The 52,966-nt window shown below is 72.3% G+C and carries 68 protein-coding genes and 3 tRNA genes (2 of these 71 running past the window's edge); 16 read left to right on the top strand and 55 right to left on the bottom strand.

Features of this window, described 5'->3' with window-relative positions; all coding sequences use genetic code 11:
- Positions 1-185: the beginning of a hypothetical protein gene (locus AB0903_RS08225; protein WP_366700217.1), read on the bottom strand. The gene continues 940 nt to the left of window position 1, outside the view; the window shows 185 of its 1,125 coding nt (coding positions 1-185); it begins with the start codon at positions 183-185; its stop codon lies off the left edge, out of view.
- 203 nt (positions 186-388) lie between these two features.
- The gene (locus tag AB0903_RS08220; RefSeq protein WP_366700215.1) at positions 389-3,022 is read right to left on the bottom strand and encodes a hypothetical protein; all 2,634 of its coding nucleotides are present in this window, start codon (positions 3,020-3,022) and stop codon (positions 389-391) included.
- Between the two features lie 151 nt (positions 3,023-3,173).
- Here AB0903_RS08220 and AB0903_RS08215 point away from each other — a divergent pair, with 151 nt between their 5' ends.
- Positions 3,174-3,665: a hypothetical protein gene (locus AB0903_RS08215; RefSeq protein WP_366700213.1), complete on the top strand. Its 492-nt coding sequence runs from the start codon at positions 3,174-3,176 to the stop codon at positions 3,663-3,665.
- Between the two features lie 127 nt (positions 3,666-3,792).
- Here the strand turns inward: AB0903_RS08215 and AB0903_RS08210 are convergent, their stop codons facing one another.
- The 10 genes from AB0903_RS08210 to AB0903_RS08165 form a co-directional block, all read right to left on the bottom strand.
- On the bottom strand, positions 3,793-4,008 hold the full coding sequence (locus AB0903_RS08210) for a hypothetical protein (protein ID WP_366700211.1): 216 nt from the start codon (positions 4,006-4,008) through the stop codon (positions 3,793-3,795).
- 53 nt (positions 4,009-4,061) lie between these two features.
- Positions 4,062-5,480 (bottom strand): hypothetical protein, encoded by a 1,419-nt coding sequence (locus AB0903_RS08205; protein ID WP_366700209.1) that lies wholly within the window; start codon positions 5,478-5,480, stop codon positions 4,062-4,064.
- Complete coding sequence (locus AB0903_RS08200) at positions 5,480-5,887, bottom strand: hypothetical protein (protein WP_366700207.1); 408 nt, start codon at positions 5,885-5,887, stop codon at positions 5,480-5,482. The genes AB0903_RS08205 and AB0903_RS08200 overlap by 1 nt, the downstream gene beginning before the upstream one ends.
- 26 nt (positions 5,888-5,913) lie before the next feature.
- The gene (locus tag AB0903_RS08195) at positions 5,914-6,939 is read right to left on the bottom strand and encodes a hypothetical protein (RefSeq protein ID WP_366700205.1); all 1,026 of its coding nucleotides are present in this window, start codon (positions 6,937-6,939) and stop codon (positions 5,914-5,916) included.
- Positions 6,936-7,076 (bottom strand): hypothetical protein, encoded by a 141-nt coding sequence (locus AB0903_RS08190; protein ID WP_366700203.1) that lies wholly within the window; start codon positions 7,074-7,076, stop codon positions 6,936-6,938. Before AB0903_RS08190 ends, AB0903_RS08195 begins: the two co-directional genes overlap by 4 nt.
- Positions 7,073-8,260: a hypothetical protein gene (locus AB0903_RS08185; protein WP_366700201.1), complete on the bottom strand. Its 1,188-nt coding sequence runs from the start codon at positions 8,258-8,260 to the stop codon at positions 7,073-7,075. Before AB0903_RS08185 ends, AB0903_RS08190 begins: the two co-directional genes overlap by 4 nt.
- A 92-nt stretch (positions 8,261-8,352) precedes the next feature.
- A complete protein-coding gene (locus AB0903_RS08180) occupies positions 8,353-8,547 on the bottom strand; it encodes a hypothetical protein (RefSeq protein ID WP_366700199.1) in 195 nt (64 codons plus the stop codon).
- Entirely contained in the window at positions 8,544-8,696 is a 153-nt protein-coding gene (locus tag AB0903_RS08175; protein WP_366700197.1) for a hypothetical protein, read from the bottom strand. The genes AB0903_RS08180 and AB0903_RS08175 overlap by 4 nt, the downstream gene beginning before the upstream one ends.
- The gene (locus AB0903_RS08170; protein ID WP_366700195.1) at positions 8,696-9,088 is read right to left on the bottom strand and encodes a hypothetical protein; all 393 of its coding nucleotides are present in this window, start codon (positions 9,086-9,088) and stop codon (positions 8,696-8,698) included. Before AB0903_RS08170 ends, AB0903_RS08175 begins: the two co-directional genes overlap by 1 nt.
- A complete protein-coding gene (locus AB0903_RS08165) occupies positions 9,085-9,384 on the bottom strand; it encodes a hypothetical protein (protein ID WP_366700194.1) in 300 nt (99 codons plus the stop codon). The genes AB0903_RS08170 and AB0903_RS08165 overlap by 4 nt, the downstream gene beginning before the upstream one ends.
- Before the next feature lie 193 nt (positions 9,385-9,577).
- Here AB0903_RS08165 and AB0903_RS08160 point away from each other — a divergent pair, with 193 nt between their 5' ends.
- The 5 genes from AB0903_RS08160 (at position 9,578) to AB0903_RS08140 (ending at position 13,765) form a co-directional block, all read left to right on the top strand.
- Entirely contained in the window at positions 9,578-9,898 is a 321-nt protein-coding gene (locus AB0903_RS08160) for a hypothetical protein (RefSeq protein ID WP_366700192.1), read from the top strand.
- Positions 9,899-10,107: 209 nt separating this feature from the next.
- The gene (locus AB0903_RS08155) at positions 10,108-10,332 is read left to right on the top strand and encodes a hypothetical protein (protein ID WP_366700190.1); all 225 of its coding nucleotides are present in this window, start codon (positions 10,108-10,110) and stop codon (positions 10,330-10,332) included.
- Positions 10,333-10,575: 243 nt separating this feature from the next.
- Positions 10,576-11,754: a hypothetical protein gene (locus tag AB0903_RS08150; RefSeq protein WP_366700188.1), complete on the top strand. Its 1,179-nt coding sequence runs from the start codon at positions 10,576-10,578 to the stop codon at positions 11,752-11,754.
- Positions 11,751-12,650 (top strand): lactate dehydrogenase, encoded by a 900-nt coding sequence (locus AB0903_RS08145; protein WP_366700186.1) that lies wholly within the window; start codon positions 11,751-11,753, stop codon positions 12,648-12,650. The genes AB0903_RS08150 and AB0903_RS08145 overlap by 4 nt, the downstream gene beginning before the upstream one ends.
- Positions 12,647-13,765, top strand: a complete 1,119-nt coding sequence (locus tag AB0903_RS08140) for a hypothetical protein (RefSeq protein ID WP_366700184.1) — start codon at positions 12,647-12,649, stop codon at positions 13,763-13,765. Before AB0903_RS08145 ends, AB0903_RS08140 begins: the two co-directional genes overlap by 4 nt.
- A gap of 146 nt (positions 13,766-13,911) precedes the next feature.
- On the opposite strand, the gene AB0903_RS08135 is transcribed toward AB0903_RS08140, so the two are convergent.
- From AB0903_RS08135 to AB0903_RS07975, 33 genes are all read right to left on the bottom strand, one after another.
- Positions 13,912-14,505, bottom strand: coding sequence for a hypothetical protein (locus AB0903_RS08135; protein WP_366700182.1), 594 nt, complete (start codon positions 14,503-14,505; stop codon positions 13,912-13,914).
- A complete protein-coding gene (locus AB0903_RS08130; protein WP_366700180.1) occupies positions 14,502-15,089 on the bottom strand; it encodes a hypothetical protein in 588 nt (195 codons plus the stop codon). The genes AB0903_RS08135 and AB0903_RS08130 overlap by 4 nt, the downstream gene beginning before the upstream one ends.
- Before the next feature lie 309 nt (positions 15,090-15,398).
- Entirely contained in the window at positions 15,399-15,755 is a 357-nt protein-coding gene (locus AB0903_RS08125) for a hypothetical protein (protein WP_366700178.1), read from the bottom strand.
- Entirely contained in the window at positions 15,752-16,204 is a 453-nt protein-coding gene (locus tag AB0903_RS08120; protein ID WP_366700176.1) for a hypothetical protein, read from the bottom strand. The genes AB0903_RS08125 and AB0903_RS08120 overlap by 4 nt, the downstream gene beginning before the upstream one ends.
- The gene (locus AB0903_RS08115; protein ID WP_366700174.1) at positions 16,201-16,476 is read right to left on the bottom strand and encodes a hypothetical protein; all 276 of its coding nucleotides are present in this window, start codon (positions 16,474-16,476) and stop codon (positions 16,201-16,203) included. Before AB0903_RS08115 ends, AB0903_RS08120 begins: the two co-directional genes overlap by 4 nt.
- A 55-nt stretch (positions 16,477-16,531) precedes the next feature.
- On the bottom strand, positions 16,532-17,083 hold the full coding sequence (locus AB0903_RS08110) for a hypothetical protein (protein ID WP_215135221.1): 552 nt from the start codon (positions 17,081-17,083) through the stop codon (positions 16,532-16,534).
- 31 nt (positions 17,084-17,114) lie between these two features.
- Positions 17,115-18,200 carry an IS110 family transposase gene (locus AB0903_RS08105; protein WP_366700172.1) on the bottom strand — a complete coding sequence of 362 codons (1,086 nt, stop codon included), beginning with the start codon at positions 18,198-18,200 and terminating at the stop codon, positions 17,115-17,117.
- A gap of 228 nt (positions 18,201-18,428) precedes the next feature.
- Complete coding sequence (locus AB0903_RS08100) at positions 18,429-18,584, bottom strand: hypothetical protein (RefSeq protein ID WP_366700170.1); 156 nt, start codon at positions 18,582-18,584, stop codon at positions 18,429-18,431.
- Between the two features lie 17 nt (positions 18,585-18,601).
- Positions 18,602-19,018 carry a hypothetical protein gene (locus AB0903_RS08095; protein ID WP_366700168.1) on the bottom strand — a complete coding sequence of 139 codons (417 nt, stop codon included), beginning with the start codon at positions 19,016-19,018 and terminating at the stop codon, positions 18,602-18,604.
- A 28-nt stretch (positions 19,019-19,046) separates the two neighbouring features.
- Complete coding sequence (locus AB0903_RS08090) at positions 19,047-19,934, bottom strand: hypothetical protein (RefSeq protein ID WP_366700166.1); 888 nt, start codon at positions 19,932-19,934, stop codon at positions 19,047-19,049.
- Positions 19,934-20,137, bottom strand: a complete 204-nt coding sequence (locus tag AB0903_RS08085; RefSeq protein ID WP_366700164.1) for a hypothetical protein — start codon at positions 20,135-20,137, stop codon at positions 19,934-19,936. The genes AB0903_RS08090 and AB0903_RS08085 overlap by 1 nt, the downstream gene beginning before the upstream one ends.
- Positions 20,134-20,574, bottom strand: a complete 441-nt coding sequence (locus AB0903_RS08080; RefSeq protein ID WP_366700162.1) for a hypothetical protein — start codon at positions 20,572-20,574, stop codon at positions 20,134-20,136. Before AB0903_RS08080 ends, AB0903_RS08085 begins: the two co-directional genes overlap by 4 nt.
- Positions 20,571-21,581: a helix-turn-helix domain-containing protein gene (locus AB0903_RS08075; RefSeq protein WP_366700160.1), complete on the bottom strand. Its 1,011-nt coding sequence runs from the start codon at positions 21,579-21,581 to the stop codon at positions 20,571-20,573. The genes AB0903_RS08080 and AB0903_RS08075 overlap by 4 nt, the downstream gene beginning before the upstream one ends.
- A gap of 129 nt (positions 21,582-21,710) precedes the next feature.
- Positions 21,711-22,199: a hypothetical protein gene (locus AB0903_RS08070; RefSeq protein ID WP_366700158.1), complete on the bottom strand. Its 489-nt coding sequence runs from the start codon at positions 22,197-22,199 to the stop codon at positions 21,711-21,713.
- A 106-nt stretch (positions 22,200-22,305) separates the two neighbouring features.
- Positions 22,306-22,518: a helix-turn-helix domain-containing protein gene (locus AB0903_RS08065; RefSeq protein ID WP_366700156.1), complete on the bottom strand. Its 213-nt coding sequence runs from the start codon at positions 22,516-22,518 to the stop codon at positions 22,306-22,308.
- Between the two features lie 2 nt (positions 22,519-22,520).
- Entirely contained in the window at positions 22,521-22,949 is a 429-nt protein-coding gene (locus tag AB0903_RS08060) for a hypothetical protein (RefSeq protein ID WP_366700154.1), read from the bottom strand.
- Positions 22,946-23,125: a hypothetical protein gene (locus AB0903_RS08055; protein ID WP_366700152.1), complete on the bottom strand. Its 180-nt coding sequence runs from the start codon at positions 23,123-23,125 to the stop codon at positions 22,946-22,948. The genes AB0903_RS08060 and AB0903_RS08055 overlap by 4 nt, the downstream gene beginning before the upstream one ends.
- Positions 23,125-23,436, bottom strand: a complete 312-nt coding sequence (locus AB0903_RS08050; protein WP_366700150.1) for a hypothetical protein — start codon at positions 23,434-23,436, stop codon at positions 23,125-23,127. The genes AB0903_RS08055 and AB0903_RS08050 overlap by 1 nt, the downstream gene beginning before the upstream one ends.
- Before the next feature lie 22 nt (positions 23,437-23,458).
- Positions 23,459-23,689, bottom strand: coding sequence for a hypothetical protein (locus tag AB0903_RS08045; protein WP_366700148.1), 231 nt, complete (start codon positions 23,687-23,689; stop codon positions 23,459-23,461).
- Complete coding sequence (locus tag AB0903_RS08040) at positions 23,658-24,026, bottom strand: WhiB family transcriptional regulator (protein ID WP_366700146.1); 369 nt, start codon at positions 24,024-24,026, stop codon at positions 23,658-23,660. Before AB0903_RS08040 ends, AB0903_RS08045 begins: the two co-directional genes overlap by 32 nt.
- Positions 24,026-24,346, bottom strand: a complete 321-nt coding sequence (locus AB0903_RS08035; protein WP_366700144.1) for a hypothetical protein — start codon at positions 24,344-24,346, stop codon at positions 24,026-24,028. Before AB0903_RS08035 ends, AB0903_RS08040 begins: the two co-directional genes overlap by 1 nt.
- Positions 24,333-25,019: a hypothetical protein gene (locus tag AB0903_RS08030; protein ID WP_366700142.1), complete on the bottom strand. Its 687-nt coding sequence runs from the start codon at positions 25,017-25,019 to the stop codon at positions 24,333-24,335. Before AB0903_RS08030 ends, AB0903_RS08035 begins: the two co-directional genes overlap by 14 nt.
- On the bottom strand, positions 25,016-25,585 hold the full coding sequence (locus AB0903_RS08025; RefSeq protein WP_366700141.1) for a RusA family crossover junction endodeoxyribonuclease: 570 nt from the start codon (positions 25,583-25,585) through the stop codon (positions 25,016-25,018). The genes AB0903_RS08030 and AB0903_RS08025 overlap by 4 nt, the downstream gene beginning before the upstream one ends.
- Entirely contained in the window at positions 25,585-26,349 is a 765-nt protein-coding gene (locus AB0903_RS08020; protein ID WP_366700140.1) for a hypothetical protein, read from the bottom strand. Before AB0903_RS08020 ends, AB0903_RS08025 begins: the two co-directional genes overlap by 1 nt.
- A gap of 2 nt (positions 26,350-26,351) precedes the next feature.
- Entirely contained in the window at positions 26,352-26,609 is a 258-nt protein-coding gene (locus AB0903_RS08015; protein ID WP_366700138.1) for a hypothetical protein, read from the bottom strand.
- Positions 26,602-26,907, bottom strand: coding sequence for a hypothetical protein (locus AB0903_RS08010; RefSeq protein ID WP_366700136.1), 306 nt, complete (start codon positions 26,905-26,907; stop codon positions 26,602-26,604). The genes AB0903_RS08015 and AB0903_RS08010 overlap by 8 nt, the downstream gene beginning before the upstream one ends.
- On the bottom strand, positions 26,904-27,629 hold the full coding sequence (locus AB0903_RS08005; RefSeq protein WP_366700134.1) for an exonuclease domain-containing protein: 726 nt from the start codon (positions 27,627-27,629) through the stop codon (positions 26,904-26,906). Before AB0903_RS08005 ends, AB0903_RS08010 begins: the two co-directional genes overlap by 4 nt.
- Before the next feature lie 105 nt (positions 27,630-27,734).
- A complete protein-coding gene (locus AB0903_RS08000; RefSeq protein WP_366700132.1) occupies positions 27,735-28,718 on the bottom strand; it encodes a recombinase RecT in 984 nt (327 codons plus the stop codon).
- A 1-nt stretch (position 28,719) separates the two neighbouring features.
- The gene (locus AB0903_RS07995; protein WP_366700130.1) at positions 28,720-29,784 is read right to left on the bottom strand and encodes a lambda-exonuclease family protein; all 1,065 of its coding nucleotides are present in this window, start codon (positions 29,782-29,784) and stop codon (positions 28,720-28,722) included.
- Positions 29,781-30,575, bottom strand: a complete 795-nt coding sequence (locus AB0903_RS07990) for a hypothetical protein (RefSeq protein WP_366700128.1) — start codon at positions 30,573-30,575, stop codon at positions 29,781-29,783. The genes AB0903_RS07995 and AB0903_RS07990 overlap by 4 nt, the downstream gene beginning before the upstream one ends.
- A complete protein-coding gene (locus AB0903_RS07985) occupies positions 30,575-30,778 on the bottom strand; it encodes a hypothetical protein (protein WP_366700126.1) in 204 nt (67 codons plus the stop codon). The genes AB0903_RS07990 and AB0903_RS07985 overlap by 1 nt, the downstream gene beginning before the upstream one ends.
- Entirely contained in the window at positions 30,775-31,089 is a 315-nt protein-coding gene (locus AB0903_RS07980; protein WP_366700124.1) for a hypothetical protein, read from the bottom strand. Before AB0903_RS07980 ends, AB0903_RS07985 begins: the two co-directional genes overlap by 4 nt.
- A gap of 86 nt (positions 31,090-31,175) precedes the next feature.
- Positions 31,176-31,526, bottom strand: a complete 351-nt coding sequence (locus tag AB0903_RS07975; RefSeq protein ID WP_366700122.1) for a helix-turn-helix transcriptional regulator — start codon at positions 31,524-31,526, stop codon at positions 31,176-31,178.
- A 260-nt stretch (positions 31,527-31,786) separates the two neighbouring features.
- Between AB0903_RS07975 and AB0903_RS07970 the strand changes: the two genes are divergently transcribed.
- Together AB0903_RS07970 and AB0903_RS07965 are read left to right on the top strand one after the other, a co-directional pair.
- Complete coding sequence (locus AB0903_RS07970; protein WP_366700120.1) at positions 31,787-32,173, top strand: hypothetical protein; 387 nt, start codon at positions 31,787-31,789, stop codon at positions 32,171-32,173.
- A gap of 118 nt (positions 32,174-32,291) precedes the next feature.
- Positions 32,292-33,119, top strand: a complete 828-nt coding sequence (locus AB0903_RS07965; RefSeq protein ID WP_366700118.1) for a hypothetical protein — start codon at positions 32,292-32,294, stop codon at positions 33,117-33,119.
- A gap of 422 nt (positions 33,120-33,541) precedes the next feature.
- Here AB0903_RS07965 and AB0903_RS07960 read toward each other — a convergent pair.
- The 3 genes from AB0903_RS07960 to AB0903_RS07950 all read right to left on the bottom strand — a co-directional run bounded on the left by AB0903_RS07960 (position 33,542) and on the right by AB0903_RS07950 (position 33,970).
- Positions 33,542-33,618, bottom strand: a tRNA-Ile gene (locus AB0903_RS07960).
- Between the two features lie 201 nt (positions 33,619-33,819).
- Positions 33,820-33,892: transfer RNA gene (locus tag AB0903_RS07955), tRNA-Asn, on the bottom strand.
- Between the two features lie 5 nt (positions 33,893-33,897).
- Positions 33,898-33,970 (bottom strand) — tRNA-Asn (locus tag AB0903_RS07950).
- Between the two features lie 174 nt (positions 33,971-34,144).
- On the opposite strand from AB0903_RS07950, the gene AB0903_RS07945 reads away from it, so the two are divergent.
- From AB0903_RS07945 to AB0903_RS07930, 4 genes are all read left to right on the top strand, one after another.
- Positions 34,145-34,444 (top strand): YtxH domain-containing protein, encoded by a 300-nt coding sequence (locus AB0903_RS07945; RefSeq protein ID WP_366700116.1) that lies wholly within the window; start codon positions 34,145-34,147, stop codon positions 34,442-34,444.
- Between the two features lie 66 nt (positions 34,445-34,510).
- A complete protein-coding gene (locus tag AB0903_RS07940; RefSeq protein WP_366700114.1) occupies positions 34,511-35,956 on the top strand; it encodes an FGGY family carbohydrate kinase in 1,446 nt (481 codons plus the stop codon).
- 120 nt (positions 35,957-36,076) lie between these two features.
- Positions 36,077-37,810: an ABC transporter ATP-binding protein gene (locus tag AB0903_RS07935; protein WP_366700112.1), complete on the top strand. Its 1,734-nt coding sequence runs from the start codon at positions 36,077-36,079 to the stop codon at positions 37,808-37,810.
- The gene (locus tag AB0903_RS07930; RefSeq protein WP_366700110.1) at positions 37,807-39,729 is read left to right on the top strand and encodes an ABC transporter ATP-binding protein; all 1,923 of its coding nucleotides are present in this window, start codon (positions 37,807-37,809) and stop codon (positions 39,727-39,729) included. The genes AB0903_RS07935 and AB0903_RS07930 overlap by 4 nt, the downstream gene beginning before the upstream one ends.
- Before the next feature lie 393 nt (positions 39,730-40,122).
- Here the strand turns inward: AB0903_RS07930 and AB0903_RS07925 are convergent, their stop codons facing one another.
- Complete coding sequence (locus tag AB0903_RS07925) at positions 40,123-41,226, bottom strand: RNA polymerase sigma factor (RefSeq protein WP_366700108.1); 1,104 nt, start codon at positions 41,224-41,226, stop codon at positions 40,123-40,125.
- A gap of 375 nt (positions 41,227-41,601) precedes the next feature.
- On the opposite strand from AB0903_RS07925, the gene AB0903_RS07920 reads away from it, so the two are divergent.
- On the top strand, positions 41,602-41,937 hold the full coding sequence (locus AB0903_RS07920; protein ID WP_366700106.1) for a hypothetical protein: 336 nt from the start codon (positions 41,602-41,604) through the stop codon (positions 41,935-41,937).
- 6 nt (positions 41,938-41,943) lie between these two features.
- Here AB0903_RS07920 and dnaG read toward each other — a convergent pair whose 3' ends face one another.
- The 5 genes from dnaG to AB0903_RS07895 form a co-directional block, all read right to left on the bottom strand.
- Positions 41,944-43,854 carry a DNA primase gene (dnaG, locus tag AB0903_RS07915; RefSeq protein WP_366700104.1) on the bottom strand — a complete coding sequence of 637 codons (1,911 nt, stop codon included), beginning with the start codon at positions 43,852-43,854 and terminating at the stop codon, positions 41,944-41,946.
- 34 nt (positions 43,855-43,888) lie between these two features.
- Positions 43,889-45,175 carry an FAD-dependent oxidoreductase gene (locus tag AB0903_RS07910; protein ID WP_366700102.1) on the bottom strand — a complete coding sequence of 429 codons (1,287 nt, stop codon included), beginning with the start codon at positions 45,173-45,175 and terminating at the stop codon, positions 43,889-43,891.
- A gap of 177 nt (positions 45,176-45,352) precedes the next feature.
- Positions 45,353-46,753, bottom strand: a complete 1,401-nt coding sequence (locus tag AB0903_RS07905) for a deoxyguanosinetriphosphate triphosphohydrolase (protein WP_366700100.1) — start codon at positions 46,751-46,753, stop codon at positions 45,353-45,355.
- Positions 46,754-46,799: 46 nt separating this feature from the next.
- A complete protein-coding gene (locus AB0903_RS07900) occupies positions 46,800-47,570 on the bottom strand; it encodes a sirohydrochlorin chelatase (protein ID WP_366700098.1) in 771 nt (256 codons plus the stop codon).
- 767 nt (positions 47,571-48,337) lie between these two features.
- Positions 48,338-48,991 (bottom strand): hypothetical protein, encoded by a 654-nt coding sequence (locus AB0903_RS07895; RefSeq protein WP_366700261.1) that lies wholly within the window; start codon positions 48,989-48,991, stop codon positions 48,338-48,340.
- Between the two features lie 194 nt (positions 48,992-49,185).
- Here AB0903_RS07895 and AB0903_RS07890 point away from each other — a divergent pair, with 194 nt between their 5' ends.
- From AB0903_RS07890 to AB0903_RS07880, 3 genes are all read left to right on the top strand, one after another.
- Positions 49,186-49,800: an ElyC/SanA/YdcF family protein gene (locus tag AB0903_RS07890; protein WP_366700259.1), complete on the top strand. Its 615-nt coding sequence runs from the start codon at positions 49,186-49,188 to the stop codon at positions 49,798-49,800.
- 61 nt (positions 49,801-49,861) lie between these two features.
- On the top strand, positions 49,862-50,443 hold the full coding sequence (locus AB0903_RS07885) for a TIGR03086 family metal-binding protein (RefSeq protein WP_366700096.1): 582 nt from the start codon (positions 49,862-49,864) through the stop codon (positions 50,441-50,443).
- 137 nt (positions 50,444-50,580) lie between these two features.
- The gene (locus tag AB0903_RS07880) at positions 50,581-52,707 is read left to right on the top strand and encodes a molybdopterin oxidoreductase family protein (protein ID WP_366700094.1); all 2,127 of its coding nucleotides are present in this window, start codon (positions 50,581-50,583) and stop codon (positions 52,705-52,707) included.
- On the opposite strand, the gene AB0903_RS07875 is transcribed toward AB0903_RS07880, so the two are convergent.
- Positions 52,655-52,966: the 3' portion of a gamma-glutamylcyclotransferase family protein gene (locus AB0903_RS07875; protein ID WP_366700092.1), read on the bottom strand. 171 nt of this gene lie beyond the right edge of the window; 312 of the gene's 483 nt are visible here — the last part of the coding sequence; its start codon lies off the right edge, out of view — the gene reads right to left on this strand; the stop codon is at positions 52,655-52,657. The genes AB0903_RS07880 and AB0903_RS07875 overlap by 53 nt on opposite strands.

The raw sequence follows: 52,966 nt of genomic DNA, 5'->3' as shown, positions 1-52,966 counted from the left end.
TCGGCGATCCGGTTGCAGGCGACGCACTCCTTCATCTTCGCGGCCTGCTCGGCGGTCAGGACCCGGGTCACCGTGCGCTCGCACAGGGTGTCCGTGCTGAACTGCTCGGCGTCCGTCTTGTGGGCGGTGCGGCCGTTGCCGACCTGGGCCGGGGCGTACTGGGCGGCGGCGGTGGTGGCGGTCATGGTGTCCTCCTGGGTTTGTGGGGCGGTCCGTTCGTCCGTCCCGATACCCATAGTGTTGCAACATGAGGTTGCAATGTCAAGGTGCAAGGTGGACCCGGGACCACGTTCACCCCTGCGGGTCACGAGGGCGCCGGCCGCAACGACGGGACGCCCCGGACCTCGGGCGAGGCGGGGCGTCCTGAGCGGCTACCGGGGCCGGGGTGTCACCCCTGGCGCTGCGCGTCCGGCACGTGGGCGAACAGGCACTGCGCGGACCGGCCCATGCGCTCCGTCTCCCACCCGTGCCGGCGCATCCGGTCCTCCAGGCAGTCCAGGGCGGCGCCGTGCAGCGGCGTGTCCCGGCGGATGATCGCCCCGCCCTCCAGCCAGTAGATGGCCACCCGGCCCTGTCCGCGCGGGTCGACCATGTACCCGCGCACGTCCTGCTCCTCCTCGGTCGGCTCGGTGACGTCGTGGTGGTCGGTCAGGCGCGCGACGGCGAGGCCGGCGAGCGCGCGGCGCGCGGCGAGCACGTCCGGGTGCTCGACGTCGCGGGGCATGCACCCCTCCGTGGCGCCGTCGTGCTGGACGATCACGCCCTCCACGACCCGCCGGGCCGGAGCGTTCTCGTGCGGGGTGCTGTCGCTCGCGCGCAGGGCGTCCAGGCCCCGGCGGATCTCCGCGACCGGGCGCGCGGCCAGCGCGGGCATCAGGTCGTGGCTCGTGGGGGCCAGGGTGCCGGCCTCGTGGTGGTCGAGGACGGCGCGCTCGGACTGCCACCGGTACTCCGTGCCCACCTGGGAGATCAGGCGCCCGTACGCGGTCACCCACCCGTAAGCGGCCTGGGTGCCGTAGCCGGTGCGGAAGGTCCAGCCGACCGGCCGGTCCCGGTCGGGGGCGCCCACGGGCTGGAAGGTGGCGGAGGAGGCGTACGCGGCGCGGGCGGTGATGCGGGCGACGGCCTCCTCCAGGACGGCGGCGCGGTGCTCCGGGTTGAGGGCGTCCGGGTGGTCGCACACCCCACACAGGCGCTGGAACGGGACGCCGTCCGCTGCCTCGTCGCTGGACTCCACCACATACACCCCGCACTCCTGGCAGCGGACATCGTGGCGCCGGACGCGGTGCCGGAAGGTGATCCGGTCGCCCACCTGGAACTGGACCGGGTAGGCGCACCCGTCCAGGACCAGGCTCACGAAGTGCGGGTTGTGCTCGTGCGGCTGGCAGTCCGTCACGGTGAACGTCTCGCCGTCCAGCTCCACGACGTCGCCGGCCTTGGCCGTGGTGGCGAGGAAGTCCGGGCGGGGCGGGTTGTAGCTGAACGCGGTGGTGTGGCGGCGGGTCAGCTCCTCGCGGTGAGCGCGCGGGGTCAGGAGGCTGCCGGGGCAGTGGCCCATGGTGCCGGGGGTGCGCTCGTGGACGTCGAGGGTGCCGTCCTGGCGGGCCGGGGCGAGGTGGTCGGCGTAACCGCACAGGGCGCGGGGGCCGGTGTAGCCCTCGGGGGCGTGCAGTTCCAGTTCCCGGGCGTGCTCGCACTCGCTCGCGATCCACTGGGCCCCGCCCTCCACGATCACCCGCAGGGGTTCGCCGGCGAACTCCCGGGCCATGGCGGAGACGGTGCGCACCTTGCCGTCCGCGCACACGATCAGGTCGCCGGGCTTGAAGGGGCCGGGCTGGCCGGGCTCGGCCATGCGCTCCGCAATGCGGTCGACGGTCGCCGGGGGCAGGGTGGCGCCGTGGCGGTGCGCCTCGGCGGCGCTGCGGTCGTCCATCGTTGCGCGGTAGGTGGCGCGGGCGGCGGTGGCCTTCGCCTGCTGCTCGGCCAGGGCGGCGGCGCGCTGGGCGGCCGGGTCCTGGCGGTTGGCATGCCGCTCGTCGGACAGGACGGCGGTCGGCAGCATCGCGGCGGCGTCCTCCCGGGTGGGTTCCAGGGCCATGGAGAACGTGCGGTCGAGGGTGATGAACCCGTACCGGGTGGCCGGGGTGGTGGTGGAGCGGAAGGTGTACCCCAGGAGCTTGCCGTTCGCGTCCTCGGCGGTGCGGAAGTCGTTCGCGTCGGCGTGGACCTGGATCACGATGCCGCGCGCCTGGTCGGGCATGAGGAGCGGGGCGGCCTGGACGGGGGAGGGGGCGACCCAGGCCCGGAACAGGCACGGGCCGCCGTACGTCTCCATGCCGGTGATCGTCCAGCCCAGGGCCTCCAGCGCGCGGGCTGCGTTGCGCTCGGGCTCGTACGGCAGCTCCTCGGCGAGCACGGGCGTGGGGTCGCCTTCCACGGTCACCGTGAGGCGCTGGACGCGCTTCTCGCCGTCGAGGACGGTCACGTAGTCCGCGAGGTAGCGGGGCGCGGCCGGGGTGGGCGGGTCGATGCGGTGGAGGACGTGGGGGGCGACGTTGCTGGTCGTGCCGTCCTCGAACGTGACGGCCTGGAAGGCGTACGGGCCCCGGTCCACGGTCATCCCGGCCGTGGTGCCGGTCTTCTCCCCGCCCGTCCAGCGCATGAGCACGGGGGTGCCGTCCGCGTAGTAGGTCAGCTCCGGTTCGAACATCGTCGCCGGGGTGGTGACGTCCTCGGTGAGGGCCTTGATCCGGGCGGGGGGCTCGACGGCGGCCGGGGTGGTGGGCTCCTCGACCGGGGCGGCCGGCGCCTGGGCGGCCAGGAGGGCCTGGACCTTCTTGACGCACGGGGTGCACTCCGCGCCCTTGGCGTCACGCTCGTGCAGAACCCGGGCCACCGTGCGGCTGCACTGCGTGTCTGCCGTGAACTCGGCGGTGCTGACGTAGTGGACGGCCTGTCCGTTGCCGACCTGAGCGGGGGCCACCTGGGCGGTCCGCTGCATCTCGGCGGTGATCTGGGCCATCGGGTCCTCCTGTGGTGCGGGGGTGGGCTGTGCGCCCTCCCAATACGCACAGTGTTGCACTCTTGTGTTGCAACGTCAAGTTGCAACGTCACATGGAATTCGACACGCGGAAGCGGTGCCGCGTTGCAACCTGATGTGGCACACTGCCCCCATGGCGACCCACACCCCCGAACAGGCTGCGCTGGCAGAGCTTGACCGGCTGACCAGCGCGTTCAACAAGGCCGAAGGCAACGTCGAAAAGGCGCGCAAGCCCCTGCACGAGGCCATCGTCAAGCACCTCCGGGCCCGCAGCGCGCCCCCCGGCGTCATCGCGGACCACACCCCCTACGACCGCAACCACGTCGGCAGGCTCGGCAAGGCGGCCGGGGTGCCCCCTCTGCGCGGCCCGAACGCTGCGCCGGCCCCGGAGTACGACGACGCGACCCAGGCCGCGGCCCTGGCCGAGCTGGACAAGCTGACCGTCGCCTTCAAGAAGGCTGAGGGCAAGGTCGAGGAGGCGCGCAAGCCGCTCCATGAGGCGATCGTGCGCACCTACAGCTCACGCGTCCTGGGGCCGGGGGTCATCGCGGAGCACGTCCCGTACGACCGCAACCACGTCGGCCGGATCATCAAGGCGGCCGGCGCCCCGCTCATCCGGGGCTGAGGACGAGCGGGGGATACGCCGAGAGGGGCCGCGCACCGGGCAGTGCGCGGCCCCTCCGTCGCGCCCCGGGGTCAGGTCCGCCGCAGCTGCTCGGCGGTAACGTGCGCGGCTCCCGAGGCGGGGTGGTCTACCCGTGGCGGAACAGGATCAGGACGACGATCACGAGGAGCATGATCCCGCCGCCGATCCACTGGTTACGCGGGACGTCGGCGAGGTCGGCGAGGCGGAACGGCTCCGGCTCCGGCGTGGCATTCGCCCGCGCACAGCAGCAGCACTGCGCCGAGTGTGCGTGCTGGTCGTGGCCCATGACCGTCCCTCCCGTAATTCCGATCACCTCCATCATGGCTCACATCCTTGATCCACTGCTACATCCTGCTCTTGGCCAGGCACGGACGGTCAACTTCCGGGGTACTGCTCGATCTTCCACGCGCACGGTCCACGCTCGGGATCGGGGTCGGGGATGGACCGGAAGCCGCGCGCGATCTCCTCGGCGGTCCACTTGTTGCCCTGTGCACCGAACCCCTCTTCTGGGCCCCTCTCGGCGTTGTTGGTGTTGGTGTTGGCGCCCTGACCTGCGACAACACCGACTCCCTGGGGGTCCTCCTGGGAAGAGGGCAGGGGCGGGAAATCCTGGTGGTGTGTGCCGGGCCCATTCCCGGCCGGGGAGCGCACCCCGTTGCGGTAGGTGATGCCGGCCTCATCCAGCAGCCGTTTCACGGTCCTGGTGTCGGCCACGCGGAGGTGGTCGCGGAGGGTGGTGTGGAGCACCCCGCTGCCCCCTCGGTAGAGGTGGTGGAGAGCGCGGATCACGGCCTCCGGGGAGGGATCGGCGGGCGGCTCGGCGGAGGGGCCGGCGGGGGTCTCCGTCGGCTCCTCCTCGCCGCCCTCGGCCGGGGTGTCGGCGGGGGGTGCGTCGGGGGCGTCGGCAGGGGGTGCCGGGCGGCGGAACAGGCGGGTCGCCCAGGACGCGCGGGAGGCCTCGGCCGGCTTCTCCTTGGACACCTCGGGGACCTCCTCGACGGCTCCCTCCGGGGAGTCCTCGGCCGGAGGGGTCTTGTCCTTCGCGGGGGCCTGGTCGGCCTTCTCCTTCGCGGCCTTGCCCTTGCCGGCGTCCTTCTTCTTGGTTTTGCTCACGGGGATCTCGATGTTGCCGGTGGCGGCCAGGACGGTAACCGTGAGCAGCAGGGCGCCGATGATCCACGGGGTGTAGGGGTACTGGATGGTCAGCCTGACGGCGGCGTACACGAGGAAGGCCACACCGCCGAAGCGGGCGCCGAGGCTGCCGCGCTTGCCGTACTTCCCGGACAGCCATCCGGCGAAGAGCACCAGGAGCACGCCGATCCCCTGGCCGTACCAGGCGAGCATCTGGCCGAGCTGGCACAGGAACCGGCCGATCGCGCGGAGCAGCGGGGGGCCGGCGGTCTTCCCGGCCTCCACGGCGAGCGGGCCGAGCTCGCGGAGCGGGCGCGGGTCGACGTACGGGCGGAGGTCCGGCACGGTCATATAGCCGCGAGTCGCGAGCCCCTCCTCCTCGTCCTCGTCGTACTCCCCCGCGTCGTCCTCGTCGTCGTACTCCCCTGCCCCGTCGGCGTCTTCGTTGTCGTGGTCCTGGACGTGATCCTCGTCGGGCTCGTCCGGGCAGTGAGCTGCGGTCTCGTCGGCGTCGTCGTGCTGGTCGCGGTCGGTGTCCGGCTCGGGCGCCCGGCGGGGGGCGATGACGGCCGCGGCCAGGGAGGGAACCAGGACAGGCCGCTCCCCCGGCCCCGGCGCCTCGTCGGGCTCGGGGTCGGGGACGACGTGGAGGTGCGCGCCCATCAGGCGAAGCTCTGCATGATCGTGTCGATCTTCTCGGCGAGGAGGGAGAACGCCCCGCCCGCGCCGGAGGCGACGTACCAGAAGATGATGCCGATCACGGCCACCTGCCGGGTCGTGAGCTTCTTGTAGAGGATCACTCCGGCGAGGAACAGGCCGATGCCCGCCATGGTGACGCCGGGGACGACGTCGCCGAACAGGCCGAGCATGTCGTTGACGAGGCTGGACACGAGGTCGAAGGGCGTCCCGGCCGCCTTGTACGAGGCGCCGGCGACCATGGCCAGGAACAGGGTCCACCACCAGCCGAGCGGCTTGACCTTGCCGCCGGTGGAGGTACCGAAGAACAGGACGCCGGTCAGGCCGAAGGCGAGGCCGGCGGCGCCGAAGGCGGGGATCAGGCTGCTGCTCATGCTGCTTTCCGTTCGGGGGGTGGGGGTCAGGCGGCCGGATTGCCGTAGAGCAGGGCGCCGACGATCATCGAGACGAGGGGGATGCGGGTGAGCCAGGAGAAGACCGGGAACCAGCCGCGCGTGCGGTAGTCCAGGACCCAGATGCCGACCGCCACGCCGTACCAGATGCAGACGTAGAAGTCGGTCCAGGAGCCGTAGGTGTCGACCAGGTAGGCGACCTCAGCCGTGAAGAACTGCGGGACGCCCATGTAGAACCCGGCCCCGAGCGCGGTGCCGTTGTAGAGCAGGTGCCGCTGCTTCCGGGACATCCCTGACCAGACCTCGATCAGGGCCTTCTTCCGCTCCGCGGAGTCCTTGCCGTAGACGGGTCGGCTGTAGGACTTGCCCCCGTTGCCCCGGAGGCCCTGTCCCCAGCGCTTCCGGATGGAGGGCGGGACCTTGTCGACGGGCTGGCCGTCCTCGTCGGCCTCTCCCCCGTCGCCGTCCTCGCCGTCCGCCTCGGTGACGTCGGTGAGTTCGTCGTAGTCGTCGGGGACCTCGAGCTGGGTCTCGCACACGTCGCACCAGAACGCGACGAGCTGGCCGGTGACTTTGTTGCGGACCTCGTGCGGGGCCGGGTGCTCACACGCCTTCACGGGCGTGGGCACCCTGGCCGGGGGCTTGACGTCCGGGACATCGACGTCCAAGTCCGCTTTGCAGTCCGGGCAGTAGTAGGGGATGAATGTGTTGCTCGAACCGACCCGGACGGTGCGAGCGTTGAGGTGCTGGCACGACGTGCCCGTGGGCTGGGCGGCGAGGGTGACGTCCTTCTTCGGTTCCCACCAGTCGGGCACGTGGTGGTTGTCGTCGCGAGCCGCCCGGCCCACCCGGGCCGCCGGGATGGTCGGCGGCTCGGTGGGCATGGGCGGCGTCTCGGGCCCGGCCTCCTCGTCGGCGGCCTCCTGGTCCGCCTCGGCCCGCCGACGGAACTGGAAGACGTCGCGCACGCGGAACGGCTTATCGTCCTCCGCCTCCGGGGCGTCGACCTCCTCGGTGTCGGGGGCGTCGCTCACCACGATCCCCACTCCAGGAGGGCGATCACGAGCCCCGCCCCGGCGGCGAGGCGGCCGAGGAACCGGGTGTCGCTCGCGCGGCCGTAGAGGGCAAGCGCGAGGCCGGCGAGTCCACCGGCCAGGATCAGGTAGATCATGACGCCTTCTTCTTCCTGAGCCTGTCCTCGATCCGGCGGCGGGTTCGGGGCACGGTCTGGACGTTCTTCGGGTCCACGCCGTGCGAGGCGTCCACGAGCCGGATGAGGTCTTCGTCAGAGATCTGGGGGTTGGCCGCCAGTGCGGCGGCGATGGTGTCGGACTTGAAGGGGCCGCCCACGGCGCGGAGCGGGGGGCGGGCGGTGTCGGTGGCGGGAGGCTCCACCGGCGGGGCCGGGGGCACCGGGGCTTCGGCAGCCGGAGGCACCGGGGGCGCCGGTACGGTCGCCGGCGGCACGACCGGAGCCGCGGCCGGGACCGGTGCCGGAGCCGGGGCCGGGGCCGGAACCGGGACCGGGACCGAGACTGGTGGCACGACCGGCGCCGCGGCTGACGCCGGGGTAGGCACCTGGCCCGACACGGGCGCGGACACGACAGGGACCGGTCCGGACACCATTCCGGACAGCGGCGCACCGCCCTGCAGCGCGGGCGACTCCACCACGGTCGTGATCGCCTCGGCGGCCGGGAACGTCGGGAACACGGCGCGCATGTACGCCTCGTGCTGGTCCAGGCGCCGGATCTCGTTGGCCACCACGGCGTTGGCGGTGATCTTCTCCTTCCGCCGGCGGAGCCAGTTCGCCACACCCGCCGAGAGGGGCACGGCGTGGAGGCTCAGCACGAGGACCCACATGCCCTTGGACATCAGGTCGACCGCAGCGCCGGCCGCGCCCGCGACGGGCTCGCCCTTGTCGATGCCGTACGCGACGACCGTGGCCATGGAGATGAGCAGCAGGAACCACCCGGCGATGCGCGCCTTCCGCGCCCGATCCGGTTCCCGGCGCAGGACATACTCCACGCCCTGGCAGGCCAGCCACGGAACGGTGAACACGACGGCGGCGCTGTAGGCGACCGGTGCGGGCACGGTCTTGTCCAGCAGGCCGCCGATGCTCGCGGCTGTACTGGTGGTGGCCAGGAGCGTGACGCCGACTGCGCCGATAGTGACGCCTCGGATGACCATTCCGTCCCAGTCGCGCGGCGGGACCGGCTCCCACGCGGTGTACGGCACCTCTTCCATCTCGGGGTGGCCGTTGATCGTGGTCGTTTCCACGCGGTGGCGGGTGACCTTGCGGTACCGCACGCCGGGGATACGCGGCTGCTGCTCGTGGTCGGGGGTGGGGTGGGTCATCGTGGGGCGCCCTTCGCGCTTGTGGGACGGACGGAGGGCCGGGCCCACACGGGGTGGGCCCGGCCGGTCAAGGGCGGGCGACGAGGAGGGGACTACCGGCGGCGGCGTTCGCGCTGCCGGTCGGCGTCCTCCCACGCCTGGCCCTGCTGGGCCGCCTCCTGGACGCCTCGGGCGCGGTGCTTGAGCTTCCGCGCGCGGGCCGACGAGGTGGAGGCGGATTCACGGCCCGCGTACTTCGTGGCCGCGAGCTTTCGGTCATCCGGGAAAATCCGGCCTAGGAGGCTCATCGCTGCCCCCGGTCGGACCCGGCGGACTGCGCGGCGTGCTGGCGCGCGGTCTGGGTGGCGGCGGCGACGCTGGCCTGGTCGCGCTGCGGGGCAGCGTTCCGGTAGGCGTCGGCGGCATCGGCGAGGAGCTTGGAGGCGTTGCTGCTCATCAGCGCGTCCCCCGTCCCCGGCAGTCGGTGCACGACTTCCACGTCTTGCGGGTCACGCCGCCGGACGAGGTGTCCACCGACCGGCCGCCCTTCCCCTTGCACGAGGGGCACGCGGGGGTCGCGGCTGGCGAGGCGACCACGTGGGCGACGCCGGTGTCGGTCCAGGACTTGCAGCGGCCGCACACGAGCTGTCGCCCGTCCCGGCGCATGGGGCGCCCGCAGCACGACGGGGTGCCGGACTGCTGGGGGCCGGGCTGCTGGGGCACCTTCGCGGGCAGCTTCGTGGGGAGCGGCTCCTTGCGCGGGCCGGGGATGCGCGGGATCGCCGGGGCGTTGGGGTCCTCGTCGTCGTTCCAGGCGCGGGGCGCGCGCTCCAGGAGGGAGGTCATCATGCCTGCCCCCTGGACGCGGTCAGGGTCTCGCGCAGCAGCTTGGCGTAGGCGCCGCGCGTGCTGCCCTCGGGGATCTCCGGGGCCCGGTCGAACGCGGCCTTCGACATCCCGCGGCCGTCGCCGTTACGGCTGCGGTCCGCGAGGTCGTAGGCCTTCGCTCCGATGCAGGCCAGGAGGATGTGCGTCTCCAGGGCGCCGGTCGGGTTGTGGGTCTGGAAGTGGTCGGCGACGGCGGCGAGAACGAGCTCGGCGGCCTTCCCCGTGTCCACGGTCGTCTGATCAGTACAGTTGGGCACTGCGTCAGCTCCTGTCGATAGCAGGTCTGGCGTGGCCCCGGTCGGTGTTTTCCAGACGTCCCGACCGGGGCCGCTATGCATCAGGAGGCGGTTCCGCTTACCTCCTGTGCGGGGTACCCTACACAAAAGTTGACGTGGGGGGTACCCCGCACAGGCGTGTCCCTGGGACCGTCCGGGTTCCGAAGGGGTGAACGTGGGCGAGGAAGACCCTCAGCAGGACGAGGAGGTGCAGCAGGTGCTGGACGCAATCCGCGCGCTCGGCGCAGATGATCAGCCCCCCGCAGAACGAGCGCGGCGACTGACGCAGTTGCTCGACGCATGGCCGGATGCACACAGCCGGGTGCGGGCCATGCGGCAAAAGGCCATGCAGGACATGCAGGACGACGGGATGTCTCTGCGAAAGATCTCCGCCGAGACCGGCATCAGCTTCGGGCGTGTCCGGGAGATCATCCAGGGCGTCACCAAACGCCCGAAGGCGGAAAAGCCCCAGGAGAGCCAGGAGCCTCCGGCCTGAGAGGTGGCCGGCCGGGCGACGTGGACGGCCACCCGGCCGGTACGGGCCCAACCGTGCGCGGCAGAGTACCGGAGCTGCACCTACCGCCCCCCGTCGACCTGTTCGGCGGGGGGTTGCTGCTGTTCCGGGGGTTGTCCGGAGTTGTTCGGGACAACCTGTCCGGACACTGTCCGCGTGCGTCCGGACAGGGGCGGGCGGAGGGTGGAGGCATGGCTGGACGCCTGCCCGTGATCGTGTACCCGCCGAGTCCGACCGGCGGGCGCCGGGTGCGCGTGGACGGGGAGATCCTGGGGTTGGCGTACAGCCTGGCCGACGTCGTGGAGTTTCTGCGCCGGGCCGGCCTGGAGGGGCTGGACGAGGACGACGTCGCCCGGTCGGAGTTGATCGAGTGGCGAGAGGCCGGGCCGGACGCCTGGGGGGCTCCGGGCGCGTGACGCGGGGGGCCGGTGCGGCGAGGGATTCGAGCCCGTGAACGCCCCCTAGGAAACCTAGGGGTTAGCGGTCCGCGACGGCTCGATGGTTCAGGGGTCACTTTCCGTACACGCGTGATCACCCGGGGGCCGAGTGCTACCGCATCCGGTGTGTCTGTCGGGCTGTCCGCGGGCGGCTCGGTGGCTCGGGTCTTCATCGCGGGACTGCGGGCGCGCTGGCGTCCGCATGGCCGAAGGAGGATCCCTATGGCCCTGACCGTGCCTGCCCCGAGAGGGCCGGGTCTCATGCCGCCCACTGCCGAGGTGGTGCTGGCGTACGCGGCCGACCAGACCGTCAAAGCCGCGCAATCCCTGTGGCCCCATTCCACCGTCCAGGCCGGGGAGGTCGCCCCGAGCGTCACGAGCTACGTGCAGCGCGTCCAGGTCGACGGGCGGCCCCTGTACGGGAAGCTGCCGATCCTGGGCGCCTCGCTGGTGTCGGTGCTGCGCGGGGCGCGCGGGGACTGGGCGACGGTGAAAGCGGCCCAGGCCGCCTATGCCCAGGCGCCGGACTCCCTGGTCCGGCGCGAGGGGCAGCAGCTCATGACCCTGGCCGCGGCCGGGGTGCGCGTGCCCCGGGTCGCCGGGTGCGCCGGCGGGGTGCTGTTCACCGAACCGGTGCCCGGCCCGACGCTCGGCGAGCTGATCGCGCGGGAGCCGCACCGTACGGCCCTGCTGCTGGGGCGCGTCGCTGACCAGATCGGCAGGGGGCTGACGCGGCCGGGTGTCGCGGCCCGGGTGGACCGGGTGGCGATCCGGGAGCGGTCGATCACGGACACGTTCCAGCGCAAGTTCGCGGCCGGCAGCCGCACTTATCTGCGCGACACGGGGCACGGTGAGCTGCTGGGCGCGGTGATCGGGCGGCTCCGCGAGGTGCCGGTGCGGCCGGCGCCGTTCCAGCCGGTCATCTACGGGGACTTGAAGCCTGAGCACGCCGTGTTTCCGTCCGGTCCGGACGGGCCGGTCGTGTTCCTCGACCCAGGGCTGCAACGCGGCCGGCCGTGCGCGGACGTGGCAAAGGTGGTCTCTCGTACGGTGCTGGGCCTGGTGGCCGAGCCGCTCCCGCCCGAGGACGCCCGCGCGGTGCTGTCCGGGATCACCGCGTTCACGGCCCGGCTGACGGCCGAGATGGAGCCCGACGATCAGGAGGCGTGGCTGCGTCAGTTCCTCCTGCTGTGGGTGATGGACACGGTCAACATCCTGACGACCTACCTGTCGGCCCCGGCCGGCCTGCCGTTGTCGGCCCAGGCCGCGGCCGTGGTGGAGCGGGCGGAGGTCGTCTGCCAGATGCTGGAGCACGCCACGGTGTCCATGGCGAGCCGGGCCCCGGCGCGCTCCTGGTGGCGGGTGTGCCTGGATGACGCCGTGTGTGCGGTCGTCGCATGAGCGAGATCGGTGTCATCGGCGCCGGCGCGGTGGGCCAGGCCCTCGGCGCGCTGCTGCTCACGACCAGGTGGTGTGAGTCGGTGGTCCTCACCTCCGGCAGCGGCGGTTCGGCCGCCGGGCTGGTCGCTGACCTGGACGACATGGGGCAGGTGACCGGCTCCCCCGTCCGGGTGGTGCACGGGGACCTTGAGCGGATGCAGTCCTGTGACGCGGTCGTGGTCTGCCCGCGTGCCCAGTTCACCAACCGGGCCAGCACCGACATCAGGATGGCCGGGCTCACCGTAAACGGGCCCCTCGTCGCAGCATTGGGCCGGGAGTTCGCCGGCTACCGGGGCGTCGTGGTCATGGTGACCAACCCTGTGGACGTGATGACCCGCCTGTTCGCCGCCGTGTCCGGCTGTGACCGGGTGTTCGGTGTCGGCTCCAACACAGACACGGCCCGATATCGCCTCATCCTGGCGCGGCTGCTGGCGGTGTCACCGTCGGCGGTCGCCGGACACGTGATCGGGGAGCACGGCACCCACGCGGTGATCTGCGCCTCCTCGACCACGGTCAACGGCCAGCCGGTGCCTGTGCCGTTGCAGACCGTCCGGGACGAACTGGCGGCCCGTCCCGGCCGGATCAATGCCGGGATCGGCCGCACCAGGTGCGGACCGGCCGGCGCCACCCTGGCCGCCCTGGAACACACCCTCGGACACACGGACGGGGTGATCGAGCTGTCCGCGTCCTGGCGCGGCGGGTGGCTCGGAATCCCGTTGCGGTTCACCGCCGGCCGCCCCACCGTGTGCATCCCGCCCCTTGACCCCGGTGAGACCCGGCAGCTCGACGCCGCCGACGTCAAGATCCGGTCCGCGTATGACCAGCTTCACCAGACACTCAAGGAGACGACCGCATGACCGACATGTTCGCCACTCGCATCACGCCCACCGACGGGTACGCCGTCACCGTCACCAGCCGCGCGGAGGCCGTCACGGACTGGGCGGTCCGGTACTTCGGCATGTGGTGGAACGCGGCCCGGGTGGACGCGGCCGACGTGACGGGGGCGGTCGTCGCTGCCGACGTCGACCCGGGCGAGGTCGCCGCGCTCACCGGCGCCGTCACCAGCGGGCAGCACGCCGAGGTGGTGTACGCCAACGACCGGATGGTTTACGGGGTCAACGGGGACGGCGTGGTAAGGGCCACGCAGCCTGACGCGGGTCTGGCCTACCGGTGGGAGCCGGCCGTGCGCCGGCTGACCGTCGTCGGTTGCGACGAGACCGCCGTGGCGACGGCCGCGGCCCGGATCGCCCGCGAGGTCGTACGCGGTCAGCTCCTGGGCAACGGGTGGCAGATCCTCCACTCCTCGGCCGTCACCCGGCCGGACGGGGCGACCGTGCTGTCCCTCGGCGACAAGGGGGCGGGGAAGACGACCGTGGGGTTCCTCCTCGCGCGGGCCGGGTGGGGGCTGCTCGCCAACGACCGGGTGTTCGTGCGCGTCGAGGAGGGCGCCGTGCGGGTGCTGCCGTGGCCGTCGGCGGCGGCGATCGGGTTCGGGCTCCTGGACGCGATGGGCTGGTACGACGTCGTCCGCGACCGGGTTCGGGCCGGGGAGCAGATGCACCCGACGCAGCACCAGCGGGTCACTGACGCGCTGCTGGCCGACGAGCGGGAGCCGCTGTGGAAGTCGAGCGGGAAGGAGTTGAAGCCGCAGTTCTTCCCGGACCAGCTCGACACGATGCTGGGCATGAAGCTGGCCACGGAAGGCCGGGCGGCCGCGCTGCTGTTCCCCCGGATCACAGCCGGCGCCACCCCGGCGCTGAGCGACGAGGAGCGGGGCGTCCAGGACGGCGACTTCTTCAACGCCAAGACGGAGGACCGCTACCCGGACGTGTTCCGGCTCCTTCCGGCGGGCGGCGCGTCCGCCGGGCTGGCCGAGGCGCTGGCCGCCCTGCCGCACCGGTCGGTCGTCCTCGGGCACGACACGGTCGCGAACACGGCGCTGCTGGAGGAGGTGACAGGCGGCCTGCTGTGACCCATACCGTGTGACCCGCGTGACCCCCCGCAGTCGGCTGCGAGGGGTCACGTGTCGTTTCGGGGGGCCGGACATGGGTGTGCCCCCACCCTGGGCTCGGAAGGGCGGGGGCACGGGGCGCTGTCCCACGGGCGGGAGCGTATCCGCTACTCGTGATCAGGTGGAGCGTCGACGGGCGGCGGCTCCTCGGGCGCGGCGGCGGTCTCCCGGGCGATGATCCCGAACGCCTCGGCGACGGCCGCGCCCAGCATGTGGCGGGGGACGCTGGCCCGGTACTCGATCCGGACACCCTGGCCTGTGTCCTCAGTGTCCGTGTCCCGTGGTGTCCGGACAGTGTCCGTGCCACTCGGCAGCGGTCCGCAGTCGACGGACTCCCCGACCTCCAGGGGTGTCCGCAAGACGCCGCCGGACGCGGACAGCGTGTCCGTGGACGTGTCCGGACCGGTGTCCCCCGGGGTCTCCGGGGGCATGGCGGTGAGCTGGTCCAGGGCCGCGAGGGCACGGCGCCGGCGGAGGGACGGGGTGCCGGTGTCGCAGCAGGCCTCCCGCCCCCAGGAGAGGTGATCCGGGTCCAGGCGGTCGCCGTGGTAGCGGCAGCGCTCCGGGAGCTGTTCCAGGGCGCGGCGGAGGTGGCGCTCGGCGTACGGGATGCGGTCGACCACTGCCTCGACGGCCTCCAGCCGGGCGTAGAGCTGTTCCAGGTCGCGGGTGGTCATGTCGTCCAGCCGGATGCGCTTCACGCCGCAGCCTCTTCCTGCTCGACATCGGCCGCGGCCGGGGCGTCGGCCGGCTCGTCTTCCGGGAGGTCGTGCCGGTAGACGACGAGGTTGCCCAGGAGCTGCCGGGCCATGTGCTCGGCGCACTCCGGGGACAGGTCCAGCGCCCACCCCTGGTGGGCCTCCTGCAGCGCCGTGGCGAGGGTGGCGACGTCGACCAGGCGCGGGTTCCCTTCCGGCGGGTTCAGTGCCTCGTCCCAGGCGTAGTCACAGCTCCAGCACTGCCGCTCCAGGCGCTCCCCCTTGCGGGAGGGGGCGAAGGTCTGGCGGTCCTGGGTGCTGTGCTCGCGGGCGGCCCGGTATCGGGTGACGGCCTCGGTGTGGGAGCACTTCGCGCACACGACGAACGGGCCGGTGTACGGCGGCAGGTCGTCGCCGGCGGGCGTGGCCAGGGTGGGGCGGGGGCCGAGCTGCCCGATCGCGGCGGCGGCAAGGGCGGCGCAGTGGGCGGCCGGGTCCGCGACGATGCCGGCCTCCACGCGCTCGTGCCACGTGGTCAGCAGGGCCTCGGTGAGCCGGTCGAGAAGGGCGGTCTCGTTGGGGGTCACTGGTCGTCTCCTTCGGTGCGGGCGCCTCGGCGGGCGGCCCAGTCGGGATCGAGGCGGGGTGCCGGTGTCGGGATCCGGTCCTGGCGCCAGGACCGGACGTTGGCGGCGGAGCGGCGGGGTGGAAGATCCACAGGACGGCCAGACCGACGAGGAGGACGGGCACGGCGAGCCAGAAGCCCAGGGACCGGGCGGGGCGCTGGGTCCCCTGGTCCTGGGCCCAGTCGATGAGCCGCTGCCAGGGGCGAGCGCGGCCGGCCGCGTAACCAGTGAGGACGGCCGCGGCTAGGGCGAGCCACAGGGCGCCCACGGTCAACCCTCCTCGTCGTGTCGGGGGTTGGTGGCGCTGGTCTGCTGGGTGCATGTCGGGTCGTGGTCGGTGCCGAAGGTGGTCCACCACCGTTCGCAGCGGCAGGTCCGCGCGAGCTCGGCGCGCATGACGGCGTCCAGGTCGTTGGGGTAGGGGCGCGGGTCTCGGACGGCGGCGGCCTGAAGCGCGGCGGCGTGCTGCCGCTCCCGGCCCCCGGCCACGGCGACGAGGGTGGCGGTGGCGTAGAACGCGGCTGCCTGGCCTGGGGCGTTGTGGTGCAGGCAGACGGCCGAGACGTACGCGAGCCAGACGAACGCGACCAGGTAGACGGCCAGGAGCGCGCGGGCGAGGCGGGTCACCGGGATCGCGTCCGTTCAGCGACGAGGTGTTCCCCAGTGGTCACGGCCATGCCGTACACGATGCCGATGGCCTGGCCGAGGTCACGGCTGCCGGTTCGGTCGGCCTCGCCGGCGAAGGCGTGGAAGAGGGCGCGGGCTTGGTCGCGGTCGCCGTTGGTCCACACGGTGGTGAACTGGGTGGCGAACCGCAGCGGTGCGGGCAGTTCGTCGGCGGAGGCCGTGCTGCCGTCGAGCGCGGAGGTGACCTCCAGGCCGTAGAACGTGCCGGGGTCGTTCTCCATGCGGGCGGCGAGCGAGGCGGCTTCGGCGAGCATCCCGAGCAGGACGTAGGTGGACTGGGGGCCCTGGTCCACGAGGGGCTGGAGCAGCGCGCAGCCGGCGTCCTGGTCGCCGAGGATGCCCAGGGTGATTGCCCGGGTGACGATGTCGGGCGGGTACGGGGTGATCACGGGTGTGCCTCCTCGGCGGCGGCGGTCGGGTTCTGGATCCAGTCGCCCAGGGCGGCGGTGTACGCGGTGCGCGCCTCGTCGGCCGCGGCCTGGAGCCGGTCGGCCTCGGCGTGGAGCTGGGCGAGGTGGGGGGCGTGCTGGTCGACGCGTTCGCGCAGCCACTGGGGCATGACGTCCGCGAGCTTGGCCACGGTGCGCTTCACGCCGTAGCCGGGATCCAGGCACAGGGCCAGGAACGAACGGGTGTCCTCGGGGGTGTTCAGGTCGGGCAACGTGGCTCCTGGGATGGGGGCCGCCCCCGGGTGGGCGGGGGCGGCCGGCGGTCGGCTATACGCGCGGGGTGGGGGCTGAGAGGGGGCAGTCCGGGGAGTGCGGGATCGCGTGCCCCTCGTCGTCGCACGTGACGGACCATGCGGCGTCGGCGGCGGCTGCCAGTTCGGCGGCGTGCTTGGCCAGCAGCTCGGCCGCGTTCTGCCGGGCGTCCCTGGTCCGCAGACCGCCCTCCTCGTAGACCTCGGTGAGGTCCTGGAGGGCGGAGGTGTCCGGACCGTCGTGGAACGCGGGCACGTAGGTGGTCCACTGCTCGACGACCACGGGCCGGCGCACGACCTGGACGGCCTGGACGGTGTCCCCGTGCCAGCCGTGGCCGTCGGGCACCGGGCCGGTCTCGAAGTCGCCGGCGTCGATCGGGGCCTCGTACTCGATCGCGTACGTCCGCTCGTCGTCGGCCAGGAAGACCGCGCGCCGTTTCTGGGTGTACTTGAGCGTGGTCACCGGCTCGTCGGCAAGCAGCGTCTCGGACCACTGGACGTCCTGCGGGCTGTCCGGGGGGACGCCCACGGCGGCGAGTTCGGCGCGGGTGAAGTCTCGTGTGGGCACAGCGTTGCCTTTCGGGATGCTCCTATGGTTGTCAAGCCGTAGGAGCGAGGTCGGTTTGGGTGGTTCGTTCCGTTGGTGTGGCGGTCAGTGCTCGGTAGACCTCGCGGGCGACGAATCGCTTGAGGCAGCGCATGATGTCCTTCTTGTTCAGCCCTTCCTTGGTCCGGCGTTCGACGTAGGCGCGAGTGCGCTCGTCGAAGCGCATGCGGGTCAGGACAATGGTGTGCAGGGCATTGTTCGCGGCCCGGTCGCCGCCACGGTTGAGGCGGTGGCGATGGGTGCGGCCGGAAGAGGCAGGGATCGGCGCGACACCGGCCAGGTGCGCGAACGCGGCTTCCGAGCGCATCCGTTCGGGGTTGTCCCCGGCCGAGGCCAGCAGCTGGCCGGCGGTCTCGGGGCCGACACCGAACAGCTCCAGCAGCTGGGGTGCGGCCTGCTTGACCAGCGGACCGATCTCCGTGTCCAGCTCGGCGATCTCCTCGTCCAGCGCCTGGTGGCGGCGGGCGAGCCGCCGCAGCGCTGCCCGGGTCGCCGTCAGGGGCCGGGACAGATCGCCGCCGGGCCGCAGCCGGGCCAGGGTCCGTATCAGCGCGGCCCGCTCCAGGCCCCCGACATGCTCGCGCAGCATCGCGGGGGCCGCCACCAGCAGGCCACGGATCTGGTTCATCGCCTGCGTGCGGGCCTTGACCGCGCTGCGGCGGGCGACCCGCAGCACCCGCACCGCCTCAACCACGCCGTCCCGGCTCTTGGGGATCCCGGTGGCCCGACCGGACAGCACGGCCGTCGCGGCGGCGTAGGCATCGATCGGGTCCGACTTGCCCTTCATCCGCCGTGTCTTGCGGTCCGGCCGGTCGACATCGATGACCGTGACCCCGGCGGCGGTCAGCACCCGGGCGAGTTCGGCTCCGTAGGCGCCGGTGCCCTCCACCCCGACCCCGACCGGCGTGCCGTGCGTGCGCATCCAGTCCAGCAGGTCCCGGTAGCCGCGGATCGTGGCGGGGAACTCCCGGTCGGCCAGGTGCCGGCCGATCTGGTCGATCACGGCCGCGTGGTGGGTCAGGCCGTGGGTGTCGACTCCGCCGGTGATCTGCGGGCTGTCGTGCGTCATGCTGGTCATGTCCGTCCTTGTGGCGTGTCCGTTCCGAGGGCGGCACGCGCCGGTCGGGCGGGTGGACAAGACAGTGACGGGGCTTCTGGACCAAGCTCCTATAAGGTCACAAACGCCCGTCCGGCCGCGTGCGTGGTGACGCCCGGCGGGCCGACAAATCCCAAACAGGACAGTCGAGACGTCAGTCAGTCGGAGGGTCAGACCCACCCGCAGCGTCACCACGTCACATCCTCACTGTCAGTCGTCGGCGAGGAGGAAGGTGGCCAGGCCGAGCCAGGTGAGGACGGCGGCGATCGCACCGACGACGACAGCGGGCGTGGTGTCGGCGGTGAGGACGTAGGTGATGCCTCCGGAGAGGCCTCCCAGGAGGAGCCCCAGGGTGAAGCGGTTCACGGGCTTTGCCTTTCGGGTCAGTCGGTGGGGTCGGTGGCCAGGACGTGGACGGCGGCGAGCGCGAGGCGCTGGCCCTCCGGGCACATGTCCGGCAGCAGGGCGGCCGGGGTGCACGTGGTGCACCCGTCGCGGATGTGGTCGTTGGTGGCCTGGAACGCGCCGATCGCGGCCTCCAGGAGCGAGGGCGCGGCGCCGGCCGGGAGGGCGGGGCGCGGGATGTCGTGGGCGATGTGGGCGCGGGTGCGGGCTTCCACCTGGGCGTGGGTGGGGCGGGCCCACTGGTGCCAGTTCGCGGCGTCGCTCCAGCGCAGTCCGTGCGTCTCGTGCGGGGTGCCGCACCAGCGGCAGCCGTCCAGCTCGGGCGGCGAGCCGTCCGGGTACCGGATGAAGCCGCGGCGCAGTCCGGTTCCCTCGTCGCGGGTGATCAGGGCCATGCGGGTCTCCAGGTCGGGTGAGGGCGGGTCAGGGGGTGTTGGCGCGGGCCGCGCGCTTCTGGTCGCGCTTGCACGCACCGCAGTAGGCGGTGCCGTCCTGTTCCAGCCGGCCGTGCTCGGCCTGGTCGTGGCCGTGGCGACAGGTCTCGCCCGGGGCGGGCACGCCCTTGATCGCGCGCAGTTGCTCGCGCAGTCGCCGACGACCGGGTTCGTCGTCCACGTGGGCCGGGGCGACGCAGTGCGGGTAGTCGCATTCCGCACGGACCTGCCCGACGGGGTCGCGGCCGGTGCGCTTCTTGAACGCGATCCCGGCCGGGCTCGCGGACCTCTCGCGGAAGCGCATGACGGGGGTACTGCTGCGGCCGGCCCGCTCCCCGAGCCACTCCAGGTGGCCGCCGTCGACCTCGCGGACGAGGCTGGCCCACTTCTCCTCCGCCGTGGCGAACCTCGGCGGCACGTACGCGATGCCGGCCTCGCGTCGGATGCGACGTACGGCGGCCCGGTCGACTCCCAGCTCCTCGGAGATCTGGTGGTTGCTCGCGTGGCGCAGCCGCGCCCGGATCTCGGCGTCCTTCGGGTGCTGGCGGGGCTTGCGGGTGGTGACGGTGGGCCGGCCGAACCCTCCCTCGCGGCGGGCGCGGGCGATGGTGCCGACGTCCGCGCCGGTCCGGCGCCGGATCTCCGCGTCGCGGTAGCCGTCGTCCAGCAGGGCCAGGATCTCCCTGTGCTTCGGGTGGGGCTGTCGGCGGTACGCGGAGCGGGGCACCTGCGGGATGCCGTGCTTGTCGCGGATGCTGGCGACGGCGCGCACGCCCACGTACAGGCGGCGGGCGACGGCGGTGTTTGTCAGGCCCTCGTCCAGCAGGGTGCGGATCTGCTGCTCCTGGGGGTGCGGGTCGAGCGGGCGTCCGGGCATCACAGGGCCCCCGTCCAGGTGGCCAGTTCCTCGGCGGCCTCAGCGTTGGCCTTGACCAGGGCGGTGCGCTCGGCCAGCAGTTCCACCAGGGCGGTGCGGCAGGAGGCCAGCAGCGGGGCCGGGTTGGCGTCGCCGGGGGCGGTGAGCTGCCGGGCGAGGGCCTGGATCTCCTCCAGGCGCCCGGGGGTGAGGTCGTGGGTCATCGGCTCAGTTCCTCGTCGTACGGGCGGCGGGTGTTGGGCGGGTACTTGTGGGTGCCGCGGCCGGCGGCGGCCTGGGCGCGGGCGACGTCGCGGGCACCGTGGCGGCGTACGGCTTCCGTCTCGCCGTGGTCGGCGAGGGTGCGGGCGACGTCGGCCAGGGGCGTGTTCGCGGGCCGGGCGGCGGCGGCGCGGTGACGGCGGCCGCGGCACAGGAGGCACAGGCCGTCCGTCGGGTCCAGCGGCCCGTGCGGGTGGTCGGGGCAGTCGGAGGTCGAGGGCAGTCGGTGGGCGGCGGCGACCAGGCGCCGGGCCTCCTCGACTGCCTGGGCTACCACGGCCAGTTGCTCCGGGGTGGCGTCCGCCGGCGACAGGCGGTCGCCGTAGCTGCCGAGGGTGCGCAGCGCGGTCACGAGGGCGGGCAGCGGGGTGCGGTTCATCGGCCCACCGCCTGGGCGTGCTGGGCCCACAGGCAGTCAGGGCAGCGGTCGGTCGGCTTGTGCGCGCGGTGCTGTCGTCCACAGGCGCACACCCGCAGCGGGGCGGCCGGGTCCTGCGTCGGGATCTTGAGCGGCTGCGTGCCCGTGTGCGGGGCTGCGGCATCTCCGGTGGGACCGGAGGGCATCTGCGTCAGGAAAACGCCCTGCACCGGCGCCTGGGGATCTTGCTGGGTGCCCTCAGCCTTCTTCTGGCACCCGTGGCACAGGCCGCTGGTGGCGCGCAGCAGCCGCACCCCGCACTCCGCGTTCGCGCACGTCCCCCACGGCTTCTCCTCCTCCGGGGAAACTCCGTCTTTGCCGCCTCGCGCGCCCACGCGCTCCTGTGGCTGAGGTTCAACAGCAACCGTGTCGTGGTGGGTGTCTGGGTCCCTACCGTAGGTAGGGGGGTAATGGTCCCCCCCGGCGGGAACGGGTTCCGGAACCCGTCGCGGAACGGTGTCCGTACCCGTTCCAGAACGGTTTCCGGATTCGTCGGAACCCCCGGCGGGAACGGGTTCCGGACCCCCCTCCTGGAACGGGTTCCGGACACCGTCCTGCGACGGGTTCCGCTCCTCGATCTCCCGGGCCTTCTCCGCCTTCTTCCGCCGGGCTTGGCGGGTGTCGGTGTAGAGGTGGAGGTGGGTGTTCCAGTCCAGGCGCCCCGGGGGCAGCATCAGTTGGAAGATGGACGACCTGTTGGGGCGGCGCCGGCGAACCAGCAGCCCTACGGCGATGAGGACCTTCACGGCCCGGGTCACCGTCTCGTCGGTGCAGCCGGCCAGGGCTGCCAGCGTGTCGTTCGAGGGGAAGGCGCTTGATCCGTCGGCGTCCGCGTACGTCGCGATCCACACGCCGACTCGGGCGCACTTCGCTACCTCGGCACGCTGCGAGCGCAGTACCTCGTCACGTAGGCGGTTGATCCATGCGTTACGGACGGTCTGCACGCGGTCAGTGCTCGTGCTGGCCATGCGCGCTCTCTTCGTCGTTCCTGGTCAGGGCAGTCGACGGCGGTCCGGTGCGGTGTCCACCCGCCCGCCGTTTCGATGCCTAATGTTGCATCCTTGCATTGCATGGTCAAGTTGCAACACTAGGATGGATTACGCGCCGTCGCTGCCCTCACCCCGGGGCGCAATGCCGAGGCGCTCCCGCCGCTTCGCGTTCTCCAGCTCCAGCCACCGCCGGGACAGGGTCCGCCGCTGCTTGTCGCTCAGGCGCACCGCGCGGGAGACCACGGAGACGACGACGGCCGCCTCCGCGCACCAGGTGGGAAAGAAGTCCTCTGCGGACTCCTCGACCTCCCCCATGGGCTCGACCACGTACAGATCCCCGAGCCAGTACTTCGAGGCGTAGAACCGGCCGTACTCCCGGTCCGTGGTGATGTAGACCCGGTCCGGCCGCTCGGTCAGCGGGTCCACGTTGCCCAGGCCGGGCACGACGGGCTGGTCGCCGGCAGCCTTCGCCGCGCAGATCGGGCAGCCGTCCACGCGGTTGGGCGGGTGCGGGGCGATGATGTCGCCCGGATTCAGGCCGGGCACACCGCCGTGGAAGTAGCGAACGTCCGGCTGGGGGCCGCTGGTTGAGATCATGGGGAAACTCCGGCTGTGGGACGAAGGACCCCGGGCGCACGACCGCACCCGGGGCCGAGAGGGGACAGGGGTGTCCGGACACCCGGCGGACAGGTGTCCGGGCAGGTCAGCGGGCTCCGCCGCGCCCGCGCAGCTTCACGCCGCCCTCCAGCAGCAGCGTCCGCGCGGTGCCGTAGGACAGGTCCGCCTCCGCGGCCAGGGCCCGGATCGAGGCACCGGTCTCGTAGGCCTCCGCGAGCTCGCGCGTCACGCGGGCACGGTCCTCGTCCCGGAGCCGGGGCCGGTAGCTGGTGGACAGGCGGGGGGTGGTGCTGGACATGGTCAAGTTCCTTCGGTGCAGGGGCCGGTGGGGCGGCGGTGGAGGCCGGAGACGAGGGCGAGCAGGGCACACACCGACTCCGTGCGCGCCTGGGCGCCGGCCGTGACGGCGGCGTGGAACAGGGCGGTGGTCATCTCCCGGTCGTCACGGCCGTACGCGGCCAGGAACCGGGCGGCGAACAGCCGGTGCGGGTCGGCCGGCGCCGAGGACGCGGCCAGCAGCGCGCGCACCAGAGTCGCGGCCCCCGAAGGGTGGGCCGGCAGCGCGCTCTGGCCGGTCTCCGCGACGGCGATGCACAGGCCGTACATGTCGGCCGCGTCCCCGACGTCCGCGACGTGGTCCAGGACGGCCGCGGCCTGATCGAGGTCGCCGGCGAACACGTGCCGCAGGACGTCCTCCACGAGGGGCACGAGGGCAGCGGGGCCGATCACGCCGCCACCTCCACGGCCTGCGTGGGCAGGCGGTCGAGGGCGTCGCCCAGGAGGTCGGCCAGGTGGCGCCGGTACTCCGCCAACTCCGGGTCCGTGGCACGGTCCGCGCACTGGTGCAGGCACTCCACTGCCTCCGCGACGTCGCCGGGCCCGAGCCCGGTCACGAGGAGTGCCATCACAGCCGCCCGGGTGCGGACGCAATGTCCGCCTCGGCCATGGCTGCCAGGCACGCGGCCTCCGCGTCGGCCGGGGCGAGCGGCTTGGCCCGGGGCACGTAGCGGCGGTCAACGCCGGCCTGGGCCCACCACAGGGCGAGCTCCACGGCCGAGATCGCTTCAGACTCCTCGCGGGAGCCCGGCACCAGCTCGTGGACGAGGAGGGCCAACTCCTGGGCAGCCGTGGCCAGTCGGGCCTTTATCGCCGTCCGGGCCTCGTCGGTCGCCGGCGCCGCGAACCGGATGCGGATCTCGTTCTCAGTGATCGCCACAAGGACTCCGTTCTCAGGTGGTTCAGATCAGTCGTTCGTTCTCGTAGGCCGCAGCCGCGTCCTGGATCTGCTGGCGGATCGCGTCCTCGGCGCACGTCTTGTGCGCGGGCTTCCTGCTGGAGTCGCGGAGGTTGGTCGGCTGGTCGCAGTACCGGCACGGTCGGGCCTGCTGGGCCCAGTGCCGGGAATCGCTCCAGTCCAGGAGCCCGCCGGGCGGCAGGTCAGGCCGCTGCCGTGGCCGGCGCGCGGGCATCGGCTGCCTCCCTGGCCGCGGCCTCTTCCTTGTGCCGGGCGGCGGCCTGCTCGGCGGCCCGTCGCAGGACGTCGCGCCGCTCGTGCTCGTCCAGCCCGCCCCACACCCCGTACGGCTCGCGCCGCTCCAGGGAGTCGATCTGGCAGTTCCCGGAGACCGGGCACCGGTGGCAGATCTCCTTGGCCAGGGCCGTCATGGCGAGGACGTCGGACTCGCTGCCCTCCGGGAAGAAGATGACGGGGTTCTCCTCCCGGCAGGCCGCCCGCTGATCCCAGTGCGCCGGGCGCGCCAGGTTGTCCGGGAACCTCTTCGGTCCGTAGTGGGTCGGACGAGGCATCAGCGCTCTCCCTCCTCGTCGTGTCCGGACACCGCCGGACAGCACTCGAAGGACACGTCCAGACCCGTGTCCGCGTACGTCAGCGCGTCGCTGCCGACCGGCTCCGGACCGGTGTCCGCGAGGTGACGGACAACCGCACGGACACCTGTCCGGACCGTTGTCCGCAGGGAGGGCCAGCCGTCCCGGTGACGACCGGTCGGCCGCAGCCGCCACCACACGGCGACCGCGACCAGGACGGCCAGGACCGGACCCCACGTGGGCGCCGTGGACACGACCGTGATGACCACACCCAGGGCCGCCAGGAGGTCAAGGGCGTCCATCACTCAGCCCCGCCTCGTCGCGCCACCGGACGACCGTGCGCGCCGCGATTCCGAGCCGCTCCCCGATCTCCTCCGCCCCCAGGTCGGCATCCCGGGTCATGACCACCACGGCGTACCGCTGCTCGGCCTCGTTGAGCACCGGCAGCGGCTGCGCCCCGCGCATCACCCGCTCCACGGCGATGAGGTCCACGTCCCGGTGCCAGGTCGCCCCTGCGGGCGGGTCCAGCAGTCCCCGGCCCTTCGGCCGGCGCCGCTCCTCCTCGGCGCGCCGTTCCTCACGGATGACGCGGTCCTCGAGGTGGCCACCGGCCACGCACCGGGGGAAGCCACAGGTCGGGTTGGTCTTGCCCTGGGCTTCGCGGCCGTGGTGGATCCGGAAGGCGTACCGGTACGCGGTCTCTGCCTCCACCCCGAGGCGCAGCAGTGGCGTGCCGTGCTCGGACAGGGGCCCGGTCCACTGGAGGTGGCCCCCGTCGACGGCCACCGTGCGGGCCTCGAACGCCTCCTGCCACGTCTCGCACGAGCGCCGACGACCGCGCTGGTACGGCGGTAGTCCGGCCGCGGCCCGGACTCGGCGCACGCGCGCCGGGCCGACGCCGAGGGTGCGCGCGACGTCGAGATTGGAACGGTCGGTGCCGTCCAGGGCGGCGGCGATGTCCTCGGTGGTGATCACGTCTCCACCGCCTTCGGCCGCTCGATGCGCCAGAGGCGGATGGTGCAGCCGGGGCCGTCGAGGACGCCCGGCACCAGGCCGTGGTCGGTGGTGTAGAACTTCCCGAGCTGCCGGTACTCCACGATCAGCGCGTCGTCCCGGTACACCCCGGAGGTCGTCAGCGCGTCCTCGGTAGCCCGCACCAGCTTGGACAGGTCAGGGGTGACGTCCGGGCGCAGCGGCGCCGACGGGCGCACGAGGCCGGCGTTCCGGCCCGTTCCCATGTGTCCCTTCGGCCGGTCGAAGCAGAACACCATGTCGACCGCGAGCGGCCCGTCGAGCTTCGTGAAGCCCGTGACCTTCTGCCGGGCCGCGACCGCTGCCCACACCACAGCCTCGCGCCACGGCTTGACCTTCGCGGACGACTCGATCATGCGACCACCGCCGACGTGCCGCTTACTGCCCTGGGGCCCAGGCAGGCCGCGCACAGCCACCTCGAACGCGGGCGCCGGCGACTCGGGCGCCTCGTCCTCGACCACAAGGGCCGGGGCCGGCGCGGCAACTTCGAAGAGGGGAACCGTCTCCATCAGGCCTCACCGCCCGACGGGGCGCCGTCCACGCGCCCCACCGGCTGGTCGGCCGCGGCCTGCTCGTCCTGGACCAGGGGGATGTCCCCGGCCGCCCAGGACGACGGCAGCGGCGGCGCGAGGCTGATGTTCGTCAGCACCAGGTCGTCGGCGTGCTCGGTGTAGCAGTTGGCGTTGGCCTCCAGGAACTTGCCCGGCAGCTCCTCGGCCTTCAGGCCGGTTGCACTGATGAGTTGGTCCAGGAGCACGGTCGCCGGCTCCGTCAGGCTCCACCCGACGACGATCACCCGCGCCGTGCGGGCGGTCACGTCGACCAACTCCACCTCAACAGGGGTGGTGAACCTCGGCTCGCGCCGGGCCGCCAGGTACGTGGCCCCGAGCTCGGTGATGACCGGGCGGGAGTCGACGAACGCGACGTAGCGGAGCAGCCCCAGCGGAGTCATCTGCTCGGCATGCTCGGCGACCGACTCGCCGGCCGCGACGCAGCGCAGCGCCGCCTCCACGTCGACCGGGAGCGGCTTGAGTTCGGCCCGCATCGTCGCGCGCATCTTGCCGGCCCGCCACGCGGCCGTGCCGTTCGTCTCCTCCGACGAGCAAGGGCAGCCGGCGACAGTCTCCCGGGTGTCATCGGTGGCGGTGTGGCCGAAGCACTCCAGGATGGACGTCGCGCCCTTCTCGCACAGACGGGCCGTACAGCAGTCGCAGTTGGGACAGTCCTTCTCGGCCGGGCGGACGTACTCCGGCCCGAACGTCTCGGTGGTCATGGTCACTGGTCTCCAGGGGAGTTGTGCCCGCAGTGCCAGCAGCTCCGGGAGCCGTCGGCGTGGACGGCGTGGGGCCGGGTGCGGCGCTCGTTGGGGCAGGGGTGGAACTCGCAGGCCTCGGCGTTGGCAGGGAGGGCCAGGGCGAAGCGGCGGGTGCGGCGCCAGCTCTGGACGAGCGGGGCGACGATGTACGCCGCCGCCGCCACCAGCCCGGCACTGCACGCCGTGACGCTCACGCCGATCAGGTAGGGGTCACTCACCGGAGGCACCGCCTTTCGCCGGCACCGGGGCGAGCGTCCCGGCACGGTCGACGGCCTCGCGGCACAGGTAGTCCAGCGAGCGGTGCTCAGCGCGGATCTGCCGGTCCAGGCTGAGCCGGGCGCCCTCGGCGAGGTACAGCAGGCGGGAGGTTTCGCGGAGCTGGACGCGCAGTGCCTCGGCCTCACGGCTCAATGCGGTCTTCTCGGCGCGGAGCCGCTCGTTCTCGGCCTGGCACGCCTGGGTGGCGGCCTCGGCGGCAGCTACCTGCCGCGCGGCGCGGCGGGACATACGGCTCATGACCGCACCTCCGTCAGCGCGGCCGGGATGAGCGGCCATTCCAGCCGTACGGAGGAGGCCCACTCCTGCTTGCCGTCGGTCCGGGCGAAGTACTCCCGGAGCCCTTCGGCCTGCTCGCGCGCCCAGTGGACTTGTTGCTCGTGGAGGTCGCCCAGGTCCAGGCGGGTGAGCCACCGGTGCCGGTTGGCGAGCTTCCACGTCACCGCACAGGCCGCGACCGCGTCGGCCTCCGCCGTGTGCGCCTCATCGAGCGAGACCACGTAGTGCCGGCACAGGTCGGTCAGGGTCCGGCCACCCTTGCGGAAACGGTCGACCTTCTTGTCCAGGACGCGCGGGTCGAGGACGCACGGGACCGCGCGGTCGAACAGGGGCGTCACGCCGTGGCGTCGCGCCTCGCGGTCAAGCATGGTCAGGTCGAACTGGGCGTTCATGGCCACGATGGGCAGGCCGGCGTCTGCCGCCTCGGCCAGGGCGTCGGTGATCTCCGCGATGACCTCAGGGGCCGGGCGGCCCGCAGAGCGGGCGTACTCCGTCGTGATGCCGTGAAGTGCGGTCGCTCCGACGGGGATCTCGACGCCCGGGTCAGTCAGCCACGATTGTCCGGTGGTGGGCTGGCCGCCGCCGTAGCGGACGACCGAGGCGGTCACGATGCGGTCGGTCTCCGGGTCGACCCCGGAAGTCTCAAGATCGAAGCCGCAATACGGCTTCCTGTGCCAGCTCATGCCGATCCTTCCGAGGTGTAGAGGGGGTGCCTCCGGGCCCCGGGGGGCCCGTCACGACCAGGCGGCCGTGACGGGTCCCCACGGGGTGGGGCAGGGGGGCCGGTGTCACCGGCGCCCACCCCGGTTCTTCTTGGGCTTGGACCGCCCCCGCTTGCCCTTGACCGGCAGCGGCCGGGCGGTGGTGTCCTGGGATGCCTCGGCGGCGCGGTGCGCCCGCTCCGCCTCCGCGACCAGCGCGGCCGTCTCGGCGTCCGGGGCGTGGAGGATCTGGAGTTGTCCGGCGTCGCCGGCGTCCTCGGCGGCCCCGAGCGCGCGCAGGTCCGCCGATGTGGGCACGACCTTCTCCAGACGCCGGATCGCCGACTTCAACCACATGTCGTCGAAGCGGAGGTGCCAGAAGGAGTCACGCGCCCCGGACTCCTCCGCGCGCCGGTACGCCTCGCTGTACTCGTCACGGATCTCCTCGGCGTCCTCCCGGTTGAGCAGGACCACCTGAGACCGGCCGCCACCCGTCATCCGGCAGAACGCGTAGGCAAGGACGGGCCGCCCGCGCTCGGCCTTCGAGAGGTCCGGCCGCGGCTTGTGCGTGAAGTCCAGCGGGAACGGCGCGCTGGGCTCGTAGCTCCACTCCTCGTTCTCGTGGATCATCAGCACGTGGACCGACTCCACCCGGCCGGACCGGTACATCAGCTCGACGTAACCCCGGTAGGTCGGGATGAACGTGGCCACGTTCCCGGACGCGGTGATGACGGCCTGCTGACCGTCCGGGATCAGGCCGAACCGCGCACAGGTCAGCAGGGCCTGGAGCTTGGACGCCGGGGTGCACCGGGTCAGCGACGGCAGGACCGCGCGCACGGCGGCGAAGAACGGGCCGGTCTCCAGGTGGGAGGGCAGGGCCTCGTTGAAGTGGTCCTCATACCGGCGCAGCCACTCCATGACGCCCTCCGTGGCGTCCTGCTCGTGACCGGCGGCCTGGTCCTCGCCCTGGCCATCCGGCGTCCGCTCGTGCTCCCCCGCCAGAGCCGGGCCACCCGGCCCGGTGCCGCGCTCGGTGGCGGCCTTGACGCGGTCCTTGAGGCTGGTCGTCATGTCACAGCTCCTTCGACGGCACGCGCAGCACGCGGGCACGGAACTCGGTGTAGAGGTCGGGGTGTTCGGCCTTGAGCCGGTCCGTGTCCAGCTCCTCGACCATGCGCGTGAGCTCGGCGGCCAACTCCGGGTGCGCCTCGCGGAACCGCTTGGAGCTGAACGAACCGTTCTGCTTCCAGGACCAGGCCACGGCGTTGCCGCACTTCGCGATCTCGGCGGCCTCGTTCACCAGCCGCATCTCGTTCTCGACGGTGGTCAGCTCCGTCTCCAGGGCCTTGATCTGCTCGCGCAGTCGGGCCCGCTGGTTCCGCAGCGCACGGGCGCGGTCCAGCTCGACGTCCACGATGTCGTCGGCCTTCGCGGTCCACAGGCGACCCAGCAGCTCCTTCGTGGCTTCCAGGCCATCGGCCGGCGGGGGGAACCCCTCCACGACGTGCTTCTGGTACCAGGTGCCGCAGTGCTCGGTGAGGTAGCCGATCAGCTCCTCGTCACGCTCCAGCCGGTGGTAGCGCAGCCGGTTACCGCCGATGAGGGCCGCGACCCAGGCGTAGTCCCAGCCGCCCACGGCCATGTACCAATGGGCCTGGATCGCCGGGGAGTCGGGGACGCCCTCCTCCCAGTCGTCGGCCTGGTACTCCGACCTGTTCTTGCACTCGACCGGGGCCACCACGGCGCCGGTCTCGTCCAGGGCGTAGCGGTCGACGTTGGCGAGCATCCACGCGCGCTCGTTGTGGACGAGGGTGCCGGGCGGGGTGAGGATCGGGACGTTCGCCCGGCGGGAGAAGGACCGGGCGATGACGTCCTCCAGCTCCCGGCCGAACTCCATCGCCTCGTTGTCGGCCTCGGTGTCCCGGCCGTGCTTGGCCTCGAACACGTGCCGTGGGCCCCGGTACTTGTCCAGGCCGAGGATCGCGGCCACGTCCGAGCCGCCGATCCCGGAGCGGCGGACGGCCAGCCACTCGGACCGGGGGACGTCGGTGGGGAGCAGCAGGCGGGCGGTCGGCGCGTCGGGCCGACCGGCGGCCGGGGCCGGGGCCCCGGTCCGCTCAGTGGTGGTGATGGTCACGCGTGGGTCCTCGTGCTCGTGCTGTCGGTGGAGTTGGGGAGCGCGCGCCGGTCGCGGTCGCGCAGGAAGGTCGCGGCCTGCTTGGCCGACATGTGGCCGCGGCTCGCCTTGATCTCGGCGCGGACGGCATCGGCGTCCGTGGTGTGCCCGTGCTGCTCCAGCAGGAGCGCGGCCTGTGCCGCGTGCATCCCGCGCCGCTCGGCGGCGGCCTGGACGATCAGGGCCACCGGCTCGGACAGCTCCTCGTCGTCCCGCACCGGTTCGATCAGCGGCGGGGGCGGGGGCAGCTGCCGTTCCCGGGACTCCCGCAGCACGGCGGCGTAGGTGTCCAGGTGGCCGCAGGGGTTGTCCCACTTATCGACGGACAGCCACTCGCCGTCCTCGCAGAAGCGGTGCGGCCGGACGCGGTCCCAGCCCCGGGGCCCGCCGCAGACGGGGCACAGGGTGGAGATCGTCACGGTGACGATGAACACCCCCACGTACGCCCGGCCGTCGCCCCGGTCGCACACGCGGACCGTCATGCGGTCCGGCAGGGGCGGTACGGGCGGGTCGCCGGCGACGTACCGGATCCACAGGGCCTCGTCTTCGCCGGACCGGGCGGCGTACGCCTCGAACCCCCCGGGCAGATAGGCCGGGTACTTCTCGCTGCCCCGCGCGATGTGCTTGGCGACGCTCTTGGCGGTCATGCTGCTGGGGTAGAGGCCGGCGAGCATCCACGTACCGCGCTCGGCGCGCGCAGCGGCGGCCACGGCGGCGTGGTCGGTCGCGGCTCGGTGCGTTGATCCGCGCATCACTGGCCCTCCCTCGAACACGGGATGGTGGACAGGGCAGTGCGGGCGGGGAGCTGGGACGGGTGGCGCAGCGCGGCGCAGTGCCGGCAGTCCTCCGCCGTGTGCTCCGTCTCCGGGGCGGCGGTGGAGGCGCGGTGAGCGATCACGGCGGCCACCAGCAGGACGAAGCACGCGACCATGGCGGCCAGGAGGAGGGTGCTCACAGGGCACCCCCGGCCGGAGCCTCGGGGTAGCTCGACCACACGAGCACCGGCACGTCGCGCCAGGTGGTGGTGAGCTGGGCCAGGCCGAGTCGGTCACCGTCGCGGGTGAGGGTGGTGTGGGCGGCGGTGCCGCCGAGGATGCGCGCGCAGTCGTCCACGATCTGGCCGTCGCCCTCGGTGGCGTGCAGCTCGCCCTGGAGGACTCCGAGCGTGCTGATCGTCCACGTCAATCCGTCGACGCTGGGGTGCTCCGTAAGGAGCTGACTCAGTGCGGTAGCGGCACTGGCCTGGGGATTAGAGTGTGCGGTCACGGTCCCTCGATTCACTGGGGTTGAGGTGACTGGGTTGGCGGGGCTGGTCGGACCCGGCACGGTCCGGTCGGCCCCGTCCGCCGCTCTTACGCGGCGCGAGAATCCCCGGACGGGGAATCAGAAGTCGCCATGTTCGGCGCGGAGTTGGGGGCCTCACCCCCCTCATCACCCTCACTGGCCACCACGCTGGGGGCACATACGCGCTTCGCCTCCAGGACGACCACGGGGCAGTTGAGCGCGGACGCGAACTTGAGCAGGTTTTCGGGGGTGGCGTTGCGCCGGCCCGCCTCGATGTCGCCCATGAGCTGCTCGCTGATTCCGCACGCGAGAGCCAGGGCCCGCTTCGTGAGGCCCGCCTTTTCACGGGCGTACGTCACGGCCTCCGGCTCATGGTGGAAAGGGGCGCCCTTACGGCGCCGCTTGCGCGGGTCGTTCATGATCTAGACGCTAGCGCGTAGTAGCGCGTAGTGCAAGGAACTACTGAGGAAAGTGCGTAGGGCGCGCAGTTACGCGATGTGCGCGGTAGTGCGCGCTCCGCGCGGAATTACGCGCTCCTGGGGCACAAATGCGCCATGCACCTGGGGGGAAGTAGCGCACTAGCGCGTAGTCGTGCGAAGCTGCCCGCATGAATTCGAGTTCGCGACCTGCCCCACCGCTTGAGGCCGCGCTCATCGCAGAGGCGCTCAAGAGAACCCGCATGTCCGCTCGCAAGGCAGCCAGCCAAGCGGGCCTGAGCGATGCACGCTGGCGCCAGATCGTCAGCGGCTACCAGTCGGTCAGCGGCGCCTTCGTCCCCGTCCGAGCTCCGGCCGAGACGCTTGCCCGAATGGCCCAAGTCGTTGGCGTGAGCGCCGAGGAGCTCACCGAGGCCGGCCGCGAGGATGCCGCTCAGGAGCTCGCGAAGATGCGCAAGCCGTCGGCGGCGACGAGCAGTTACGCGAGCGACCCGACCATCGACGCCATCGCCACCCTCTTGGCCACCCTTCCGCCGGAGGCGCAGGACGAGGTACTGCGTCGCATCGGTCGCGGAGAGTTCCCCCGTTCGACCGACCGAACGAACGGTCAGGGCCGTCGCGCTAGTTGACAGATGTCACAGGATCGTTACGGTGAGTTCACCTGTTGTTCCGCTTGGTGGAAATATGCCGGTGACAGGTACATGATGCTTCCCCTGGACAGGTAGAACCTGAACTTAGGGGGCGCATGTGACAGATGTGTTGATAGCCGGAGTTCTCGGGGCTGCGGTCTTCGCGATCTACCTCCTTTACCGGTCCCACATGAAACACACCAAGCTCATCAACGAACTGCGTGCCGAACTCACCGCGCAGAAGATCGCCGCCCTGACACAGGCTCACCTTGACCCCACGGTCGACGTGGACGGCGAGGGTCAGGAAGAGGGTTGCGTGCGCCGAAAGGGCCACCTCACCCTCCTCTGCGGAGGAGGGGTGGCCTCCGCCCTCGCATCCATCGGCGACCGGTGCCACTCCGCCTGGAACGACCACCGACGTCTCACTGCAACAGCGGCAGCTACGACCGTTGCCGTAGCGGGTACCGCCGTAGCCGTCCTCGTAGTGGCCTCCGGAGACAGTTCAGGTGCGACCACCGCCCAGAGGCCGCGCACGACCGCGACGGAAATCAGCCCCGGCGGGAGCAAGGAGCCGGGTGAGCGTGAAGGGGCCGCAGTCGTCGAGATTGAGGCGAGCAACGCGGCTCGCCACACCGCGACCCACAACGAGGCCGGCGCTTTGCCCCTCCTCCAGGAGGAAAGGCTGGCGAATGACGGCACCAGGCGGGGCAGCGACAGCACGAGCGCGAGCACCTCGGCGCCGAGCACGACGCCGGCCCCGCGCGTGACACCGGCGCCAGGCCACACGCCGGCGCCGGACCTTCCGGGCACCACAACCCCGACTCCATCACAGCCCCCGATCACCGCCGCCCCCACCCCGAAACCCTCTCCCCCGCTACCGTCCACCGACGCCAACCTCTGCGTCCTCGGTTTGCCTAAGCTCGGCCTCTGCCTCGCCGCCGGCTAACCGACCCCCGGGACGTGATGACCGTGGAAGCACACGCCCCACCCCCATTAGGGACAGCCCAGCTCGGCTGCCATAGATCAAACTGAGGGGCCCCGAACGCCGACCGGGGCCCCTCTTCCATCCCGGCCCCCAGGTGTCGCGACCGCCCCGGCCTACGCCAGCCGATGGGCCGAACATCCCCCATGCGTGGCGTACGGCACAGGGGGCCACATGCTCCCGCGAGCCACCCGCTCCAGAAGCCTCCGCCCCGCTGAATCCCGACCGTGTGCGAACCCGCCGTTCGAGGAAGGGCCAATGAACCCCTCCGACGCTTCGGGCGAGCATTGGGCGAGCTAACGATCTTGGAGCAAAAAGAAAGGCCCCCACCAAAGCGGGGGCCTACCTGTATGCCCAGGTCAAACGGGTGAACCTGCGGCGTGTCGTGGTGGGGCGGGTGGGACTCGAACCCACGGCCGACGGATTATGAGTCCGCTGCTCTAACCGGCTGAGCTACCGCCCCTAACGGCGCGTCGCGCACATTTGTGCGCGCCGTCTGCCGCAGCATAGCCGGTCATACGATCTCCTGCTCCGCATGGCCGACCACATCCGACCATGAGGACTGCACTGCCGTCTGCACGGTTCCGGGTATAGCGCAGAACACATGAAAGTCACACGAACCGGGTACGAGAAAGAGGGCCCCGAGGGACCCTCTTCCGCACTGCTCCCCCGGCTGGACTCGAACCAGCAACCCTCCGGTTAACAGCCGAATGCTCTGCCAATTGAGCTACAGGGGACCGCGCTCCCCCGACTGGACTCGAACCAGTAACCTGCCGGTTAACAGCCGGCTGCTCTGCCAATTGAGCTACAGGGGATTGCTGCGTGTGCACCGAACGTACCTACCGGGGGCGTCCCAGGGGGCGTGCGCTCGCTGCGACACATACATTAGCGCAAGCAGGGGGGTGCTCCGCCAATCGGTATCGGTGCCGGGTGATCACAGCTCCCGACGGGTAGGCGTGCAGCACCGACGCAACGAAAGGGTGTCACCCATGCGGTACAAGCTCACCTTCGTCGCCGGACTGGCCATCGGCTTCGTGCTCGGAACACGGGCCGGGCGCGAGCGCTACGAACAGCTCAAGAAGTCCGCGCGTCAGATCTCGCAGAACCCGGCCGTCCGCAACGCGGCCGAATCCGCCGCCCACAACGGCCGCGAGGCGGCAGGCAAGGCGTACCACGCGGTCAGCGACAAGGTCGGCGACCGCGTGCCCGAGTCCGTGGCCGGCCGGGTGCGGGCGCTCCGGGAGCGCGGCGCGGGGACCGAGGACGACTGGGGGACCACCAACACCTGAGGCGGGCGGTCCCGGGCTCGGCACGCGGGACGTCACCCATCGCCCGCGTACGGCAGAATTCCGGGCATGGGGATAGTCGCCGGGTTGGACAGTTCGTCTGGGTTCACGCGCATCGTCGTCTGCGACACGGACACGGGAGCGGTACTGCGCCAGGGGTATGCGCCGCACCCCGTCGAACCCAAGGCCACCGAGATCGATCCGCAGGCATGGCTGCTCTCCCTCGGCGAGGCCGCCACCGGCGGTCTGCTGGAGGGCGTGCAGGCCATCGGCGTGTCCGCCCAGCAGCACGGCCTGATCACGCTGGACGCGCAGAACGCTCTGGTACGGCCCGCCCTGCTCGGCAACGACAGACGTGCGCAGGTCGCCGCCGCCGATCTCATCGACGCGCTGGGCGGCCGGCAGGCATGGGCGGAGGCCGTCGGTTCCGTACCGCAGTCGGGGCAGCCGGTGGCGAAGCTCCGGTGGCTCGCCCGCGCCGAACCGGAAGCGGCCCGCCGGGTCGCCGCGGTGATGCAGCCGCACGACTGGCTGGTGTGGCAGCTGCTGGGGCGACCCGCCCGTAAGACCACGGACCGCGGCGGCGCGTCCGGTACCGGCTACTGGTCGGCGGACACCGGGGCCTACCGCACGGACCTCGTGCAGCTGGCGCTCGGGCAGCCCTGCGCGCTGCCCGATGTGCTCGGTCCGGCGGAAGCCGCGGGCACCACCCCCGAAGGGCTGCTGATCTCCGCGGGCACCGGCGAGACCATGGCGGCGGCCTTCGGTCTCGGCGTGGGCGTCGGGGACGCGGTGGTGTCACTGGGGGCGTCGGGCTCCGTCATGGCCGTGCACCACGAGGCGCTGCCCGATCCGAGCGGGATGATCACTTCGTTCGCCGACGCGACCGGGATGCACCTGCCGGTCGTGCACACGCTCAACGCCGTCCGAGCACTGCGCGGCAGTGCCGAGATGCTGGGCGTCGCCGATCTCCAGGAGCTCTCGGCCCTGGCGATGAAGTCGACGCCCGGTGCGTCCGGACTGGTGCTGCTGCCGTACCTGGAGGGCGAACGGACCCCGCAGCTGCCGCACACCGCGGGAACGCTCACCGGTCTGCGGCGCGAGTCCATGAAGCCGGAACACCTGGCGCGGGCCTCGTTCGAGGGCATGCTCTGCTCGCTCACGGACGCGATGGACGTGCTTCGCGGGCGTGGCGTGGAGGTGCGCCGGGTGTTCCTGCTCGGCGCGGCCGCCGACCTGCCGGCGGTACAGGCGCTGGCGCCGGCGATCTTCGGGGCGCAGGTGGTCGTGCCGCAGTCGGCGGACTACGCGGCGCTCGGGGCGGCCCGGCAGGCCGCCTGGGCGCTGGGCGCCGCGCAGGGCACGCTGTCTCCGCAGGCACCGCCGGCCTGGCAGGAAGCGGCGGGGCAGGTGTTCGAGCCGGGTGAGGAGCTGGCGATCGGTCAGGCGGTGCGTCAGCAGTACGGCGCGACGCGGGACGAGATCCATCCGGGGGCGTTCACGACCGGGCCGTGAGGTCCGAAAAGTCGTACAAGCTGTTCTTGACCGCTGCTTGGGGAAAACCCTTCTGGTTTTCCCGACCCGGTGTCGGAAGATGGGGTGACCCCCGATCTTGCCGAGCCCGAGAGACAGCGCGTGCTGATACGACTACTGCGGATCCACCTCGGTCCGTACAAGAAACCGATTGGCCTCCTGGTGGCGCTGCAACTGCTGCAGACCAGCGCCACCCTCTATCTGCCCACCCTCAACGCGGACATCATCGACAACGGTGTCGTGAAGGGCGACACGGGGTACATCCTGGCCCTGGGCGCCCTGATGATCGGCGTCAGCGTCGTCCAGGTGCTCTGCAACATCGGAGCGGTGTTCTACGGCGCGCGGACGGCGGCTGCGCTCGGCCGCGATGTGAGGGCCGACGTCTTCGACCGGGTGCAGAGCTTCTCCGCCCGCGAGGTCGGCCAGTTCGGGGCTCCGTCGCTCATCACCCGCACGACCAACGACGTCCAGCAGGTCCAGATGCTGGTGCTGATGGCGTTCACACTGATGGTGTCGGCGCCGATCATGTGCGTCGGCGGCATCGTCATGGCGCTCGGCCAGGACGTGCCGCTGTCGGCGGTGCTGCTGGCCGTCGTGCCGGTGCTCGGCATCTGCGTCTCGCTGATCGTGGGGAGGATGCGGCCGCTGTTCCGCACCATGCAGGAGCGGCTCGACACGGTGAACCGCGTGCTGCGCGAGCAGATCACCGGCAACCGCGTGATCCGGGCCTTCGTACGGGACGAGTACGAGAAGGAGCGCTTCCGCGGGGCGAACCAAGAGCTGACGGACGTGTCGCTGTCCACCGGCCGGCTGATGGCGCTGATGTTCCCGACCGTGATGACGGTGGTCAACGTCTCGTCCGTCGCCGTCGTCTGGTTCGGGGCTCACCGCATCGACAGCGGTGCCATACAGATCGGTGCGCTCACCGCTTTCCTCGCCTATCTGATGCAGATCGTGATGGCCGTGATGATGGCCACCTTCATGTTCATGATGGTGCCGCGCGCCGAAGTGTGCGCCGAGCGTATCCAGGAGGTCCTTGACACCGACTCGAGCGTGGTGCCGCCGCTCGCTCCCGTGAGGGAGCTGCGCAGTCGGGGGCATCTTGAGGTGCGGGGCGTCGACTTCGGCTACCCGGGTGCCGAGGAGCCGGTGCTGCGCGGCATCGACCTGGTGGCGCGCCCGGGTGAGACGACCGCGATCATCGGCTCGACGGGCAGCGGCAAGTCGACACTGCTCGGCCTGGTGCCCCGGCTCTTCGACGTCACGAGCGGTGAGGTCCTCGTCGACGGGGTGGACGTGCGTGACCTGGACCCGGCGCTGATGGCGAGGACCGTGAGCCTAGTACCGCAGAAGCCGTACCTCTTCTCCGGGACGGTGGCGACCAATCTGCGCTACGGGAAGCCCGACGCCGGCGAGGACGAACTGTGGCAGGCGTTGGAGGTGGCGCAGGCGGCCGATTTCGTCCGCGGACTGGAGGGCGGGCTGAACGCCCCCATCGCCCAGGGCGGCACCAATGTCTCCGGCGGGCAGCGCCAGCGGCTCGCCATCGCGAGGACCCTGGTGCGCCGGCCGGAGGTCTATCTGTTCGACGACTCCTTCTCCGCACTCGACTACGCCACGGACGCGGCGCTGCGCGAGGCACTGGCCCGCGAGACCGCCGAGGCGACCGTGGTCATCGTCGCCCAGCGCGTGTCGACCATCCGCGACGCGGACCGGATCGTGGTCCTCGACGAGGGAAGAATCGCGGGGGCGGGCAGCCATCACGAACTGATGCAGAGCAATGAGACGTACCGGGAGATCGTGCTCTCGCAGCTGACGGAGGCTGAGGCCGCATGAGCGGACCGGGTGGACGCATGATGACGGGGCCCGTCGAACGGTCGATGGACTTCAAGGGCTCGGGCAGACGGCTGCTGCGGCAGCTCGCGCCGGAGCGGGCGACGCTGTGGGTGATGCTGGCCGCCGGTGTGCTGAGTGTGGCCTTCGCGGTGGTCGGCCCGAAGATCCTCGGCCGGGCGACCGACCTGGTCTTCGCGGGGATCACGGGTCGGCGGATGCCGGACGGAATCTCCAAGGAGCAGGCCGTGGAGGGCCTGCGGCAGGACGGCGACGACGGTCTGGCCGACATGCTCTCCGGCGTGGATTTCGTCCCCGGCCGGGGCATCGACTTCGGCGCCGTGGGCGACGTCCTGCTGCTGGCGCTGGCCGTGTACGTGGCGGCGGGGCTGACGATGCTGGTGGCGACACGCCTGTCGATCGTGGTGATCAACCGAAGCGTGTACCGGATGCGCGAGGAGGTGCAGGCCAAGCTGGAGCGGCTGCCGCTGTCGTACTTCGACAAGGCGAAGCGCGGCGAGGTGCTGAGCCGCGCGACGAACGACATCGACAACATCTCGCAGACCTTGCAGCAGACGATGGGGCAGATGATCAACTCGCTGCTGACCATCGTCGGCGTGCTGGCGATGATGTTCTGGATCTCGCCGCTGCTGGCGCTCGTCGCGCTGGTGACGGTACCGGTGTCGGTGTTCGTGGCGGCCAAGGTCGGCAAGCGGTCGCAGCCGCAGTTCGTGGCGCAGTGGAAGTCGACGGGCACGCTCAACGCGCACATCGAGGAGATGTACACGGGGCATTCGCTGGTGAAGGTCTTCGGCCGCCAGGAGGAGTCGGCGAAGGCGTTCGCGGAGCAGAACGAGACGCTGTACGAGGCCGGATTCAGGGCCCAGTTCAACAGCGGCATGATGCAGCCGCTGATGTTCTTCATCTCCAACCTGAACTATGTGCTGGTGGCGGTCGTCGGCGGACTGCGGGTCGCGTCCGGTTCGCTGTCGATCGGTGACGTGCAGGCGTTCATCCAGTACTCCCGGCAGTTCTCGATGCCGCTGACGCAGGTCGCGTCGATGGCGAACCTGGTGCAGTCGGGTGTCGCCTCGGCGGAGCGGATCTTCGAGCTCCTCGACGCGGAGGAGCAGGAGGCGGACGCGCCATCGGCGGAGCGGCTCGAGCGGCCGCGGGGGCGGGTGTCGCTGGAGCGGGTCTCCTTCCGGTACGAGCCGGACAAGCCGCTCATCGAGGACCTGTCGCTGACCGTGGAACCGGGCCACACCGTGGCCATCGTCGGCCCGACCGGCGCGGGCAAGACCACGCTGGTCAATCTGCTGATGCGGTTCTACGAGGTGACCGGGGGGCGGATCGCGCTCGACGGGGTCGATATCGCGAAGATGTCCCGCGAGGACCTGCGCTCCGGCATCGGCATGGTGCTGCAGGACACCTGGCTCTTCGGCGGCACGATCGCGGAGAACATAGCGTACGGCGCGTCGCAGGACGTGTCCCGCGAGGAGATCGAGGAGGCGGCGCGGGCCGCGCACGCGGACCGTTTCATCCGCACCCTGCCCGACGGCTACGACACCGTGATCGACGACGAGGGCGCGGGCGTCAGCGCGGGCGAGAAGCAGCTGATCACGATCGCGCGGGCGTTCCTGTCCGACCCGGTGATCCTGGTACTGGACGAGGCGACGAGCTCGGTCGACACCCGCACGGAGGTGCTGATCCAGAAGGCGATGGCGCGGCTCGCACACGGCCGTACGAGCTTCGTGATCGCACACCGGCTCTCGACGATCCGGGACGCGGACGTGATCCTGGTGATGGAGAACGGGTCGATCGTCGAACAGGGCACGCATGAGGAGCTGTTGGCGGCGGCGGGTGCGTATGCGCGACTGTACTCGGCGCAGTTCGCGCAGGCTGTGGTCGAGGTGGAGTGACGCCCGGCCCCGGGCCCGGACCCCTGATGGGCCGTCTCTTCCACGCTCCCCCTACGGCCCTGCGGCCCGGCGGCCTCGGGGGCCCACCTTCCCGTGACCGGGGGCTTCTCCCCCTCGGCCCGGCGGCCCGGCGGCCACCCTCGCCGGGCCCCCGCGCCTCGAACTCCTCTTACGGCCTTGCGGCCGTGGGAAGTGCTCCCGGGGAGCCTGACTCCGCGGAGCGATCCAGGCGCCCGGCGATTGCGGACACCGCGCGGAGCGCGGTACGGGCTCCGCGCGGAGTCCTCGCGCGGCGGAGCCGCATATCGGTACTGCGGGAAGGTGGGCCCCTTGGCCGCCGGGCCGCAGGGGGAGGGGACAAGCCCGCGGCGAGCGCGACCCGCCCGGGGCCGGTCAGTCCAGGTAGCCGCGGAGTTGGTCCGCGAACGCGTGGTCGCGGAGCTTGTTGAGCGTCTTCGACTCGATCTGGCGGATGCGTTCACGCGTCACACCGAAGAGCCGGCCGATCTCCTCCAGCGTGCGTGGCCGCCCGTCGTCGAGGCCGTAGCGCAGCTGGACCACCTTGCGTTCGCGCTCGCCGAGCGTGGACAGCACCGCGTCCAGGTGCTCGCGCAGCAGTAGGAACGCGGCGGACTCGACGGGCGACGCCGCGTCGCCGTCCTCGATGAGGTCGCCGAGGGCGACGTCGTCCTCCTCTCCCACCGGGGCATGCAGGGACACCGGCTCCTGGGCCAGCCGCAGCACTTCGCCGACCCGTTCCGGGGTCAGTTCCAGGTGGGCCGCGACCTCCTCGGGGGTGGGTTCGTAACCGCGTTCCTGGAGCATGCGGCGCTGGACCCGTATCACCCGGTTGATCAGTTCGACGACGTGCACGGGCACCCGGATGGTGCGGGCCTGGTCCGCGAGGGCACGGGACATGGCCTGGCGGATCCACCACGTCGCGTACGTCGAGAACTTGTAGCCCCGGGCGTAGTCGAACTTCTCGACCGCTCTGATCAGGCCGAGGTTTCCCTCCTGGACCAGGTCCAGCATGGTCAGTCCACGGCCGACGTACCGCTTGGCGACGGACACGACGAGCCGCAGGTTCGCCTCGATCAGGCGCCGCTTGGCCATCCGTCCCATGACGACCAGCCGGTCGAGGTCGACGGCCAGCTGCGAGTCGGGGTCGATGGTGCTCGCGAGCTTCTCCTCCGCGAAGAGCCCCGCCTCGACGCGCCGGGCGAGTTCCACCTCCTCCGCCGCGGAGAGCAGGGAGATACGGCCGATCTCCCGCAGATACTGGCGGAAGAGGTCCGAGGACGGCCCGCTGTCGGTGTTCCGCCCCGTGCCCCGCGGCGGCTCGGGAGGTTCGGGCTCCACGGCTTCCTCGACCAGGTTCGCCGGCAGGGCGTCGGGGTGCCCCATGGGCAGGCCCTGCGCGGGCGTCTGCTCGACCGCGGTCGCGACGGCCGTGGCGACGGCGCCGGTTTGGGTCTCGGACAGGGTCTGGGTCTGCACGGGGCGACCTCCAGGTGATCGCTGCCGGTCGGGGGGCCCTACGCACCGCACCCCAGTGTGGGGTACGACACATTGCCGCCACGAGGGGCGTGCGACGACTTTTTGCGACCCGTGCGTGACCGGCCGGTTACTCGGGTGCCTTTCGTGCACGCGTCTGGGAGGCTCTGCCGGTGCGTGAGAGATGCGAGTACGAGACCCATGTGACCGTGCGCTGCGCCGACGTGGCCGGCCGCGACCGGTGCGACGCCTGGGCACGGGCCGCGGGCTGAAGGTGACGCACATCGAGCCGGCCCGGGGGCGGATGGTCCGGCAGCCGATGCCGACGTCGAGGGGCCGGGACGGATTCGCCGGGCAACGGGCCGCCGCCAGGCGCTGGTGGCGCGGCTACGGGCGGACGGTTTCGATCCGGTGCGGGTGAAGATCGTCCAGTGGCTGCTCACCGATTGCTACCCGCAGGGCAAGGACCTCTGCGACGCCGCCCTGCTCGCGGAGCGCCACCCGCTGCGGTACGAGCTGCTCCACGAGGTGTTCCGGCTCGCCGGCGAGTGGCCGTACCCGCCGCGGGAGGAGGTCGGCTTCGCGGACGCCGAGGAGGCGCTCCGGGATGTGGAGTGGGACCACTTCGCCGCGGACCACCCGCGGTTCGCCGGTGACGAGCAGCTGTATGTACGGCGACTGCCGGCGGCGCTCGCACCGACGTTCGCCCGCTGACGCGGGCTACAGCGCCGCCGCGCCCCGATCGCGCAGGGACTGGGCGTACTGCTGGAGCACCCACAGTTCGTTCGCGACCGCCGCGTACCGCTCCGGGTCGCCGCCGGCGCCCAGGCGGGCCATCGTGCCCTGGACCTCGCGGATACGGCGGTCGACGGCGCGCAGGCGGACCTGGACGAGCTGCATGCCCGCGTACACCTCGTCGACCGTGCGGGCGTGCACCGCTTCCACGGCGAGCTCGGTGACCAGCGCGCGGACCGTGTCGTCGGGGGCGACGTCGCGGACGCGGGCCAGATAGCCGGAGGTGTCCCGGGTGCCCTGCTCGGCGCCGCCCGCCTCCTCGATGGTCCGGTGCACGGCGGCGTACGGAGGGGCCGTGAACTCGTCGACGCCGTACGCGTCGAAGGCCGGCGAGACCAGTTCGGGGTGCTGGAGGGCCAGCTTGAGCAGTTCGCGCTCGGTGCGGTGGGCGGGGCTGCGCAGATTGAGTGCCGGGCCCGACGGCGCGGCCGGGGCAGACGCGGCAGGCGCCGGGTGCGGCGCCCTGGCGGGGCCGCCCGCACGGCCGCCGCGGTCGGATCCCCGGTCGCGGGCCCAACGGGCCAGCTGGGCGACCCGCTTGACGACGAACTGGGTGTCGAGGATGCCGAGGATGCCGGCCAGTTGCACGGCCGACTCGTGCTGGATGGCGATGTTCTTGATGCCCGCGACGATCGGGGCCGCCTCGTCGAGAGCGGCGGCTCGGCCGGCCGGCGTCTCCAGGTTGTGCCGGCTCACCATCTGCCGGATCGCGAACTCGAAGAGGGGCGTACGCGTCTCGACGAGCTTCTGCACCGACTCGTCACCCTCCGCGAGCCGCAGCTCGCACGGGTCCATACCGCCCGGGGTGATCGCGATCGACGTCTCCGCCGCGAACTTCTGGTCGTCCTCGAAAGCGCGCAGCGCCGCCTTCTGACCCGCCGCGTCGCCGTCGAAGGTGAAGATCACCTCGGCGGTGGCGTGGTCCATCAGCAGCCGGCGGAGGATCTTGATGTGGTCGCCGCCGAAGGACGTGCCGCAGGTGGCGATGGCGGTGGTGACGCCCGCGAGATGGCAGGCCATGACGTCGGTGTAGCCCTCGACGACGACCGCCGTGCTGGTGCGGGCGATCTCCTTCTTGGCCAGGTCGATCCCGTACAGCACCTGCGACTTCTTGTAGATCGCCGTCTCGGGCGTGTTCAGGTACTTCGGGCCGTTGTCGTCGTCGCGGAGCTTGCGGGCACCGAAGCCGACCACCTCGCCGGTGATGTCCCGGATGGGCCACATCAGCCTGCCGCGGAAGCGGTCGATGGGGCCGCGGCGGCCCTCCTGGGAGAGGCCGGAGAGGGTCAGCTCCTTGTCGCTGAAGCCCTTGCCGCGCAGATAGCGGGTGAGATGGTCCCAGCCGGCCGGGCTGTACCCCACGCCGAAGTGCTGGGCGGCGGCCTGGTCGAAGCCGCGCTCCGCGAGGAACTTCCGGCCGATCTCCGCCTCGGGGCCGTCCAGTTGCTCCACGTAGAACCGGGCGGCGATCTTGTGGGCCTCGACCAGCCTGATCCGCTCGCCGCGCTGATGGCTGGGGTTGTACCCGCCCTCCTCGTAGCGCAGGGTGATGCCCGCCTGGGCGGCGAGGCGCTCGACCGTCTCCGAGAACGAGAGATGGTCGATCTTCATCACGAAGGCGATCGTGTCGCCGCCTTCCTGGCAGCCGAAGCAGTGGAAGAGCCCCTTGCTGGGGCTGACCTGGAAGGAAGGGGACTTCTCGTCGTGGAACGGGCACAGGCCCTTGAGGTTCCCGCCGCCGGCGCTGCGCAGCTGGAGGTACTCGGAAACGACGGCGTCGATCGGGACCGCGTCCCGGACCGCCTTCACGTCGTCATCGTTGATCCTGCCTGCCACGCGTGAATTCTACGGTGGCGCTGCGACACTCCGGTCAGCCGGCGTCCCCGGGGCCGGCGAGGTCGGCGAGGTCGGCGAGGGGCACGGTCGGATCGCCGAGGGCCTGCGGATCCACCTCCGTCCTGGACCGGATCAGCTGCTGGATCGGCCCGGTGACGTCCCACACGTTGACGTTCATCCCGGCCAGCACCCGGCGTTCCCGCAGCCAGAAGGCGATGAACTCCCGTTTGCCCACGTCGCCGCGGAGCACCACCTGGTCGTACGAGCCGGGCGGTGCCCAGCCCGAGTACTCCATGCCCAGGTCGTACTGGTCGGAGAAGAAGTAGGGGACGCGGTCGTAGGTGACGTCCTGACCGAGCATGGCGCGTGCGGCGGCCGGGCCGCCGTTCAGGGCGTTCGCCCAGTGCTCCACACGCAGCGGGACCCCGAACAGCGGGTGGAACACTGCGGCGACGTCACCCGCGGCGTGGATGTCCGGGTCACTGGTGCGCAGGCTCACGTCCACCGCGATACCGCCGCCGTACTCCCGGTCGGCGAGGTCGAGACCCGCCGCGTCGGCGAGGGCGGTGCGCGGGGCGGCGCCGATCGCGGCCAGGACCTCGTGGGCCGGGTGCTCCTCGCCGTCGTCGGTGCGGGCCGCCAGCACCATGCCGTCCTGACCGGTGATCTCGGTGAGACGCGCGCCGAAGTGGAAGCGGACGCCGTGCTCGCTGTGCAGCTCGGCGAAGAACTGGCCGAGCTCCGGGCCGATGGCCTGGTGGAGCGGAGTGGCCTCGGCCTCGATGACGGTCACCTCCGCGCCGTAGCCGCGGGCCGCGGCCGCGACCTCCAGACCGATCCAGCCGCCCCCCGCGATGACCAGGTGACCGTTGTCGCGGCCGAGGGCGGCCAGCACGTGGCGCAACCGGTCGGCGTGGGCGAGGCGGCGCAGATGATGGACGCCGGCCAGGCCGGTGCCCGGGACGTCCAGCCTGCGGGGCTCGGCGCCGGTGGCCAGCAGCAGCTTGTCGTAGTGGAGGACGGCGCCGTCGCCGAGGCGCACCGACCGGCTCTCGCGGTCGATGGACACGACCGTCTGTCCCAGGTGCAGCTCGATGTCCGCCTGGGCGTACCAGCCGGGCTCGTGGACGAAGGCGCTGTCACGTTCGTCCTTGCCGGTCAGATACGCCTTGGACAGGGGCGGACGTTCGTAGGGGTGCTCGCGTTCGTCGCCGATGAGGATCACTCGCCCGGTGAATCCTTCGGCACGGAGGGTCTCGGCGGCCTTGGCCCCCGCCAGCCCACCACCGACGATGACGAATGTCCGATGTGCGTCGACCACGTGATGCCTCCTCGTTGCTTCTCCGCAGCGCAGCCTTCAGCGAGCGTCCCGCACGGAGCGTTATGGCGGAAGGGGGAGTGGCCCTCCGGCGTGTCAAACAGGACGAACCCGACACTGCGCTACGGGTGTGCGGTGCTCGGCGGCGCCCGCCGTGACGGGCGCGGCAGTCGGCGCCCGTCAACGGCGTCTTGTGAGACGCGCGTGCAGGGTACGGGCCGACGCGTCCGTGAGGTTCGCGATCTGGTCGACGATCACCCGCTTGCGGGCCCGGTCGTCCGCCGCGGCCTCGAACATGGCGCGGAACTGCGGCTCGAACGGCTCCGGCGCGCGAGCGGTGAGCGCCTGTGCCAGCTCCGCGAGCACGATGCGCTGGTCGGCGCGGAGCGCCTCCTGCTCGGCGCGCTGCATCACATAGCGGTCCGCGACGGCCTTCAGCACCGCGCACTCGTTGCGCGTGGCGCGCGGGACGACGAGCTCCGCCGCGTAACGCGTGAGCCCGCCCTCCCCGTACGCCTGGCGGGTCGCGGCCTCGGCGGCGAGCGCGAACCGACCGATGAGCTGGCTCGTGGCGTCCTTCAGCCGGGCCTGGGCGACCGCGGAACCGTCGTAGTGGTGCGGCCACCACGGCTGGTCGACGAGCCGGTCGAGCGCCTCGGACAGCTCCTGCGGTTCTGTGTCGTCAGGCACGTAACGGCCGATGGCCACGGACCAGATCGCGGCGCGCTCGGTCTCGGAGAACAGGCAGTTGGGGTCGACGTGGCCGGCGTGCAGCCCGTCCTCGAAGTCGTGCACGGAATACGCGACGTCGTCGGACCAGTCCATCACCTGGGCCTCGAGGCACTTGCGGTACGCCGGGGCCCCGAGACGGGCCCACTCGAAGACCGGCAGGTCGTCCTCGTACACCCCGAACTTCCCCGAGCCCGGCTCGGTGGGGTGCCCGCCGCGCGGCCAGGGGTACTTGGTGGCCGCGTCAAGGGTGGCGCGGGTCAGGTTCAGACCGACGCTGACCGGCTCGCCGGTCAGCGGTGAGTGCACGAAACGCTTGGGCTCGATACGGGTGAGCAGCCGCAGCGACTGGGCGTTGCCCTCGAAACCGCCGCAGTCCCGGGCGAACTCGTTCAGCGCCTGCTCGCCGTTGTGGCCGAACGGCGGGTGCCCCATGTCGTGCGCGAGGCACGCCGCCTCCACGAGATCGGGGTCGCAGCCGAGCGCCGCGCCCAGCTCCCGCCCCACCTGGGCGCACTCCAGCGAGTGCGTCAGCCGGGTGCGGGGGCTGGCGTCCCAGGCGTGGCTGCGCGTGCCGGGGGTGACGACCTGCGTCTTGCCCGCGAGGCGGCGCAGCGCCGAGGAGTGCAGCACCCGGGCGCGGTCGCGCTGGAAAGCGGTACGGCCGGGGCGTTTGTCGGGCTCGGCGGCCCAGCGCTCGGCGGCGGACTCGTCGTAGCCGTCGGAACCGTCGTAGCCGGAGCCGGTGCCGGTGGACTTGGCTCTGGCTCTGGCTCTGGCTCTGGCTTTGGCTTTGGCGTCGACTGCGCCATTGGCTTCGCCTTCGGCGGAGGTGCTGGTGGTGCCGTCCATGCACCGAAGGTAACCGCAGTGGCCGACAGTCCGGCCCGCAGGGCGATTATGCGGCGGAGAGTTCGAGCCGCCGGACCGCCCCCACGGTGCTGGGGAGGGACCGCGCCTCGTCGTAGCGGTGCAGCAGGAGCCGGGCCACAGCGGGGTGGGTGCCCAGCGGCTCCGCCGCGACGCAGGGCGCGGCAGCGGCGCTGCGGGTCGAGAACAGGCCGGGCGCGGCGAAGTACGAGGCGACCGCGATCCGGTGGCGGCCGCGCGCCTCCAGGGCCTGGACCGCCGCGGGAACGGTGGGCGCGAGAGCAGAGGCGTACGCGGCGACGACCGGCACTCCGCCGAGTCGCTCGGCGAGCATGCCGGCCATGTGCCGGGTGTCCTGCGCGGACCGGGGGTCGCGGGATCCGGCGGAGGCCAGGACCACACCCGCGCTGCCGCTCGTACCGTCCTCGGGGCGCCAGCCCGCCTCGGTGAGGCGGTCCGCGAGCGCCTCGGCCAACAGGGGGTGCGGGCCGAGCGGGCGCGCGATACGGATGTCCGCGCCGGGCAGCGCCGCCGCGGCGCGCGGGAGGTCGTGCTTGACGTGGTGGCCACGGCTGAGCAGCAGCGGCACGAGGACGGCGGGCGTGCCGTCGGGCAGGGCGGCGAGCGTGTCGCCGAGCAGCGGCTCGTTCAGCTCGATGTGGCCGAGGCGGACGTCGAGACCGGGCCGCATGTCACGGACCCGGTCGAGGAGCGCGGTGACGGTACGCACGGCACGGGGGTCGCGGCTGCCGTGGGCGACGGCGACGAGGGCGGGCCGGGCGGCGGCGGTGGAGGCCATGCGGGGCGGGTTCCGTTCAGTCGGACGTGACTCAGCTGGGTGCCGAGCTGAGCGGTGATACGCGTGAGCAGGCCGACGCTGGAGTCGAACTGCTCGGCGGTGTCGACTGCGCTGTCGAAGGGCGGGGGCGGGGACTCACGAAGGTGTTCCGGCTCCGTCATGCATCGATGGTGGCGGGCGCAGGTTGCGGGGTTGTTGCGTGAGAGTGACGGGTCTTTGCGCGGGGCTCACGGCGGGGGTGGCGGCGGCGGGGGTGCGGGTTGGGCGCGCGGCGCAGGAGCCCGGGGGCGGGACCGCTGCGCGGGGGGCGGTTTGCGCGGGCGGTTGCTCGGGGCGGGGCGGCTCGGGGCGTTTACGCGGGGCGGGGCGGCTCGGGTACGGGGCCACCTCCGGTACGGGGCCGCTGCGCGGGGCCGTTTCCCACCCCGCCCCGGCCCCGTGCCGCTGCCGGGGGCCGGCCGGGCTCCGCCCCGGCCCGGTACCGCGCTTCGCGCGGTGGCCTTGAACCCCCCTGCGGCCTGGCGGCCGTGGGGCACTTCCCACGCCGCCAGGCGTAGGGGGGAACCCTCCGAACCGGACTTGACATGCCGCTGCACGGCAAACCCGGCCCACCGGGCACGTCCGCCTCGCCGGCGCTTGAGGCGCGGGGTCCGGGGCAGCGCCCCGACAAGACCGGCACACACCCAGCCCGCCGGGGTCCTCCCACGGCCGCCAGGCTGTGACCCGGGGCGGGCGCGGGGAGCGGCCGGGTCGGCGCGGCATGGGGGTCAGGGCGACAGCCAGACCCGGAGTGGGCCCGCCTCCGCGCAGCCGTGCCGCACCGCCGCCGCCAGGTCGTCGCCGTGTTCGTAGCCGACCACCGGCGTCCCGGGCCGCAGCCGGGCCACGGCCGACAGGCAGCCCGCCCACGCGGCGTCGATGTCGCCGTCCGCGGCGAACACGTTGGAGAGGCCGGCGGCTCCCCCGCCCAGGCTGACCACTGCGCCCGCGACCACCCGGCCGTCCCCGGCGCCTCGCCCCGCGAGGAACGTGACGACCGGGTCGGCGAGGAGTCCGGGGCGGAACAGGGCCGACAGGCCCCCGCCCGCGTCCCAGGCCGTCGCCCATTCGGCCAGCTCCGCGGGCGTGGTGAGCGGGGCCCACGCCGTGCCCGGCGGCGGGGCGGGCGCGGGTGCGCCGGCCGGCCGGTACAGCCACCGCGCCTCGAAGAGGACGTCGAAGCCCGCCCCGGAGAGGTCCAGCGACGCGAAGCCGTCCTTGACCGAGCAGCCCCCGCCCGCGGTGTCGATGGCGGCCAGCACGTCGTCCGCCGTCGCTTCCTCGCTGAGCGTCACCGCGTCGGGGTACAGCAGCGGTGTGCGGCGCGGGCTGGTCCAGGCACGGACACCGAAGTCGCCGGCGAGCCCGTGGGCGCGGCACATGGCGTCGCACCATTCGGCGTTGTTGCGGGCGGCCGTGTACGCCCTGTCGTCGATCACGGGGTGATGCTGACCGAAGCTCACTGCGCCGGGCGAACCGTTTTCGCTCGCCGGGCGTCTGACCGTTCGTGAGAGCGAGCAGAGCGACCAGGGCCACCAGGGCCACCAGGAGGCGGCGGCGGGCCGTGCAGGCGGTGATGCTGGGGTGCGTGCTCGGGCTCGCGCCGGCGACGTGGATGCACGCTGTCGCCGACAGCCGCGTCCGTACGGTCGCGGACGCCCCGGCGCAGGACGTCGCCGTCGTCTTCGGCGCCGGGCTGTGGCAGGGGCGGCCCTCCCCCTATCTGGCGCACCGGCTGGACACCGCCGCCGAGCTGTACCGGACCGGCAGGGCCAAGGTCGTGCTGGTCACCGGGGACAACAGCCGGGTGGAGTACGACGAGCCGGACGCGATGCGGACGTATCTGACGGAGCGCGGTGTGCCGGACGACCGGATCGTCAGCGACTACGCGGGGTTCGACACCTGGGACTCGTGCGTACGGGCGAAGAAGATCTTCGGCGTGGAGCGCGCGCTGCTGGTGAGCCAGGGCTTCCACATCCGCCGGGCGGTCGCGCTGTGCCGGTCGGCCGGGGTGGAGTCGTACGGTGTCGGGGTCGCGGAGCCTCACGACACGACCTGGTACTACGGCGGGGTGCGCGAGCTGTTCGCGGCGGGGAAGGCGTCGCTGGACGCCGTCCTCCGGCCGGATCCGCGCTTCCTCGGGGAGCGCGAGCCGGGGGTCCGCGAGGCCCTCGCGCAGGCCGTGCGCTGACCGGGCGGCACGCGGCCCGGCGCGCTCGCATCGAGCACCCGGGCGCGGAACAGTGAGCGCCATGAACAAAGACGTGGCAACTCTCCTGTCCCGGCACACCGAGGCGCTGGCCCTCTTCACCGACCGGGTGCACGCCGTCCGCGACGGCCAGTGGGACGATCCGACGCCGTGCAGCGAATGGTCGGTGCGCGACCTTGTCAACCACCTGACCGCCGAGCAGCTGTGGGTGCCGGACCTGGTGACCGACGGGGCGACGATCGAGGACATCGGCGACGCGTACGAAGGCGACGTCCTCGGCGAGCATCCCAAGCGGAGCTGGGACGCGGCGGCGCGCGCCGCCCGCAAGGCGTTCTCCGACGAGGGCGCGATGGAGGGGACGGTCCAGCTGTCGTACGGGGAGACGCCGACCACGGCGTACTGCTCTCAGATGATCAGCGACGCCGTGGTGCACACCTGGGACCTGTCGCGTGCCATCGGCGCGGAGGAGCGGCTGCCTGACGCGCTGGTGGCCTTCACGCTGGGCGAGGTCGGCCCGTACGCCTCGGAGCTGTCGAAGTCCGGGCTGTTCGCCCCGCCGATCGAGCCGCCGCCTGGTGACGACCCGCAGACCCGGCTGCTGGCGATGATGGGCCGCCGCGCCTGAGCCGTGTCCGCCACCCCGGACCCCGAAGGCTCACGGCGGCACCTCACGCCGCCGTGAGCCGGTTCCGGAGCCATGCGTACCCCGTCTGTAATGCGCCGCGTCCGCCCGCGTAACACGAATGTTCCACGCTGGGCGTCATGCGCGACGAGACCACCCCGACCCACTGTCCCTACTGCGCCCTGCAGTGCGGTATGAATCTGCGCGACGTGCCGCAGCCGGGCGCGGACGCCGGGACGGCCGTCGAGGTGGTGGAGCGCCCGGACTTCCCCGTCAACCGGGGCGCCCTGTGCGGCAAGGGCCGTACGGCCCCCTCCCTTCTCTCCTCCCGGGTGCGCCTGTCCGGGCCGCTCATCAGAAGCCACGCCACAGGCAGGCTCGAGCCGGCCACCTGGGAGGAGGCACTGCGTACGATCGCCGACGGGCTGCGGCGGACGAGGGAGACGCACGGCGCCGACGCGGTGGGCGTCTTCGGCGGCGGCGGGCTGACCAACGAGAAGGCGTACACGCTCGGGAAGTTCGCCCGGGTGGTGCTCGGCACCTCGCAGATCGACTACAACGGCCGCTTCTGCATGTCGTCGGCGGCGGCCGCGCACACCAAGGCGTTCGGTCTGGACCGCGGTCTGCCGTTCCCGCTGGAGGACATCCCGAGGACCGGTTGCGTGATCCTCGTCGGCTCGAACCTCGCGGAGACCATGCCGCCCGCACTGCGCTATCTGACCGAGCTGAAGGAGAACGGCGGCAGGCTGATCGTCGTCGACCCCCGGCGGACGAGGACGGCGGAACAGGCCGACCTGCATCTCGCGCCCCGGCCCGGTACGGATCTGGCGCTCGCCCTCGGCCTGCTGCACGAGGTGGTGGCGCAGGGACGCACCGACGAGGAGTTCATCACCGCCCGTACGAGCGGCTGGGCGGACGCCAGGGCCGCCGCCATGGCGCACTGGCCGGAGCTGGTCGAGCGGATCACGGGCGTGGGGGTGCCGGAGCTGCGCGAGGCGGTACGGCTGTTCTGCGACGCGCCGTCCGCGATGGTGCTCACGGCCCGCGGGCCCGAGCAGCACTCCAAGGGCACGGACACGGTGAGCGCGTGGATCAATCTGTGCCTGGCGACGGGCCGGGCCGGCCGACCGCTGTCCGGTTACGGCTGCCTCACCGGCCAGGGCAACGGGCAGGGCGGCCGTGAGCACGGCCAGAAGGCCGACCAACTGCCCGGTTACCGCAAGCTGGACGACCCGGCGGCGCGGGCGCATGTCGCTCAGGTGTGGGGCGTGGCCCCCGAGTCGCTGCCCGGGCCGGGACGCAGCGCCTACGAACTGCTGGACGCGCTGGGCCGCGACGTGAAGTCGCTGCTGCTGATGGGCTCGAACCCGGTGGTGTCCGCGCCGCGCGCTGCGCACGTCGAGGATCGGATCAGGTCGCTGGAGTTCCTGGCCGTGGCGGATGTGGTCCTTTCGGAGACGGCGGCGCTCGCGGACGTGGTGCTGCCGGTGACGCAGTGGGCGGAGGAGTCGGGCACGACGACCAATCTGGAGGGCCGGGTGCTGCTGCGCCGCAAGGCGCTCGACGCGCCGGACGGTGTCCGCAGCGATCTGGAGGTGCTGGGCGCCCTGGCGGGGCTGCTCGGGCACGAGAAGGGCTTCCCGGCCGATCCGGAGGAGGTGTTCGAGGAGCTGCGGCGCGCGTCGGCGGGCGGCCCGGCGGACTACTCGGGCATCACCTACCGCAGGATCGCGGACGAGAACGGCGTGTTCTGGCCGTGCCCGGAAGAGCCGGAAGAGGCCGGAGGCCCGCACCCGGGGACGCCCCGGCTGTTCCTCGACCGCTTCGCCACGGCCGACGGGCTGGCCCGGTTCGTTCCGGTGGCGCACCGGCCCGCCGCGGAGGAGCCCGACGCCGAGTACCCGGTGCTGCTGACGACCGGGCGGGTGGTCGCCCAGTACCAGTCGGGCGCGCAGACGAGGCGCGTCGACGAGCTGAACGCCGCCGCGCCCGGCCCGTTCGTCGAGTTGCATCCGCAGCTGGCGGAGCGGCTCGGCGTCGCGGAGGGCGAGCCGCTCGCCGTGGTGTCCCGGCGGGGCCGGGCGACCGGGCCCGCGCGGATCACCACCTCGATCAGGCCGGACACCGTGTTCATGCCGTTCCACTGGCCGGGCGAGGGCCGGGTCAACTCGGTGACGAATCCGGCGCTCGACCCGACCTCCCGGATGCCCGAGTTCAAGGTGTGCGCGGTCCGGCTGGAGCCGGCGGGCCCGGCCGGCGGGGCCTGACCGTCCCGCGCCAGTCGCCGCCGGCCACGGGGGTGCCGGCGGCCCGCAGCTCGCGGGCCGTGCGCTCGGCGGCCACGTACACCCAGGCCGTGACGGCCGTGCCGTCGTCGAGGAGGACCGTGCGGGCCGTCCGCTCGTACAGGTTCTCGGGACGGCCCGGGCTGCCGGTGTACTCCTCCAGCCGGTCGAGGACTCCGAGCAGCCGCCCGTAGTCCTCGGGGTCGGCCCACACCGCCTCGCCGGTGACCGTGCACGGCCC

The sequence above is a fragment of the Streptomyces sp. NPDC048389 genome, from assembly GCF_040706335.1.
Lineage (GTDB): Bacteria > Actinomycetota > Actinomycetes > Streptomycetales > Streptomycetaceae > Streptomyces.
Note: the sequence above shows the minus strand (reverse complement) of the source record. Positions and strands in the feature narration are given on the sequence as shown.

Bases quoted from the DNA above. Each gene is read 5' to 3' on its own strand.
- AB0903_RS08220 (WP_366700215.1), bottom strand. From the start codon at position 3,022: ATGGCCCAGATCACCGCCGAGATGCAGCGGACCGCCCAGGTGGCCCCC.
- AB0903_RS08215 (WP_366700213.1), top strand. From the start codon at position 3,174: ATGGCGACCCACACCCCCGAACAGGCTGCGCTGGCAGAGCTTGACCGG.
- AB0903_RS08210 (WP_366700211.1), bottom strand. From the start codon at position 4,008: ATGATGGAGGTGATCGGAATTACGGGAGGGACGGTCATGGGCCACGAC.
- AB0903_RS08205 (WP_366700209.1), bottom strand. From the start codon at position 5,480: ATGGGCGCGCACCTCCACGTCGTCCCCGACCCCGAGCCCGACGAGGCG.
- AB0903_RS08200 (WP_366700207.1), bottom strand. From the start codon at position 5,887: ATGAGCAGCAGCCTGATCCCCGCCTTCGGCGCCGCCGGCCTCGCCTTC.
- AB0903_RS08190 (WP_366700203.1), bottom strand. From the start codon at position 7,076: ATGATCTACCTGATCCTGGCCGGTGGACTCGCCGGCCTCGCGCTTGCC.
- AB0903_RS08185 (WP_366700201.1), bottom strand. From the start codon at position 8,260: ATGACCCACCCCACCCCCGACCACGAGCAGCAGCCGCGTATCCCCGGC.
- AB0903_RS08180 (WP_366700199.1), bottom strand. From the start codon at position 8,547: ATGAGCCTCCTAGGCCGGATTTTCCCGGATGACCGAAAGCTCGCGGCC.
- AB0903_RS08175 (WP_366700197.1), bottom strand. From the start codon at position 8,696: ATGAGCAGCAACGCCTCCAAGCTCCTCGCCGATGCCGCCGACGCCTAC.
- AB0903_RS08170 (WP_366700195.1), bottom strand. From the start codon at position 9,088: ATGATGACCTCCCTCCTGGAGCGCGCGCCCCGCGCCTGGAACGACGAC.
- AB0903_RS08155 (WP_366700190.1), top strand. From the start codon at position 10,108: ATGGCTGGACGCCTGCCCGTGATCGTGTACCCGCCGAGTCCGACCGGC.
- AB0903_RS08150 (WP_366700188.1), top strand. From the start codon at position 10,576: ATGGCCCTGACCGTGCCTGCCCCGAGAGGGCCGGGTCTCATGCCGCCC.
- AB0903_RS08145 (WP_366700186.1), top strand. From the start codon at position 11,751: ATGAGCGAGATCGGTGTCATCGGCGCCGGCGCGGTGGGCCAGGCCCTC.
- AB0903_RS08140 (WP_366700184.1), top strand. From the start codon at position 12,647: ATGACCGACATGTTCGCCACTCGCATCACGCCCACCGACGGGTACGCC.
- AB0903_RS08105 (WP_366700172.1), bottom strand. From the start codon at position 18,200: ATGACCAGCATGACGCACGACAGCCCGCAGATCACCGGCGGAGTCGAC.
- AB0903_RS08095 (WP_366700168.1), bottom strand. From the start codon at position 19,018: ATGGCCCTGATCACCCGCGACGAGGGAACCGGACTGCGCCGCGGCTTC.
- AB0903_RS08090 (WP_366700166.1), bottom strand. From the start codon at position 19,934: ATGCCCGGACGCCCGCTCGACCCGCACCCCCAGGAGCAGCAGATCCGC.
- AB0903_RS08085 (WP_366700164.1), bottom strand. From the start codon at position 20,137: ATGACCCACGACCTCACCCCCGGGCGCCTGGAGGAGATCCAGGCCCTC.
- AB0903_RS08080 (WP_366700162.1), bottom strand. From the start codon at position 20,574: ATGAACCGCACCCCGCTGCCCGCCCTCGTGACCGCGCTGCGCACCCTC.
- AB0903_RS08075 (WP_366700160.1), bottom strand. From the start codon at position 21,581: ATGGCCAGCACGAGCACTGACCGCGTGCAGACCGTCCGTAACGCATGG.
- AB0903_RS08070 (WP_366700158.1), bottom strand. From the start codon at position 22,199: ATGATCTCAACCAGCGGCCCCCAGCCGGACGTTCGCTACTTCCACGGC.
- AB0903_RS08065 (WP_366700156.1), bottom strand. From the start codon at position 22,518: ATGTCCAGCACCACCCCCCGCCTGTCCACCAGCTACCGGCCCCGGCTC.
- AB0903_RS08055 (WP_366700152.1), bottom strand. From the start codon at position 23,125: ATGGCACTCCTCGTGACCGGGCTCGGGCCCGGCGACGTCGCGGAGGCA.
- AB0903_RS08045 (WP_366700148.1), bottom strand. From the start codon at position 23,689: ATGCCCGCGCGCCGGCCACGGCAGCGGCCTGACCTGCCGCCCGGCGGG.
- AB0903_RS08040 (WP_366700146.1), bottom strand. From the start codon at position 24,026: ATGCCTCGTCCGACCCACTACGGACCGAAGAGGTTCCCGGACAACCTG.
- AB0903_RS08035 (WP_366700144.1), bottom strand. From the start codon at position 24,346: ATGGACGCCCTTGACCTCCTGGCGGCCCTGGGTGTGGTCATCACGGTC.
- AB0903_RS08025 (WP_366700141.1), bottom strand. From the start codon at position 25,585: ATGGAGACGGTTCCCCTCTTCGAAGTTGCCGCGCCGGCCCCGGCCCTT.
- AB0903_RS08020 (WP_366700140.1), bottom strand. From the start codon at position 26,349: ATGACCACCGAGACGTTCGGGCCGGAGTACGTCCGCCCGGCCGAGAAG.
- AB0903_RS08010 (WP_366700136.1), bottom strand. From the start codon at position 26,907: ATGAGCCGTATGTCCCGCCGCGCCGCGCGGCAGGTAGCTGCCGCCGAG.
- AB0903_RS08005 (WP_366700134.1), bottom strand. From the start codon at position 27,629: ATGAGCTGGCACAGGAAGCCGTATTGCGGCTTCGATCTTGAGACTTCC.
- AB0903_RS08000 (WP_366700132.1), bottom strand. From the start codon at position 28,718: ATGACGACCAGCCTCAAGGACCGCGTCAAGGCCGCCACCGAGCGCGGC.
- AB0903_RS07990 (WP_366700128.1), bottom strand. From the start codon at position 30,575: ATGCGCGGATCAACGCACCGAGCCGCGACCGACCACGCCGCCGTGGCC.
- AB0903_RS07975 (WP_366700122.1), bottom strand. From the start codon at position 31,526: ATGAACGACCCGCGCAAGCGGCGCCGTAAGGGCGCCCCTTTCCACCAT.
- AB0903_RS07970 (WP_366700120.1), top strand. From the start codon at position 31,787: ATGTCCGCTCGCAAGGCAGCCAGCCAAGCGGGCCTGAGCGATGCACGC.
- AB0903_RS07945 (WP_366700116.1), top strand. From the start codon at position 34,145: ATGCGGTACAAGCTCACCTTCGTCGCCGGACTGGCCATCGGCTTCGTG.
- AB0903_RS07940 (WP_366700114.1), top strand. From the start codon at position 34,511: ATGGGGATAGTCGCCGGGTTGGACAGTTCGTCTGGGTTCACGCGCATC.
- AB0903_RS07930 (WP_366700110.1), top strand. From the start codon at position 37,807: ATGAGCGGACCGGGTGGACGCATGATGACGGGGCCCGTCGAACGGTCG.
- AB0903_RS07905 (WP_366700100.1), bottom strand. From the start codon at position 46,753: ATGGACGGCACCACCAGCACCTCCGCCGAAGGCGAAGCCAATGGCGCA.
- AB0903_RS07900 (WP_366700098.1), bottom strand. From the start codon at position 47,570: ATGGCCTCCACCGCCGCCGCCCGGCCCGCCCTCGTCGCCGTCGCCCAC.
- AB0903_RS07895 (WP_366700261.1), bottom strand. From the start codon at position 48,991: ATGTGCCGCGCCCACGGGCTCGCCGGCGACTTCGGTGTCCGTGCCTGG.
- AB0903_RS07890 (WP_366700259.1), top strand. From the start codon at position 49,186: ATGCTGGGGTGCGTGCTCGGGCTCGCGCCGGCGACGTGGATGCACGCT.
- AB0903_RS07885 (WP_366700096.1), top strand. From the start codon at position 49,862: ATGAACAAAGACGTGGCAACTCTCCTGTCCCGGCACACCGAGGCGCTG.
- AB0903_RS07880 (WP_366700094.1), top strand. From the start codon at position 50,581: ATGCGCGACGAGACCACCCCGACCCACTGTCCCTACTGCGCCCTGCAG.